The sequence below is a fragment of the Siminovitchia acidinfaciens genome (genome assembly GCF_003605385.1).
GTDB classification, from domain to species: Bacteria; Bacillota; Bacilli; order Bacillales; family Bacillaceae_C; genus Siminovitchia; species Siminovitchia acidinfaciens.
In genome coordinates this window covers 1-57,671 of record NZ_QYTV02000005.1, presented here as the reverse complement: position 1 = coordinate 57,671, position 57,671 = coordinate 1, and the positions used below count along the sequence as shown (strand labels likewise).

The 57,671-nt window shown below is 41.7% G+C and carries 57 protein-coding genes, 1 other RNA gene and 1 other annotated feature (1 of these 59 running past the window's edge); of the genes, 52 read left to right on the top strand and 6 right to left on the bottom strand.

Annotated elements, in window-relative coordinates; genetic code table 11:
- The 21 genes from D4T97_RS12355 to D4T97_RS12255 all read left to right on the top strand — a co-directional run.
- Positions 1–65: the end of an NAD(P)H-dependent glycerol-3-phosphate dehydrogenase gene (locus tag D4T97_RS12355; protein WP_126051058.1), read on the top strand. The gene continues 1,009 nt to the left of window position 1, outside the view; the window shows 65 of its 1,074 coding nt (coding positions 1,010–1,074); its start codon lies off the left edge, out of view; its stop codon occupies positions 63–65.
- Positions 66–776: 711 nt separating this feature from the next.
- The gene (locus tag D4T97_RS12350) at positions 777–977 is read left to right on the top strand and encodes a DUF2768 domain-containing protein (RefSeq protein WP_126051057.1); all 201 of its coding nucleotides are present in this window, start codon (positions 777–779) and stop codon (positions 975–977) included.
- Positions 978–1,019: 42 nt separating this feature from the next.
- The gene (locus D4T97_RS12345; protein ID WP_126051056.1) at positions 1,020–1,727 is read left to right on the top strand and encodes a hypothetical protein; all 708 of its coding nucleotides are present in this window, start codon (positions 1,020–1,022) and stop codon (positions 1,725–1,727) included.
- 154 nt (positions 1,728–1,881) lie between these two features.
- Positions 1,882–3,360, top strand: coding sequence for a stage IV sporulation protein A (spoIVA, locus tag D4T97_RS12340; RefSeq protein ID WP_126051055.1), 1,479 nt, complete (start codon positions 1,882–1,884; stop codon positions 3,358–3,360).
- A 300-nt stretch (positions 3,361–3,660) separates the two neighbouring features.
- On the top strand, positions 3,661–3,933 hold the full coding sequence (locus tag D4T97_RS12335) for an HU family DNA-binding protein (protein WP_018707157.1): 273 nt from the start codon (positions 3,661–3,663) through the stop codon (positions 3,931–3,933).
- A 383-nt stretch (positions 3,934–4,316) separates the two neighbouring features.
- Positions 4,317–4,883, top strand: coding sequence for a GTP cyclohydrolase I FolE (gene folE / locus D4T97_RS12330; RefSeq protein WP_126051054.1), 567 nt, complete (start codon positions 4,317–4,319; stop codon positions 4,881–4,883).
- Positions 4,884–4,901: 18 nt separating this feature from the next.
- Positions 4,902–5,135 (top strand): trp RNA-binding attenuation protein MtrB, encoded by a 234-nt coding sequence (mtrB, locus tag D4T97_RS12325; protein WP_126051053.1) that lies wholly within the window; start codon positions 4,902–4,904, stop codon positions 5,133–5,135.
- 104 nt (positions 5,136–5,239) lie between these two features.
- Entirely contained in the window at positions 5,240–6,043 is an 804-nt protein-coding gene (locus D4T97_RS12320; RefSeq protein ID WP_126051052.1) for a heptaprenyl diphosphate synthase component 1, read from the top strand.
- Between the two features lie 23 nt (positions 6,044–6,066).
- Positions 6,067–6,777, top strand: a complete 711-nt coding sequence (locus D4T97_RS12315) for a demethylmenaquinone methyltransferase (protein WP_126051051.1) — start codon at positions 6,067–6,069, stop codon at positions 6,775–6,777.
- 15 nt (positions 6,778–6,792) lie between these two features.
- Entirely contained in the window at positions 6,793–7,755 is a 963-nt protein-coding gene (gene hepT / locus D4T97_RS12310; protein ID WP_126051050.1) for a heptaprenyl diphosphate synthase component II, read from the top strand.
- A gap of 98 nt (positions 7,756–7,853) precedes the next feature.
- On the top strand, positions 7,854–8,300 hold the full coding sequence (gene ndk / locus D4T97_RS12305; RefSeq protein ID WP_126051049.1) for a nucleoside-diphosphate kinase: 447 nt from the start codon (positions 7,854–7,856) through the stop codon (positions 8,298–8,300).
- A gap of 404 nt (positions 8,301–8,704) precedes the next feature.
- A complete protein-coding gene (gene aroB / locus D4T97_RS12300; RefSeq protein ID WP_126051048.1) occupies positions 8,705–9,775 on the top strand; it encodes a 3-dehydroquinate synthase in 1,071 nt (356 codons plus the stop codon).
- 118 nt (positions 9,776–9,893) lie between these two features.
- Positions 9,894–11,147, top strand: coding sequence for a tetratricopeptide repeat protein (locus tag D4T97_RS12295; protein ID WP_126051047.1), 1,254 nt, complete (start codon positions 9,894–9,896; stop codon positions 11,145–11,147).
- 33 nt (positions 11,148–11,180) lie between these two features.
- A complete protein-coding gene (locus D4T97_RS12290) occupies positions 11,181–11,729 on the top strand; it encodes a ReoY family proteolytic degradation factor (protein ID WP_126051046.1) in 549 nt (182 codons plus the stop codon).
- A gap of 581 nt (positions 11,730–12,310) precedes the next feature.
- Positions 12,311–12,769 carry a YpiF family protein gene (locus D4T97_RS12285; RefSeq protein ID WP_126051045.1) on the top strand — a complete coding sequence of 153 codons (459 nt, stop codon included), beginning with the start codon at positions 12,311–12,313 and terminating at the stop codon, positions 12,767–12,769.
- 151 nt (positions 12,770–12,920) lie between these two features.
- Positions 12,921–13,436: a QcrA and Rieske domain-containing protein gene (locus D4T97_RS12280; protein WP_126051044.1), complete on the top strand. Its 516-nt coding sequence runs from the start codon at positions 12,921–12,923 to the stop codon at positions 13,434–13,436.
- A gap of 14 nt (positions 13,437–13,450) precedes the next feature.
- A complete protein-coding gene (gene qcrB, locus D4T97_RS12275) occupies positions 13,451–14,125 on the top strand; it encodes a menaquinol-cytochrome c reductase cytochrome b subunit (RefSeq protein WP_126051043.1) in 675 nt (224 codons plus the stop codon).
- A gap of 54 nt (positions 14,126–14,179) precedes the next feature.
- Entirely contained in the window at positions 14,180–14,956 is a 777-nt protein-coding gene (locus tag D4T97_RS12270; RefSeq protein WP_126051042.1) for a menaquinol-cytochrome c reductase cytochrome b/c subunit, read from the top strand.
- A 59-nt stretch (positions 14,957–15,015) separates the two neighbouring features.
- Complete coding sequence (gene lhaT, locus D4T97_RS12265; RefSeq protein ID WP_126051041.1) at positions 15,016–15,600, top strand: lipoprotein heptaprenylglyceryl N-acetyltransferase LhaT; 585 nt, start codon at positions 15,016–15,018, stop codon at positions 15,598–15,600.
- Positions 15,601–15,678: 78 nt separating this feature from the next.
- A complete protein-coding gene (ypjB, locus tag D4T97_RS12260) occupies positions 15,679–16,464 on the top strand; it encodes a sporulation protein YpjB (protein WP_126051040.1) in 786 nt (261 codons plus the stop codon).
- 59 nt (positions 16,465–16,523) lie between these two features.
- Positions 16,524–17,201 (top strand): zinc metallopeptidase, encoded by a 678-nt coding sequence (locus D4T97_RS12255; RefSeq protein ID WP_126051039.1) that lies wholly within the window; start codon positions 16,524–16,526, stop codon positions 17,199–17,201.
- 189 nt (positions 17,202–17,390) lie between these two features.
- Here the strand turns inward: D4T97_RS12255 and D4T97_RS12250 are convergent, their stop codons facing one another.
- The gene (locus tag D4T97_RS12250) at positions 17,391–18,266 is read right to left on the bottom strand and encodes a YitT family protein (RefSeq protein ID WP_126051038.1); all 876 of its coding nucleotides are present in this window, start codon (positions 18,264–18,266) and stop codon (positions 17,391–17,393) included.
- 143 nt (positions 18,267–18,409) lie between these two features.
- Between D4T97_RS12250 and D4T97_RS12245 the strand changes: the two genes are divergently transcribed.
- The 13 genes from D4T97_RS12245 (at position 18,410) to nth (ending at position 32,290) form a co-directional block, all read left to right on the top strand.
- A complete protein-coding gene (locus D4T97_RS12245) occupies positions 18,410–18,751 on the top strand; it encodes a nucleotide pyrophosphohydrolase (protein ID WP_126051037.1) in 342 nt (113 codons plus the stop codon).
- On the top strand, positions 18,751–19,554 hold the full coding sequence (gene dapB, locus D4T97_RS12240; RefSeq protein ID WP_126051036.1) for a 4-hydroxy-tetrahydrodipicolinate reductase: 804 nt from the start codon (positions 18,751–18,753) through the stop codon (positions 19,552–19,554). The genes D4T97_RS12245 and dapB overlap by 1 nt, the downstream gene beginning before the upstream one ends.
- A 13-nt stretch (positions 19,555–19,567) precedes the next feature.
- Positions 19,568–20,284 carry a bacillithiol biosynthesis deacetylase BshB1 gene (gene bshB1, locus D4T97_RS12235; RefSeq protein WP_126051035.1) on the top strand — a complete coding sequence of 239 codons (717 nt, stop codon included), beginning with the start codon at positions 19,568–19,570 and terminating at the stop codon, positions 20,282–20,284.
- Positions 20,281–21,420 carry an N-acetyl-alpha-D-glucosaminyl L-malate synthase BshA gene (gene bshA / locus D4T97_RS12230; RefSeq protein ID WP_126051034.1) on the top strand — a complete coding sequence of 380 codons (1,140 nt, stop codon included), beginning with the start codon at positions 20,281–20,283 and terminating at the stop codon, positions 21,418–21,420. Before bshB1 ends, bshA begins: the two co-directional genes overlap by 4 nt.
- Before the next feature lies 1 nt (position 21,421).
- Positions 21,422–22,618 (top strand): CCA tRNA nucleotidyltransferase, encoded by a 1,197-nt coding sequence (locus tag D4T97_RS12225; protein ID WP_235872242.1) that lies wholly within the window; start codon positions 21,422–21,424, stop codon positions 22,616–22,618.
- On the top strand, positions 22,603–23,583 hold the full coding sequence (locus tag D4T97_RS12220) for a biotin--[acetyl-CoA-carboxylase] ligase (RefSeq protein ID WP_126051032.1): 981 nt from the start codon (positions 22,603–22,605) through the stop codon (positions 23,581–23,583). Before D4T97_RS12225 ends, D4T97_RS12220 begins: the two co-directional genes overlap by 16 nt.
- Positions 23,584–24,144: 561 nt before the next feature.
- A complete protein-coding gene (gene panB / locus D4T97_RS12215; RefSeq protein WP_126051305.1) occupies positions 24,145–24,978 on the top strand; it encodes a 3-methyl-2-oxobutanoate hydroxymethyltransferase in 834 nt (277 codons plus the stop codon).
- Position 24,979: 1 nt separating this feature from the next.
- Entirely contained in the window at positions 24,980–25,825 is an 846-nt protein-coding gene (panC, locus tag D4T97_RS12210; protein WP_126051031.1) for a pantoate--beta-alanine ligase, read from the top strand.
- An 88-nt stretch (positions 25,826–25,913) separates the two neighbouring features.
- A complete protein-coding gene (dinG, locus tag D4T97_RS12205) occupies positions 25,914–28,718 on the top strand; it encodes an ATP-dependent DNA helicase DinG (RefSeq protein ID WP_126051030.1) in 2,805 nt (934 codons plus the stop codon).
- Between the two features lie 201 nt (positions 28,719–28,919).
- Positions 28,920–29,396, top strand: a complete 477-nt coding sequence (locus tag D4T97_RS12200; RefSeq protein ID WP_126051029.1) for a cell wall elongation regulator TseB-like domain-containing protein — start codon at positions 28,920–28,922, stop codon at positions 29,394–29,396.
- Between the two features lie 18 nt (positions 29,397–29,414).
- Entirely contained in the window at positions 29,415–30,602 is a 1,188-nt protein-coding gene (locus D4T97_RS12195) for a pyridoxal phosphate-dependent aminotransferase (protein WP_328588769.1), read from the top strand.
- Positions 30,603–30,692: 90 nt separating this feature from the next.
- Positions 30,693–31,394: a DnaD domain-containing protein gene (locus D4T97_RS12190; RefSeq protein WP_126051303.1), complete on the top strand. Its 702-nt coding sequence runs from the start codon at positions 30,693–30,695 to the stop codon at positions 31,392–31,394.
- A gap of 221 nt (positions 31,395–31,615) precedes the next feature.
- A complete protein-coding gene (nth, locus tag D4T97_RS12185; protein ID WP_126051028.1) occupies positions 31,616–32,290 on the top strand; it encodes an endonuclease III in 675 nt (224 codons plus the stop codon).
- Between the two features lie 102 nt (positions 32,291–32,392).
- Here nth and D4T97_RS12180 read toward each other — a convergent pair whose 3' ends face one another.
- Entirely contained in the window at positions 32,393–35,032 is a 2,640-nt protein-coding gene (locus D4T97_RS12180; RefSeq protein ID WP_126051027.1) for a penicillin-binding protein 1A, read from the bottom strand.
- Positions 35,033–35,073: 41 nt separating this feature from the next.
- Positions 35,074–35,685 (bottom strand): Holliday junction resolvase RecU, encoded by a 612-nt coding sequence (gene recU / locus D4T97_RS12175; protein WP_126051026.1) that lies wholly within the window; start codon positions 35,683–35,685, stop codon positions 35,074–35,076.
- 98 nt (positions 35,686–35,783) lie between these two features.
- Between recU and D4T97_RS12170 the strand changes: the two genes are divergently transcribed.
- From D4T97_RS12170 to D4T97_RS12160, 3 genes are all read left to right on the top strand, one after another.
- Positions 35,784–36,782 (top strand): DUF2515 family protein, encoded by a 999-nt coding sequence (locus D4T97_RS12170; protein ID WP_126051025.1) that lies wholly within the window; start codon positions 35,784–35,786, stop codon positions 36,780–36,782.
- Positions 36,783–36,919: 137 nt separating this feature from the next.
- Positions 36,920–37,126 (top strand): hypothetical protein, encoded by a 207-nt coding sequence (locus D4T97_RS12165; RefSeq protein WP_126051024.1) that lies wholly within the window; start codon positions 36,920–36,922, stop codon positions 37,124–37,126.
- Between the two features lie 121 nt (positions 37,127–37,247).
- Positions 37,248–37,625, top strand: a complete 378-nt coding sequence (locus tag D4T97_RS12160) for a YppE family protein (RefSeq protein ID WP_126051023.1) — start codon at positions 37,248–37,250, stop codon at positions 37,623–37,625.
- A 382-nt stretch (positions 37,626–38,007) separates the two neighbouring features.
- Here the strand turns inward: D4T97_RS12160 and yppF are convergent, their stop codons facing one another.
- The gene (gene yppF, locus D4T97_RS12155) at positions 38,008–38,211 is read right to left on the bottom strand and encodes a YppF family protein (RefSeq protein WP_126051022.1); all 204 of its coding nucleotides are present in this window, start codon (positions 38,209–38,211) and stop codon (positions 38,008–38,010) included.
- A 190-nt stretch (positions 38,212–38,401) separates the two neighbouring features.
- Here yppF and D4T97_RS12150 point away from each other — a divergent pair, with 190 nt between their 5' ends.
- On the top strand, positions 38,402–38,851 hold the full coding sequence (locus D4T97_RS12150; RefSeq protein WP_126051021.1) for a YppG family protein: 450 nt from the start codon (positions 38,402–38,404) through the stop codon (positions 38,849–38,851).
- A 317-nt stretch (positions 38,852–39,168) separates the two neighbouring features.
- Here the strand turns inward: D4T97_RS12150 and D4T97_RS12145 are convergent, their stop codons facing one another.
- Entirely contained in the window at positions 39,169–39,639 is a 471-nt protein-coding gene (locus D4T97_RS12145; RefSeq protein ID WP_126051020.1) for an Hsp20/alpha crystallin family protein, read from the bottom strand.
- Between the two features lie 320 nt (positions 39,640–39,959).
- Between D4T97_RS12145 and D4T97_RS12140 the strand changes: the two genes are divergently transcribed.
- From D4T97_RS12140 to D4T97_RS12115, 6 genes are all read left to right on the top strand, one after another.
- The gene (locus tag D4T97_RS12140; RefSeq protein ID WP_235872241.1) at positions 39,960–40,325 is read left to right on the top strand and encodes a CotD family spore coat protein; all 366 of its coding nucleotides are present in this window, start codon (positions 39,960–39,962) and stop codon (positions 40,323–40,325) included.
- Between the two features lie 154 nt (positions 40,326–40,479).
- On the top strand, positions 40,480–40,785 hold the full coding sequence (gpsB, locus tag D4T97_RS12135) for a cell division regulator GpsB (RefSeq protein ID WP_126051019.1): 306 nt from the start codon (positions 40,480–40,482) through the stop codon (positions 40,783–40,785).
- Between the two features lie 63 nt (positions 40,786–40,848).
- An RNA gene (gene rnpB / locus D4T97_RS12130) (RNase P RNA component class B) lies at positions 40,849–41,242 on the top strand.
- Positions 41,243–41,390: 148 nt separating this feature from the next.
- Entirely contained in the window at positions 41,391–41,576 is a 186-nt protein-coding gene (locus D4T97_RS12125) for a hypothetical protein (protein WP_126051018.1), read from the top strand.
- Between the two features lie 136 nt (positions 41,577–41,712).
- Positions 41,713–43,230 (top strand): carboxypeptidase M32, encoded by a 1,518-nt coding sequence (locus D4T97_RS12120; protein WP_126051017.1) that lies wholly within the window; start codon positions 41,713–41,715, stop codon positions 43,228–43,230.
- Between the two features lie 659 nt (positions 43,231–43,889).
- Positions 43,890–44,777: a DMT family transporter gene (locus tag D4T97_RS12115; RefSeq protein ID WP_126051016.1), complete on the top strand. Its 888-nt coding sequence runs from the start codon at positions 43,890–43,892 to the stop codon at positions 44,775–44,777.
- Between the two features lie 160 nt (positions 44,778–44,937).
- On the opposite strand, the gene D4T97_RS12110 is transcribed toward D4T97_RS12115, so the two are convergent.
- Complete coding sequence (locus tag D4T97_RS12110) at positions 44,938–46,026, bottom strand: bifunctional 3-deoxy-7-phosphoheptulonate synthase/chorismate mutase (protein WP_126051015.1); 1,089 nt, start codon at positions 46,024–46,026, stop codon at positions 44,938–44,940.
- A 308-nt stretch (positions 46,027–46,334) separates the two neighbouring features.
- Positions 46,335–46,567 (top strand) — a binding site (T-box leader).
- Positions 46,568–46,628: 61 nt separating this feature from the next.
- Here D4T97_RS12110 and aroC point away from each other — a divergent pair.
- The 8 genes from aroC (at position 46,629) to D4T97_RS12070 (ending at position 57,589) form a co-directional block, all read left to right on the top strand.
- Positions 46,629–47,801, top strand: a complete 1,173-nt coding sequence (aroC, locus tag D4T97_RS12105) for a chorismate synthase (RefSeq protein WP_126051014.1) — start codon at positions 46,629–46,631, stop codon at positions 47,799–47,801.
- Between the two features lie 82 nt (positions 47,802–47,883).
- On the top strand, positions 47,884–48,960 hold the full coding sequence (gene hisC, locus D4T97_RS12100) for a histidinol-phosphate transaminase (protein ID WP_126051301.1): 1,077 nt from the start codon (positions 47,884–47,886) through the stop codon (positions 48,958–48,960).
- 23 nt (positions 48,961–48,983) lie between these two features.
- Positions 48,984–50,087, top strand: a complete 1,104-nt coding sequence (locus D4T97_RS12095) for a prephenate dehydrogenase (protein WP_126051013.1) — start codon at positions 48,984–48,986, stop codon at positions 50,085–50,087.
- Positions 50,088–50,105: 18 nt separating this feature from the next.
- On the top strand, positions 50,106–51,389 hold the full coding sequence (gene aroA / locus D4T97_RS12090; RefSeq protein WP_408021607.1) for a 3-phosphoshikimate 1-carboxyvinyltransferase: 1,284 nt from the start codon (positions 50,106–50,108) through the stop codon (positions 51,387–51,389).
- Between the two features lie 39 nt (positions 51,390–51,428).
- A complete protein-coding gene (locus tag D4T97_RS12085; protein WP_126051011.1) occupies positions 51,429–52,511 on the top strand; it encodes a type III polyketide synthase in 1,083 nt (360 codons plus the stop codon).
- Positions 52,511–53,029 carry an isoprenylcysteine carboxyl methyltransferase family protein gene (locus tag D4T97_RS12080; protein ID WP_126051010.1) on the top strand — a complete coding sequence of 173 codons (519 nt, stop codon included), beginning with the start codon at positions 52,511–52,513 and terminating at the stop codon, positions 53,027–53,029. The genes D4T97_RS12085 and D4T97_RS12080 overlap by 1 nt, the downstream gene beginning before the upstream one ends.
- Positions 53,030–53,130: 101 nt before the next feature.
- The gene (locus D4T97_RS12075; protein WP_164525564.1) at positions 53,131–56,733 is read left to right on the top strand and encodes a dynamin family protein; all 3,603 of its coding nucleotides are present in this window, start codon (positions 53,131–53,133) and stop codon (positions 56,731–56,733) included.
- Between the two features lie 22 nt (positions 56,734–56,755).
- The gene (locus D4T97_RS12070) at positions 56,756–57,589 is read left to right on the top strand and encodes a sulfurtransferase (protein WP_126051008.1); all 834 of its coding nucleotides are present in this window, start codon (positions 56,756–56,758) and stop codon (positions 57,587–57,589) included.
- Positions 57,590–57,671: the final 82 nt, after the last annotated feature.

Here is a 57,671-nt window from a genome sequence, read left to right as displayed (position 1 = left end):
GGTTGAAGAAGAATGAGATGGAAGACTTGGTCGACATTTTGAGTGAACAAATGGAACAAAAATAAAGCCAAAAGCGGAAGCCGCCAGCTTTGGGGAGACAAGTGATGACTGCTTTAAATGGCCACAACCTAAAAAGCTGACGCTTTTCCTTTGTGCTATATAAAGCTGCCATTATTTGTCCTATGGCGTCGGCGGCACTAGGGCGTACCGTCGAACCCCTGCCGGCTGCAGTTAGACTGGAATGACTCTGATGAAAAAAGGATCAGGAAGCGTGAGAGTCCCTGCTTTTTGACTACAAGCATTGGCGAAGGTCTTGTCGATAGTACTCGGCAGGCTCGGGCAGTGACAACCTGTCGCATCGCCTGCACTAGTACATCCTGTCTGGCGGATCCACCCAGTTTACTTCTGAGCATCATAAGTTTGCTCCTTAGCAAAGCCTCGTGCTGCTTTGCGAATAGGTAACACTGTTGAAGTACATTAGCTGCGAAGTCTGCCTCAGTCGATAGGCGCTAGGGCACACGTCGAATCAAGTGAAAAGTCAGTTAGTCAATATTAACGAAATTTAAATTTTGAAACATTCAATTAGGCATATGATGATGCGTTAATTGTAAAAAAACATATGTTGTTAGAGAGAACATTCGCATAACCGGGGGGACAGGGTATTGATTGTCTCCGTCTTTTTTTGAAGCAATATTATTGCTTCATTTTTTTATGACTAGCTATCAGCATGAATATGCTATAATTATTTCGATGTTTACGTTGATGGAGGGAAGAAAATGTCTGTATCAATGCAGAAAATGTGGATTTCCATTGTTGCAATGGGGCTGTTAGCACTTGCAATGCTGACTATTTACATAAGTCGTTTCAAATTGAACAAAGGTTTTCTGAAAGTCATTACTGCCCTGGCTGCCTGGGCATTGATGATTGTTGGCGGACTCCTCATGCTCTTTGTCGTTTTGACAGGACCGACGGGGTAATTTACTGCTGCCATATTTGACAGATAAGGAGTGAATCACTTAATGAGAAGGTGGCTGGCAGGGTTATATTTTATGGCTGCCGCAATGCTTTTGGGCGGTTGCTTATATCCGCAGGATCGGAAGGTTGAAAACAACATACCTTATGAGGAACAAATCGCCAGCGTTCAGCAGGCGGTTGAAAGATTTCAAGAGGCAAACGGGGGGGTGCTCCCGATAAAAACAAAAGAGGCAGATACCCCCATTTATCAAAAATATCCTATCGATTTTAAGAGACTGGCACCACAATATATGGAATCGCCGCCAGGTAATGCCTACGAAAGCGGTGGGATTTTTCAATATGTATTAATCGATGTTGAAACAAATCCGACAGTAAAAGTTTTTGATTTAAGGCTGGCCGAGAAGATAAATGAGTTCCACAGGCGGATGCGAGCCAAAGAATATCCTCCGTTCAAAGAAAAGATTGCCGATAATGTATATTCCCTAGATCAAAAAGAATTGGGATATAAAGAAGAGCAATACATTATTTCACCTTATACAAATAATAATTTATCTTTTGTTATCAACGGAAAAGGTGAAGTTTATGTGGATTATATTACAGATCTCTATCAAGCTCTGAAAGATGAAAAGGAAGATTTTTCACCCGGGGATGATATTCGGGAAATACTTTATAAAGATTCACCTGTCGTTCCTGCCTATTCAATGCCTTATACTGTCGATGAAAACAATGAACCTGTTTATATGGGGAAATAGACATAATCCTTCTTCTGCAAAATATACTGTGGAAGAAGGATTTTTATTTTTGAAGTTATATTGGATTAGGACAACATCATACAAATATATTGACTTGCAGATATACGGGCATGGGATATGTTGTCCCTTGAACTTAAAGTTAGGAGGGAATCTCTTGGAAAAGGTGGATATTTTTAAAGATATCGCAGAAAGAACGGGCGGGGACATATATTTGGGGGTAGTGGGAGCCGTCCGGACCGGAAAATCCACATTCATTAAAAAGTTTATGGAACTTGCTGTCTTGCCCAATATTAAAAGTGAAGCTGACAGAGCTCGGGCACAGGATGAACTGCCACAAAGTGCAGCTGGAAAAACAATCATGACTACTGAACCGAAATTTGTTCCGAATCAAGCGGTGGCTGTTCAGGTGGATAACGGGCTTGAAGTAAATGTTCGCCTGGTTGACTGCGTCGGTTATACTGTACCGGGAGCCAAAGGATATGAGGATGAAAATGGCCCGAGGATGATCCACACACCATGGTATGAAGAGCCGATATCTTTTCATGAAGCGGCCGAAATAGGTACGCGGAAAGTGATTCAGGAGCATTCAGTTCTCGGAGTTGTCATTACGACGGACGGCTCCATCGGAGAAATCCCCCGACATGACTACGTCGAGGCGGAGGAAAGAGTCATTGCGGAACTTGAAGAAGTAGGGAAGCCCTTTATCATGGTTTTGAACTCGTCAAGGCCGCATCATCCTGAAACTGAAGCATTGCGGGAGCAACTGTCCGATAAGTATGATATCCCTGTATTAACCATGTCCGTGGAGAATATGAGGGAGCAGGATGTCCTTAACGTATTGAGAGAGGCTCTTTATGAGTTCCCAGTACTTGAAGTGAATGTAAACTTACCGAGCTGGGTAATGGTATTAAAGGAAAATCATTGGCTCCGCAATGACTACCAGGAAGCTGTAAAAGAGACTGTCAAAGATATAAAAAGGCTCAGAGACGTCGATCGGGTTGTCCAAAACTTCAATGAATTTGAATATATTGAAACTGCAGGGCTGGCCGGAGTGGATATGGGCCAAGGAGTTGCAGAGATAGACTTATTTGCCCCGGATGAACTTTATGATCAAGTATTAACAGAAATTGTTGGAACAGAGGTGAAAGGAAAAGACCACTTGCTTGAGATGATGCAGGAGTTTTCCGACGCCAAAAGGGAATATGATCAAATATCTGATGCACTTGTCATGGTGAAGCAGACGGGATATGGAATTGCTGCTCCTTCACTGGAGGATATGAGTCTGGATGAACCGGAAATCATCAGGCAGGGAGCTCGGTTCGGGGTCAGGCTGAAAGCCGTTGCCCCTTCTATACACATGATCAAAGTAGATGTCGAATCGGAATTTGCCCCTATTATCGGTACCGAGAAACAAAGTGAGGAGCTTGTAAGATATCTGATGCAGGACTTTGAAGACGACCCGCTGTCGATTTGGAATTCTGATATATTTGGAAGAAGCTTAAGTTCCCTGGTACGGGAAGGAATTCAGGCAAAACTGGCTATGATGCCTGAAAATGCAAGATACAAATTGAAAGAAACATTGGAACGGATCATCAATGAAGGATCTGGAGGCTTGATCGCCATAATTTTATAAATGGGGATGCCTCAATGATCTATCATTTTTAACAGAATATTGGCTGGGAAGAAGCCGAAAAAATGCGAAAAAGACGCCGAAATTAAAGTAATTCGGTGTCTTTTCGATTATTACGCTGTTTATTCTTGCTATCATTATTTGATTATGATAATCTTTTAAGCAGAAATGCTCCTTGAACGTTGATTCAAAAGCATTTCTCATGATTTCTAGCACGAAAAATGTTTAGAAATCTAAAAATTTGATTACACATGTAATAATACTTGTGAATTAAAAACATTTCATTTGGAGGAGGTGAATAGGATGAACAAAACTGATTTGATCAATTCTGTAGCTGAAGCGGCAGAGCTATCTAAAAAAGATGCAACAAAAGCTGTAGAAGCTGTATTCCAATCCATTCAGGACACATTGTCAAATGGCGATAAAGTTTCCTTGATCGGTTTTGGTAACTTTGAAGTTCGTGAGCGTGCTGCCCGCAAAGGCCGTAACCCTCAAACAGGTGAAGAGATTGATATCGCAGCAAGCAAAGTGCCTGCATTCAAACCAGGTAAAGCTCTTAAAGATGCTGTGAAATAATTACATACATGGTTTGAGTGTATGAAAAGGAATTGCCAAATGGCGATTCCTTTTTATTTATGTTAATGAGAGTATAAAAATTAGAAGAAACTATCATTCGAATGATGACATAATATGTCCGGAGCCAACGGACAGGAGATCCTAACTGACGGTGCTACAGCTAACTTGAAGAAAGCATATGTTTCCTCGTCGGGAATTTACCTAAAGTAGAGGTCACTCATGAAGTGTTTGAGATCAGCAGCATTACTGTAGTTCTTAAAAGCTGCACTTTGAAATTCATCTTTTGGTTGTTGCCTAAGGCTAGGCGCCTTCTCCTTTTCTTTAATCCGTTATGTATGTTAATATTGCTCTATTAGTGTTTTACGATAACGGGAGGCTTATACATGGGTAATTTTGATCGCAAGCAAATTGAAGAAGCGGTTCGAATGATATTGGAAGCCATTGGTGAAGATCCAGATAGGGAGGGTTTGCTTGATACCCCAAAACGGGTTGCAAAGATGTATGAAGAGATCTTTGCAGGAATAGGCAAGGACCCCGAACAGTATTTTGAAACCATATTCGGAGAAGACCACGAGGAATTAGTCCTAGTGAAGGATATACCATTTTACTCACTTTGTGAACATCATTTGGTACCCTTTTTTGGCAAGGCTCATGTTGCCTATATACCGAGGAATGGACGGGTTACCGGACTTAGCAAATTAGCTCGTGCGGTAGAAACTGTGGCACGCCGTCCACAGTTGCAGGAACGGATTACATCAACAGTAGCCGATGCCATAATGAAAAAGCTTGAGCCCCATGGGGTCATGGTAATCATCGAGGCAGAGCATATGTGTATGACAATGCGCGGTGTAAAAAAGCCAGGTTCCAAAACAGTTACATCAGCTGTTAGAGGTATTTTCCTAAAGGATAGACAGTCACGAAATGAAGTATTATCTTTGATTAAGCAATAATTACCTTGAGGTGAAGCAATGAAAAGCTCAAGCAACCAGAATGAGTATGTAGTAATTAAAGCTCTCGAAAACGGGGTAAACGTGATGGGATTGACTAGAGGAACAGACACCCGATTCCATCATGCGGAGAAACTGGATCAAGGGGAAGTGCTTATTGCCCAGTTCACTGAGCACACTTCCGCTATCAAAGTACGGGGAAATGCAAAAGTCTTCACATCTCTCGGTGAAGTGGACAGTGAAAGAAACAATTGAATGTAATTTTAATCCGTGCGAATACCGGTTAAAAAAAGCAATAATAATATGATATACTTATAAAATTCGAAGGAAATAAACGCAAAGAAACGAGGATTACGGATATGGCTCTGTGTATTTATGAACAAAAGGCGGATTCGATAAGAAGATTGGTCAAAAATGAAATGTATCATAAATTTCTTTTTGAACATATGGAATCTCCTGAAATAGATGAAGACCGTATCCTTATGCTGTTAATGACCATGGATGGTTCTGGTATCCCCGTTGAAAAATACGAACGTCAAATTGCTGCGGCATCGCTAGTGCAAATAGCGCTGGATATTCACGACAAAGTGGCGGGTCAACAGATAACACTAACAGAGAGACAGCTTTCTGTCCTTGCAGGGGACTATTTCAGCGGCTTATATTATCATCTTCTCGCTGGAATCGACGATATCAATTTAATTAGAACTCTCGCCAATGCAATCAAAGTAATCAATGAATCCAAAATTTATGTATATCAATTGGATGTATCTGATATCGAATCATTTATGGAGCATGTTAAAAGAATTGAGTGCACTGTTATCGATGAATTTTGCCAGTATTTTCAATCAACGGAATACATAGGTCTTTTCATAGAGTTTCTTTATTTTAAAAGGCTGTTGTCGGAAATGGAGAAATTTAATAACGGGCGCTTCTCGATTCTTTTTGAAGGCTTAAAAAATTTCTGTTTACCTCAAATGAAATCAATTCCTCTTTCTAATTTGTCCCAGCACGACCAGCATCAATTGAACGAAATTTGTACACACCACATAGATCAAAGCAGAAAGGCACTGATGGATGAAACATCCCGGATTATAGGATTGCCGGGGATTTTTCTAGAGCGTATAACAGAATTGGCCAATAAATATAAACAAATAGCAACATAATTAGTTGGAAGAAGGTCACAAAAATGCAGTCTAAAGAAGAACGGGTACACAATGTTTTTGAGAATATTCATAAAAATTATGACAAAATGAACTCGATTATCAGTTTTCAGCAGCATAAAAAGTGGCGACAGGTAACGATGGACAAGATGAATGTCCAAAAAGGGAGCAGTGCCCTGGATGTTTGTTGCGGTACCGGAGATTGGACGATTTCCCTTGCGGAACAAACAGGGAAGGAAGGCCGTGTAGTCGGGCTGGATTTCAGCAAAAACATGCTGACAGTGGCTGAGGACAAAGTGGAAGCAAAAGGCTTAGGGCAAATCAAATTGATTCAGGGCAATGCAATGGAGCTGCCGTTTGATGATGATAGCTTTGATTATGTAACCATCGGATTTGGCCTTAGAAATGTGCCCGATTACATGCAAGTATTAAAAGAAATGCATCGTGTGACAAAACCTGGTGGAATGGCTGTTTGTCTTGAGACGTCCCAGCCGACCCTTCCAGGATTCCGTCAAGCCTACTATGCTTATTTCCGCTTTCTCATGCCGCTCTTTGGAAAAATATTTGCCAAAAGTTATGGTGAGTATTCGTGGCTGCAGGAGTCTGCACGGGATTTTCCTGGAATGGAAGAGCTCGCTCAAATGTTCTGGCGCGCCGGTTTTGTCGATGTCATCTACAAGCCATTCAGCGGGGGAGCTGCAGCGGCGCATATTGGCATGAAGCAGAAATTAGAATAACTGGGTGGAAAATTTATGAAACTGACTTGGCTTTACAGGAATTATAAATCTGATTTGGACTTAATTGAAAGAGAGCTTGAAAAGGCTGTTTCTTCAAATTCAGAGCTGGTGCATAATGCATCGCTTCAGCTGCTAAAGGCTGGCGGCAAACGGATACGCCCGGTGTTTGTTTTATTGTCTGCAAAATTTGGTGAATACCGAATTGATACAGTCAAAAATGTAGCGTTGGCCCTCGAATTAATCCATATGGCATCTCTCGTACATGACGATGTCATCGATGACGCCAATATGAGAAGAGGATTGCCTACCATCAATTATATATGGGATGACCGCGTAGCCATGTATACCGGTGATTTCATATTGGCAAGGTCCTTGGAATATATGACTAATATTTCTGACCCGCTTGCACATAAGAAGCTGTCCAAGGCAATAGTGGAAGTTTGCATCGGAGAAATTGAACAAATTAAAGATAAATACCGATTTGATCAGACATTGAGAGATTATTTTAGAAGGATCAAAAGGAAAACGGCCCTCCTTATTGCTGTCAGTTGTGAGCTTGGCGCTATTGCAGGCAGGACGGATGCATACATATACAGACGATTATACAGATTCGGTTATTTTATCGGTATGGCGTTTCAGATAACAGACGATATTCTAGACTTTACTGCCACCGAAGAGGAATTGGGCAAGCCCGCTGGGGAAGATTTGCGCCAGGGAAACATCACACTCCCGGCTTTATATGCCATGCGTGACTCCCGGATAAAAGCTAAGCTTGAAAAGGTCAATCTACAGACAGAGAAAGAAGAAATGACCAGAATTATCGACCTGATTAAGGAATCAGGGGCTATCGAACAGTCTCATCAACTGAGCAGAAGATATTTGGATAAAGCTTTAGCCATTTTGGACGAGCTTCCTGAAAGCAAAGCGAAAAGACCGTTAAAGGAAATAGCCAATTACATTGGAAAGAGAAGATACTGATCATTTTTTCAAAATTTGCCAGCGAATGAAAAAAATGATATTATCTTTCTTGGGTTTAAAACGAAAAAAGATATTGATAAATGGCAGGAGTGACATTCATGGAAAAAACATTTTTAATGGTAAAACCTGACGGCGTACAAAGAGAATTGATCGGTGAAATCGTTGCACGCTTTGAAAAGAAAGGCTTCCAGCTAGTTGGAGCAAAATTGATGAACGTATCGAATGAATTGGCACAAGAGCATTACGGTGAACATAAGGAACGCCCATTCTTTGGAGAATTGGTAGAATTCATCACTTCCGGACCAGTCTTTGCGATGGTATGGCAAGGAGAAAATGTAATTGCGACTGCTCGTCAAATGATGGGAGCAACAAATCCTGCTGATGCAGCTCCTGGAACAATCCGCGGAGATTTTGGCGTGACTGTCGGAAAGAATATCATTCATGGATCCGATTCGCCAGAGAGCGCTAATAGAGAAATTGGTTTATTTTTCAATGACAGTGAGCTCATCGAATATTCCAAACTAATTAACAACTGGGTTTATTAATTTTTATTTACAACCGCCTGCTAAGCAGCAGGTGTTTTTTTGTTTCAAAGAAAGTTTAAAATTAGATAGAATTTTCTATTTGAAATAACGATAGATTATGTCTAGCTCCAGGCGTCATCCGCTCGCGGTCACAAGCTACAAGGAAGCATACTCAGTATGAACTTGCTCCTGAGCCATAGCTTTTTCGAAGAAGACTTGTTTAGCTCGTCGCAAAGCTTCATGAAGTAGATTCAATGAAGCTTTTCACGATGTAGTTAAGTACGCAGCTTCGCTGTGGTGGCTGAAAAGCTTCCTCATCAAAATTCGTCTTGTGCTTGTCGCCTAAAGCTGCGCGCCTTGCGCTTTTCTCCTTTCAATTTTCATTGAATAGTCGTAAAATAGAAAGAACAACCGAGGTGAGCCGCATGGAAATCATTGTTCAAACTGCATCAAAAAGTTATCCCATTTACATTAAATCCAATGGATTAGATGAACTGGCAAATGTGATTAACAAAAATAATTATACAAAATTGCTTATAATCACGGACGAAACGGTCGGTCGCCTTCATATGGAAACACTGCGTACCGCCGTGCCGGATAATCTTGATTATTCAGTGTGCACAGTTCCATCGGGAGAACAGGCAAAACAGATGTCTGTCTTTGAATCTTGCCTGACCTATGCACTGGAGCAGGGATTGGATAGAAAGTCGTGCATCATTGCATTCGGAGGCGGTGCTGTAGGGGATCTGGCTGGATTTGTTGCAGCCTCATATATGAGGGGGATTTCTTTTATTCAAGTTCCGACAACCATCTTGGCGCACGATAGTGCGGTTGGAGGGAAAACTGCTATCAATCATCCTCTCGGAAAGAATATGATTGGAGCATTCCACCAACCTGATGCTGTCATTTATCATACTGATTTTATTAAGACCCTTCCGGATCATGAAGTGAGATCGGGCTTTGCCGAGGCTGTAAAGCATGCTTTGATTGCTGATCCGAAACTGCTAGACATGCTTATGGCTGAAATCGTAGATTTACACTCAATTACTGATGAGCAACTGATTCATGTTTTGCAAAGAGGTATGGAAATAAAGGCCGAGGTAGTTTCAGTTGATGAAAAAGAAAGCGGCCTTCGAGCCATTTTAAATCTGGGACACACACTTGGCCATGTTATTGAATCGTCGCTTGGATACGGGAAAACAACCCATGGAGAAGCTGTCATGGTGGGAATCGTATTTGCGCTCCATGTAAGCAAAGAAGTACTTGGACTTTCCTTTCAAATCCACCAGTTTGAAAAATGGGTCGAAGTATTAAGCTATAAATTGGAGATTCCTAAAAACTTGTCGTTTGATGAAGCGTTTAAAGGAATGCAACGGGATAAAAAGACGATTGCTAAGCGACCTCGATTTGTTCTCTTGGAGGCTCCGGGCAAACCCGTTTTAATGGAAGTGGAAGAACAAGTGCTTAAAAACATTTTTCATACGATGAAAAAGTAACAGTCAAAGTATAATATTTAGTTATTTATCACTAATTTCAATGATAAAAAAGAGGATATTCAGTATTCCCTGTAGAAATATAATTAAACATTCACTTTCTCTGAAAGGACATAAATGTATGAAGGATGCCGAATTGGTAATCAAACACATTGAAATGCAGAATTTGTCAAAGGCAGAAGAAATTATTAACAGGGTCAAGAAAACCGGCTCAGCCGAAGGAAAGTTCATGCTTGCGGAGCAGTTATCACAATATGGATTTTTAGAGGAAGCGAAGGAACTTTATGAAATATTGCTAACCCAGTTTCCGGAAGAAAATGAACTTAAGATTACGCTGGCAGAGCTGCTTATTGATATGGGGAAGGACGAGGAAGCTTATCCTTATTTGGAATCTATTGACCAAACGGATCCGAATTACGCGGCAGCATTGCTTCTGGAAGCCGATCTATACCAAATGCAAGGTCTATTTGAAGTAAGCGAACAGAAGCTTTTGCAGGCAAAGAAATTGTACAAGGATGAGCCGGTGATTGATTTTGCGCTGGCAGAGCTATATATGACACTTGGCCGTTTCCTGGAAGCTGTCGTTTCCTATCAAAAGCTGCTTGAAGCCGGAGAGGAAACTATGGCCGGGTCTGATATATATGCAAGGCTGGCAGAGGCCCTGAGTGCTGGAGGTGCATTTGAAGATTCAATTCCTTACTATGAAAAATCATTGGAGAACCAAAAAAACCTGAATGTTTTATTTGGTTATGGTTTGACCTCCTTTCAAGCAGGGCTTTATCAAAAAGCAAAGAATGCATTTGAAGAATTAAAAACGATGGATCATGAGTATCACCCGTTATATTTATATTTGGCTAAATGCCACGATCAATTGGGTGATATTGACAGTGCAATTGACTCAGCGGAAGAAGGTTTGGCGGCGGATGAATATAACTTAGATCTTTATGTTTATACTGCCAGTCTTCTCATGAAAGCAGGAAGGGAAGAAAAAGCGGAAAGCTATCTGCGCCAGGCAGTTGCACTGGATCCTGAATCCGCGGAAGCTGCCAGCCTATTAAACAAGCTGCTTTTACATCAACAGAGATATGAAGAAGTTCTTGATGTAATATCAGCCCTCAAAGATGCTGATGATCCGCAGCTTCATTGGGATGCTGCATACAGCTACCAGGAAACAGAACAATATTCCGAGGCATTAAATGAATACAAGCTTGCATATAATGACTTTAAAAACAACCCTGACTTCTTGAAGGACTACGGATTTTTTCTAATGGAAGAGGGAAAAAGAAGCGAGGGAGCGGCTGTATTCAGGCGTTTGAGTTCACTGGATCCTTTAAACGACGAGTGGCTTGAAATCATTGATCGACTTGAGGAGTAGCCGTGGAATAAAAATCGCAGAGGAGGGATTATGATGGCCACCCCTGTATCTGTCAACGAGAAAAAAGATTTTATTCGCTGGTTTTTAAATAGGTATCAATTGAAAAGAAGAGAATCCGTCTGGATTCTGAACTATCTGATGAGTCACGATCAACTAATGGAAAAAGTCCACTTTGTTGAGGAAGCTCAATTTTGTCCGCGGGGCCTGATCATGTCTACCCATTGCACAAAAGAGGTTCCATTCCGCTTTTACAAAGATAATATTATGACAACGGATGCTGAAAAATCATTCCATGATATACGATTGAACAGAGATGAAGACATATATATTCAAATCAACTTCCGGGCATCTAATGCAAGCCATCAATATGCTGCAGTTTTGGAAGAAAATCCGTTTGTTAAAAAAACAGTTTTGATTAGCGAGAAAGACAAGACGATTGCAGAACAATTCATGAAAGAAAGCTTAAAAAAATATCAGGAGAGCAAACTTTTGAAAGCAATCGATGATGCGCTCGATCAATATGATAAAAAGAGCTTCGATGAATTGTCCCTAAGATTAAAAGAATTAAGAGAACGAGTATAAATCCTCCGGTGAGCCCGGAGGATTTATTGCGTTTTGATAGAAAAGCGGAGGTGCCTGACCATCGACGTACAGACTGGAGCGACTTCGACGAGATAAAGGAAACACGGCGACTCGGCCGCCTCAAAACGCCACATCCTGTGGCTTCGGTGGCACTAGGACGTCCTGTCCGTCGGAGCCGATGTTGACTTATCGTAGGAAGGAAGAGGAAGTCTGCTAGTCGCTGAGCGCTGAAGCTGGACATAAGAAAAGCGGAGACGCCAGTTTAGCCCCGACAAGCACAAGACGATTCCCATGGAGGCTGTTTTTCAGCCAATACAAGGAAACGGCTTGTGACCTCAAACAGATGGAACTCGCAGCCAGCAACATGCACGGCGATGTTGACTGATCGTAGGAGAGCTACTTAATTCAATCACATCATGCAAAACCTCTCTGGGTCTTGTTCATGTAACTTTGTGGCCCAGACAAATTCCCCTCTTTAAAAAGGCTTCATAATCCAGAAACGCACGCGCTTTTTTTGTTTCATATTTTCATTTCTGTTAGAATGATTAACAGTAATGAAGAGCATAATAGGAGTGTTGATAATGGAATGGAAGGCTAAAGATATTGATGTTTATCTGCAAGAAAAGGAATATATTGATACGGTTATGGTGCCGCTTGTTCCAATTGCACTTGGCCATAACATGAAACAAATAGTGGAGAAAGGCGAGTTCATTCAATTGCTATCCCTTCACCTTGAAAGACAATTCAAGGGCAGAATGCTTTTTTTACCTGCATTTACATATCTAAGTGATTCAGAGGACAGTCAAAAAGCCGAAAGACTACAGGAATGGGAAGAAAAAATTAAAGAAAACGGAGCCAAGTATACATTTTATCTTACATCCGATCCATCTTGGCGAGAAATGGAGCATTTTACACAAGAATCTTTGTTGTTCGTACCTTCTATTCCGCTTGATCATATGGATGATCAATTTAAGCAATCTATCATGGAAGATCAGGTAAAAGAGCTCATGAAAGGGATTGTGAAAGGCTGGCAGGCCTAAATTAACTTAATCGCCACATTGTTGACACGGATTGGAATGGTATATTATTGACCTTACCGATGGATTGATATATCATAATTATGTCCCAGTTTGTAAATGTGCGCAATATATTGTCCGATGGACTTACCTTACTGACAGAGGGGGGAAAAGGATGAGCAAGAATCCTGTAACAAGACGCCAATTTCTTAGTTATACATTAACTGGAGTGGGCGGATTCATGGCGGCTGGAATGCTGTTGCCAATGGTTCGTTTTGCAGTGGATCCTGTGTTGAAAGCAGAAGCTGCAGGTGATTTTAAAATGACTGATAAAAAAATTGCCGATATTACTAATGAACCTGTTCGAGTTGACTTTAAATATGAACAGAAGGATGGCTGGTACACTTCCGATGTTACACAAACAGCTTGGGTTTATAAGAATGATAAAGGGGAAATTGTAGCACTTTCTCCTATTTGTAAACATTTAGGCTGTACAGTGGACTGGGGAGGTAGTGAAAAACACCCGGATATGTTCTTCTGCCCATGTCACCATGGCTACTACACGAAGGATGGCAACAATGTACCTGGAACTCCGCCGAGAGGACCGTTGGATGCTTATCCAGTTAAGGAAAAAGACGGCTTTTTAATGTTGGGTAATCCAGAAGAAAATCCGTTCGTAAGAAAGAAGTAAAGGAGGCGTAATCATTGCTAAACAAAATGTACGACTGGATTGACGAGCGATTGGATATTACGCCGATATGGAGAGACATTGCAGACCATGAGGTGCCTGAGCATGTTAATCCGGCACATCATTTTTCTGCGTTTGTTTACTGTTTTGGCGGACTGACATTCTTTGTTACAGTTATCCAAATTTTATCAGGAATGTTTTTGACAATGTATTATGTTCCTGATATTAAAAACGCATGGGAATCCGTTTATTACCTTCAAAACGAAGTGGCTTTCGGCCAAATCGTTCGCGGAATGCATCACTGGGGAGCCAGTCTTGTTATCGTTATGATGTTTTTACATACGCTGCGGGTCTTTTTCCAAGGAGCATATAAGAAGCCTCGTGAACTGAACTGGGTCGTCGGAGTCCTTATCTTTTTTGTAATGTTGGCCCTTGGACTTACAGGCTACTTGCTTCCGTGGGATATGAAAGCACTATTCGCAACTAAAGTTACACTGGATATTGTCGAATCACTCCCATTTATTGGTGTTGCTATGAAAACTTTATTAGCAGGAGATCCAACAATTGTTGGGGCTCAAACATTGACTCGTTTCTTTGCGATTCATGTTTTCTTCCTTCCTGCTGCATTGCTTGCTCTAATGGGTATTCACTTCGTTTTGATCAGAAGACAAGGTATTTCTGGCCCACTATAAAAAACGGCCCATTTTTGCAAAACAAATTAACCGATGTATTAAGGAGGGGACAACGTGAAACGAGGAAAAGGAATGAAGTTTGTCGGCGACTCCCGTATTTCTGCGGAACGCAAGCCGAATATTCCGAAGGACTACTCTGAATATCCGGGTAAAACCGAGGCATTCTGGCCTGACTTCCTTCTGAAGGAATGGCTGGTTGGTGCTGTATTCCTCATCGGCTTCTTATGTTTGACAGCTGCGCACCCGGTGCCGCTTGAACGTATTGCCGATCCGACGGATGCTGGTTATATCCCATTGCCTGACTGGTACTTCCTGTTTCTATATCAATTAATCAAATACACATATGCTTCCGGACCGTACAACATCATTGGTGTTGCGGTAATTCCTGGCCTTGCATTTGGTGCCCTTTTGCTTGCACCGTTCTTGGACCGAGGTCCAGAACGCCGTGCGTCAAAACGCCCGTTTGCTACAGGATTTATGTTGTTAGGAATTGCAGCTACTTTTTATCTGACATGGGAGTCTGTTGTAACCCATGACTGGGCTGCGGCTGAACAACAGGGGAAAATTGTAGAACAACCAGATGTTGAAATAGATCAAGAAGCAGAAGGATATCAAGTATATGCAGCGCAGAGCTGTATTAACTGCCATGGTGAAAACCTTGAAGGCGGTCCTGCAGCTCCACCATTGGTCAACCTGGACTTAACTCCAGAAGAGATCATAACAATCGCTCATGACGGAATCGGCACAATGCCGCCAGGTCAATATGATGGCTCAGACGAAGATCTGCAAAAACTGGCAGAATTTATTGCATCATTGAAAAGCGAAGAATAAATAAGACAAAAAAAGAAGTCGGCTTGGAGCCGGCTTCTATTTTTTCAGGAGACGGATTTATGAACTTTTTAACCCCTCTTTTAATCGATCGCCGGTTTTTATGGCTGCTACTTATCATTAATATAGCTGGGACAGTCTACGGTTATTATTGGTACATTCCTCAATTAGCCGTCACGCCTTCATTTTTTCTTCTATTTGTGCCAGACAGCCCGACAGCAAGTTTATTTTTTGTATTTGTGGTGATTGCATTTCTCCGATATAGAAATTACCCTCTTTTTGAAGCGCTTGCATTGATAACACTTATCAAATATGGTGTATGGGCAGTCGTAATGAACATTCTCACGTTTAAGGTTATCGGCTATCTCCCATGGCAAGGTTATATGCTGATTGCGTCTCACGGTGCGATGGCTATTCAGGGCATCCTATATGCAAAGTATTATAAATTTAAACTCTGGCATGTTCTTGCGGTTGCAATATGGACACTGCACAATGATGTGATAGATTATGTCTTCATGCAATATCCAAAATATCCCGGTTTGGAGATGTATGAACGGGAAATAGGCTACTTCACCTTCTGGTTAAGTATAGTCTCTATCGGTATTGCACTTTATGTCTATCAAACGCGGAGACGTGAAGACAAATAATGTAATAGAGAAGGACAGGTCTATTCTTGTCCACTTCCTCATAACTTAATAACAGGAGTATGAGGAGGGGGGACCCCTATGAGACTGGTAGCTGCAATCATTTTAACCATTTTACTTCTTTTTCATGGAAATTCCACCGATGCAAATTCAGAATCAACACTTCAGGAATTGGATCAATTGGCTGACGAAGCTCTTCAGTTGACTAAATTTTCTCGATTGGAGGAAGCCAAAGCAATACTTGAGAGGTTTGCAGTTCAATTTTCTGAGCAAGGGATCAAAGAAGGTAAGTTTACGATGGATGAATTAAGAGTACTCACAGCTTCCCATCATGAAGCACTGAGGGCTGTCACAAATATAAATATGAGTTTAGAAGAAAGAATTAGATTGGTCACTTCATTCAGGTTGGCTGCAGATGCAATCTCTTCCACCCATCAACCAATGTGGATAGAAATGGAAGCATCTGTCATGAAGGAATTTCAAAAAGTGAAAAACGCAGCGCTCGAAGGCAACAAAGAAGCATACAATCAAAACCTGAATACGTTCCTATCTACCTATACAGTTATTCAGCCCAGTTTAAAAATTGATCTTGCTGCTGAAAAGCTCCAAAAACTGGATTCAAAAATAACGTATATTGACAGGTACAGGTCTGACTTTTCAGAGCAGGAATGGACCGCTCATTTGGAGTCCCTTGAGCAGGACCTTCAAAAGATATTCTCGAATCCTGATGAGGATGAAGCGGATCCCTCTCTTTGGTGGGTCATTTCAATGACCGGGAGTATTATTATTTTAACTCTTTCCTATGTGAGCTGGAGAAAGTATAGAGGGGAAAAGCAGCAAAAGAAAAGCAAAGACCCAAATAATTGACCGATATCTTCATATGAAATAAAATATATGTAGAGAAACATGTATATTGGAGGATGAAAATGGGCGGTTTTTTGATTTATTTTCTTATTATCATGATTGTGCCGTTATGGGCCCAATTCAAGGTGAAAAACACTTACAAAAAATACTCTAAAGTTGCAACGGTTGATGGAATGCCGGGAGCAGAAGTTGCAAGGAAAATTCTAGATTCAAATGGTCTTTACGAGGTGCAAGTGAAAGAAACACCGGGAGTTTTAAGCGATCATTACAATCCCATGTCAAAAACAGTTCACTTATCTTCGGATAATTACCATCGGGCTTCTGTTGCGGGGGCAGCTGTTGCAGCGCACGAGGTGGGACATGCCATTCAGGATCAACAGGGCTATGCTGCATTGCGTTTTCGTCATGCATTAGTGCCTGTGGCCAATATCAGCTCTAATCTGGCATGGATTTTCATCATTATCGGTTTAATTTCAACCGCATTTTCAAGTATGCTTTTGATAGGAATCCTCTTAATGGCTGCTGGTGTTTTATTCCAGCTTGTGACTTTGCCGGTAGAGTTTAACGCCTCATCAAGAGCAATGGATCAAATGGTATCCTTGGGATTAATCAGCAACAGGGAAGAGCGGGACGCGAGAAAAGTATTGAATGCTGCAGCCATGACATATGTTGCCGCAGCAGCGGTGGCAGTGCTGGAATTACTCCGACTAATATTGATCTTTGTTAATAGAGATGAATAGAAAAGCGGAAGCGCCTTGGTCAGCCCCGACAAGCACAAGACGATTCCCGAGGAGGCAGTACTTCAGCACCACAGGGAATAGGCTTGTGGCCTCGAGGGGCTAGGTGCTGGAGCTGGACAATAGAAAACCATAAGCGCCTTATTATAAAGCCGAAGCAGTTCATTTGAGCTGTTTCGGCTTTTTTCTTCCCTATACATCAAGTGGCCGCTTATTTTCATCCAGCGTAAACCCTTCTCCCATTACATCATGAACGACAATAACAGAAACAAAAGCCTGTGGATCAATAGCATGAATGATCCTTTTCAAATTTACGATTTCATTACGACCGACGACGCAATAAAGCACTTCTCTCTTTTCTTTTGTAAATGAGCCATGTCCTTTCAGCATGGTGACACCCCTGCCCATCTCTTTCATAATGGCGTCTGCCAGTTGGTCATAATGTTTTTCGGATATGATCATTGCACCTCTGGCTGCATAAGCCCCTTCCTGCATGAAATCAATCACACGTGCACCAACAAAAACTGCAACAAGTGTATACATCGCTTCCTTATGATCCAAATAAGTTAAAAGCGAAACAAGAATAACTGTTGCATCAAATGCAAACATTGTTCTTCCCATGCTAATTCCTTTATATTTAAAGACGAGACGTGCGATAATATCTACACCGCCAGTTGTTCCGCCGAAGCGAAAAATGATTCCAAGACCGATTCCGGCGAAAACTCCTGCAAACAAGGCAGCAAGAAAAAGATCCCCCTCCAGGGGAATGGAGATTTGAAATCTTTGAAAAATGAATAAGAAAACCGAGACAGCCACCGTTCCAATTACTGTGTACAAAAAGGATTTTCGGCCAAGCAGCTTCCACCCAACTAAAAAGAGGGGGATGTTCAAAACTAAGTTACTATACGAAGGATCAATCCGGAATAAAAAATAAAGCAGAAGCGTGATTCCGGTAAAGCCGCCTTCAGCTAAATTGTTTTGCATATTGAAGTGCACCAATCCAAATGCAAAAGTGGCTGCCCCCAATAAGATCAGAAGAATATTTTTTAACTTTAATTGAAGAAACACCGCTACGCCCCCTGCAACAAATGGTTATTTAGAATTCTAATTATAACCAATACAGGAATAAAACAGCAACTTCAATCGATTGAGCGCTTTCGTTTGTATAAAAAAAAAAAATTAGCTAACATATTGTAAGAAGGTGAGGAAAAATGGACAAAAACAAGACTATGCGTGAGCTTCAGCAAGAAGTCGATGCATATATCGGCCAGTTCAAGGAAGGCTACTTCAGCCCGCTTGCAATGACTGCCCGATTGACAGAAGAGCTTGGAGAACTTGCCAGGGAGATTAATCATTATTATGGGGAGAAACAGAAAAAAAGTGACGAGAAAGAAAATACAGTTCAAGAAGAACTTGGAGATTTGCTTTTTGTAATCATTTGCCTGGCAAATTCACTGGAGATTGACCTGCAAACTGCTCATGATCAGGTGATGCATAAATTTAATACAAGAGATAAAGACAGATGGACAAAAAAGGATGAAGGTGATTGTTGATGAATGAAAAGATAAGAATAGTAATTGCAGGCCCGCGTGGGCGAATGGGAAAAGAAGCGGTTGAGCTTGTCAGTGAGACGGCGAGCTTTGAGCTTGCAGCGGTAATAGATAGAATGAATGAAGGAAAGCTTCTTTCTGATATAGAAGGTTTCAGGGGTCTGGACGTTCCAATTTTTACAGATCCTGCTGAATGCTTTCAACATTCAAATGCAGATGTTTTGATTGATTTAACTACGCCGGAAAGGGGTTATTTACATACTAAAACAGCGCTGGAGCACAATGTCCGTCCGGTTGTCGGTACAACAGGATTCACTTCAGAGCAGCTCGAAGAATTAACAGCACTGGCAGAACAAAAGGGTCTGGGATGCATCATAGCGCCCAACTTTGCAATCGGCGCCATATTGATGATGAAATTCTCCGAAATGGCCGCAAAATATTTCGATGATGTGGAAATCATTGAGCTGCACCATGACAAAAAACTGGATGCCCCTTCAGGAACAGCTATAAAAACAGCGGAAATGATATCGAATAACAGGGAAGTAAAAAAGCAGGGACATGAGGATGAAAAAGAAACGATTACGGGAGCAAGAGGCGCGGACTTTGAAGGCATGCGCATCCATAGTGTAAGGCTTCCCGGCTTGGTTGCCCATCAACAGGTCATCTTTGGTGCAGGAGGACAAACTTTGACAATCAAGCATGATTCCTATAACCGTGCTTCTTTTATGTCGGGTGTAAAGGTATCAGTTGAAACAGTAATGGGATTAAATACCCTCGTATATGGACTGGAATCCATTTTAGATTGAAAGGGTGCTCCAATTGACTCGAGAAAAAATAGACGTACTTGCTTTTGGAGCGCATTCTGATGATGTCGAAATCGGAATGGCAGGTTCCATATATCAATGGACAGTCTCTGGAAGAAATGTTGTAATTTGCGATTTGACGGAGGCAGAACTTTCATCAAATGGAACGATAGACACCCGCCATGAGGAGGCTTCAGAATCTGCCCGAAGATTAGGTGTTCTTGAAAGGGTGAATCTGCAGCTGCCAGACCGTGGGTTGTTTCTTAAAGATGAATTTATCCGACAGGTGACCGATGTGATTCGGAAATATAAGCCAACGCTTGTATTCGCTCCATATCATAGGGACCGCCATCCTGATCATGGACGCTGTGCCGAACTTGTTAAAGAGGCCTTCTTTTCCGCAGGAATACGAAAATATGAGACACCGGGAGGGTTTGATGCCCATAAGGCGACAAACCTATTCTATTATTTTATTAACAGTCAGCCACGACCGGATTTTATGATTGACATATCTGGTTATATGGAAAAGAAGCTAGACGTGCTTCGTGCATATGAGACGCAATTTCTTCCAGGTGAATTTGGTGTTAAAACACCATTGACAGAAGGGTATTTAGAAAGAATCGAAGCAAGAGAAAGGATATACGGTCTTGAAGCCGGAATCACCTTTGCGGAAGGCTTTAAAACTGACCGTCCTATCTTATTTAATCAAAATATATTTGGGGAAGAGTCATGAAACTAAATATTGGCATTACTTGTTATCCAACTGTGGGCGGTTCCGGCGTTGTCGCAACGGAGCTGGGAAAACATCTGGCGGAAAAGGGCCACAAAATCCATTTTATATCTTCAAATATCCCTTTCCGTTTGAATCTATGGCATCCTAACATCTTTTTTCACCAGGTGACAGTCAATCAATACTCACTCTTTCAATATCCTCCTTACGATATTGCCTTAGCCAGTAAAATGGCAGAAGTTATCAAGAGGGAAAAGCTTGATATTTTACATGTTCATTATGCTATTCCGCATGCAGTCTGTGCAATTCTTGCCAAACAAATGGCGGGGACGGATGTCGAGGTTGTTACAACATTGCACGGTACCGATATTTCGGTATTGGGCTATGATTCAACCTTGGCGGAAGCCATTAAATTCGGGATTGAGAAATCTGATTGCGTAACTGCCGTCTCGCATGCTTTGGCTGAACAGACAAAAGAGTTGGTTGCACCTGAAAAGTTGATAGAAGTGATACATAATTTTATTGATGGTAGGATCTATCAAAAGGTAAATATTGACGGACTAAAAGAGGGATATGATATTGCCAATGATGAAAAAGTCATTATCCACGTGTCCAACTTCCGAAAGGTGAAAAGAGTTCGTGATGTTGTGACGGCTTTTTCAAAAATCGCTTCTAAAGTAAAAGCTAAATTGCTTCTTGTAGGGGACGGTCCGGAGATGACCGAGATTTGCGACCTTGTAGAAGATCTGTCGCTGAGTGAAAAGGTACTGTTTCTCGGCAGACAGGATCATTTGGAAGAATTGTATTCAATGAGCGACCTGATGCTGCTTCTATCCGAGAAAGAAAGCTTTGGCTTGGTTGCTCTGGAGGCAATGGCTTGTGGCGTTCCTTGTATCGGCACAAGAGTCGGAGGCATACCGGAAGTGATTGAAGATGGATATAACGGGTTTTTATGCGAGCTTGGTGATACGGATGACATTGCTGAAAAAGCCTTGATATTACTACAAAATGAAGAGTTGCTGGAGCGCTTTTCACAACAGGCCTTGTCTGTTCCTGGGGAACGGTTTGAGGCTGATATGATCGTATCAAAATACGAAGATTTATATGAAACACTTCTTGCCAGTAAGAAAGAAGGATGAAATGATGAAGGAACCATTCTTGTCGGCGCTGCCGATTATTGAGGACATTCAAAATGCAGGATTTGAAGCTTATTTTGTCGGCGGTTCCGTCAGGGATCACTTGCTTGGGAAAGAAATTCACGATGTTGATATCGCCACATCCGCTACACCAGCAGAGCTCAAAGGAATCTTTTCAAAGACAGTCGACGTGGGCATAGAACATGGCACAATTATCGTTATCATTCAAGGGCAAGGATTTGAAGTTACGACATACAGAACGGAAGCGGAGTACAAAGATTATAGGCGCCCCGAAACCGTTGCGTTTGTCCGAAATTTGACTGAGGATTTAAAGCGCCGCGATTTTACAATGAATGCGATAGCTATGGATAATAATGGAGAGCTGGTTGATCCTTTTGAGGGACAAAAAGCATTGAAGGAACAATTGATAGAAACCGTCGGTTCGGCTGATGAACGATTTCAAGAGGATGCTTTGCGGCTGATGAGGGCAGTCCGTTTCGTCAGCCAGCTTGGATTCCGTCTGGAACATCAGACGGAACGGGCAATCGCGACTCATGCTTGTCTCCTGAAGCATATTGCTGTTGAGAGAGTCATGGTTGAAATGGTGAAACTATTGGATGGGCCGAATAAATCCGAAGCATTCAACATCCTTTTTACAAGTGGATTATACAAGTACCTGCCATCGTTATTCAATGAAAAAAAGGTTATCGATGCTACAATGAAGTACCAAATTTCATCATTGAATGAGGATGATATGTGGCTTTTGGCCTTGTACCTTGCGGATGCCGATGACCATGCGGAAGAGCTTAAAAGCTGGAAGCTTCCTTCCAAAAAGATAAAATCCTTAGTTCGGGCGATTGGTTTCTTAAACCGGAGACACCTTCATGAATGGACCTCATTTGAGTTGTTTTCTGCTGGCAGGGAAACTGCTGTCCTTGTTGAAACGGTCTACCAGACGATACAACATGGGTCATTGATGGAATCAGTGACATTGATCAATAATCGTTTCGATCAACTGCCGATCAAATCCAGACAGGAATTGGCCGTTACAGGAAACGACCTTTTATCATGGTCAGATGTAACAGCCGGCCCATGGATGAAAGAGTTGCTTGAAAAAATCATTCAAGCAGTTCTGGATAATGACGTTTCAAATGATAAAGAGGAAATAAGGAGGTGGGTGAAGGTTTGCGGACTACTATAAGGCAGCAATTGATAGAGGCTCTATCTGATGCTGATGGGAAATTTCTATCGGGGCAGGCCTTAGCAGAGATTATTGGCTGTTCCAGAACAGCCATATGGAAACATATCGAAGAACTGAGGAAAGACGGCTTTGTGCTAGAGGCAGTTAGAAATAAGGGATACAGGATTATTGGTACACCGGAAAATATGACTGAAAATGAAATACTATTTGGACTTGAAACGGAGCGATTTGGCAGAAGCGTCCATTATTTTGACTCCCTGGAATCGACACAAAAGGCAGCCTATCAGCTGGCATATGACGGGGCGCCTGAAGGGACGCTGGTCATTGCTGAAGAACAAACTTCGGGACGGGGCAGACTGGGCAGAGCTTGGCATTCTGCCAGTGGAAAAGGTATTTGGATGAGTATTATTGTAAGACCTGATCTCCCACCGCAAAAAGCACCGCAATTTACATTGATAACGGCAGTTGCTGTGGCTCGTGCAATTGAGGAAGTGACCGAAATCACGCCAGAAATCAAATGGCCCAATGATTTGTTGATCAAAGGAAAAAAAGTTGTTGGTATTTTAACAGAACTTCAGGCGGAAGCTGATAAAATATCTTCATTGATCATTGGAATCGGGATGAATGTCAATCACGCGTCAGATGATTTTCCGGTGGAAGTCAAGAAGATTGCCTCATCTCTATTTATCGAAAAAGGTGAAAAGATATCACGGGCAGCATTGATTCAAAGTTTTCTGAAAAATTTCGAAAAATATTATTCCATATATATATCAGATGGTTTCCTTCCGATTCGCATTTTATGGGAAAGCTATGCTACCAGCATTGGAAAACAAATCAAAGCAACTACAGTAACAGGAGAAATTGTTGGAGTGGCAGTAGGAATTTCAAATGAAGGAGTATTAAAAATCGAGGATGAAAAGGGCGTCATACATAATATTTATTCTGCCGATATTGAGCAGTTTTAAATGTTCGGATAACGTTCAGCGCCGACGGACAGGAAGTGCTAGTGCAAGCGAAGCAAAAGGATGTCGCGTCCTGAGCCTGCAGAAGCCACAGGGTGTGGCGGTATTGAGCGGCCTTCGTCGCGGTGTTCCTTTATCTGTCAGAGGCACTCCATGTCTAGCTGCAACGCCTAGCCCCTCTAGGGTCATAAGCCAATTCCCTGTGGTGACTGAAAAGCTGCCTCCTCGGGAATCGTCTTATGCTTGTCGTCGGGGCTAATCAAGGCGTTTCCGCATTTCGGTTCAGTCTGCACGTCGATGTACAGACCCTTACGCTTTTGGTTTTCATTCGACGAAATATTTGCTATACTTTTTTTGGGCGGTATCATTTGTTGAGCTGCACCACAAACTATAGGAAAAAAATTTTAGTTCTGCCTTGATCCTCTAAAGGACGGGGACAGAGGACCGAAACGAACGAGTGACAGTTACGGAGTCCTTCTGCCTTTTTGGGGAGGACTCCTTTTGGTTATTATACTGTTGCTCCAATTGATTCGTCTCCTCTAATATGACAGGAGGATGAAAAAGTTGAAGTCAACAACAGATTTTTTAAAAATGAAAGAAGCAGGGGAAAAGATTGTTATGCTTACTGCCTACGATTATCCGCAGGCAAAACTTGCCGAAGCAGCAGGAGTGGACATGATTCTTGTTGGTGATTCACTCGGAATGGTTGTGCTCGGCTACGATTCGACAGTTCCTGTAACAACCTATGATATGATTCATCATACAAAAGCGGTGAAGCGGGGGGCTAAAGATACATTCATAGTCACAGACTTGCCTTTTATGACTTATCACATAAGTAAAGAAGAAGCGCTAAGATCTGCAGGAAACATCATGCAGGAAAGCGGGGCACATGCAGTTAAGGTTGAAGGCGGAGGAGAAGTCATTGAAACGATCAGGGTTTTGACAAACGCCGGTGTTCCTGTAGTGGGGCATCTAGGACTGACACCACAGACTGCGGGAGTGCTTGGCGGATACAAGGTGCAGGCAAAAACAGCTACGGCGGCTGCAGCATTGATTGAAGATGCAAAAAAATGTGAAGAAGCCGGTGCTTTTGCCCTTGTGTTAGAGTGTATTCCACACCAACTTGGAAGAGAAGTGGCTTCCCAAATAAATATTCCAGTCATAGGGATAGGTGCTGGAGCTGATACCGATGGACAGGTACTTGTCTTTCATGATGTTGTAACTTTTGGAGTTGATCGGGTCCCTAAATTTGTAAAAAAATTTGCGGATATTGACCATGAGGCATCCCGCGGAATCAAAGAATATATCCGGGAAGTGAAGACCGGGACTTTCCCCGAAAAACAACATACATTTGAAATGAAGCAGGAAGAACTGGCTTTTTTATACGGAGGAAAATAATTTGAGAATCATCACATCAAAGCAAGAAATGCAGCAACTGGCGAAGGATAATAAATGTAGCGGAAAGTCCATCGGTTTTGTACCGACAATGGGGTATTTGCATGAAGGACATTTGACGCTTGTTAAAGAAGCCAGAACCGACAATGACATAATCATCATGAGTATTTTTGTCAATCCGCTTCAATTCGGTCCAGGAGAGGACTTTGAAGCTTACCCTAGAAATTCTGAAAGGGATACAAAGCTTGCTCAAGAAGCGGGTGTTGACATATTATTCATGCCAAGTGCTAAAAATATGTATACCAATGAGAGATCCACGGGGATGACGGTATTAAAAAGGACGGATACCCTTTGCGGTGTCAACCGGCCGGGTCACTTCGACGGTGTCGTAACTGTACTGTCTAAGCTATTTAACATTGTCATGCCGGACCGAGCATATTTCGGTTTGAAAGACGCACAGCAATTTGCAGTTGTCTCCGGACTTGTTGAAGATATTGACTTCCCTGTAGAACTCGTTCCGGTTCAAACTGTCAGAGAACCTTCCGGTCTGGCGGTCAGCTCAAGGAATGTCTATTTGACTGATGAAGAACGAGAGCAAGCACCGGCTTTATATACAAGCTTGCGAAGAGCGGAAGAGTTAATAAAAAACGGGGAAACCAATATTACATTCATATTGGATTCCGTCAGGGATTACTTAGTCACACATACGCACGCCGTAATTGATTATGTAGAGCTATTAACTTTTCCTCAATTGGAGAAGGTTTCGGCTCCTCATGGGAAAATGATTATTGCAGCTGCAATAAAGTTTTCAAAAGCAAGGCTCATCGACAATATCATCATCGATGTATAGCCGCTTTATTTACAAGTGGAAAGAGTCCGCTTATATGTTAAACTAACTAAGAGAATGATTTGGTGTAAGAATCAAAGGTGTGAAGCGGATGACAAATAAATATGTCGTTGTAGATGTTGAGACGACTGGAAATTCATATAACAGGGGCTCCAGAATTATACAAATCTCTGCAGTCGTTGTGAAAGACAGCAAAATCATGGAGCAATATACTTCTTTTGTCAATCCCGAAATGCCCATCCCGGCTTTTATTAAAGATTTGACAGGCATCACCGAAGAAGAAGTAACCAATGCACCAACTTTTGACGAGATTGCAGCCGATCTCCATTCAATATTGGAGGGGGCAATTTTTGTTGCTCATAATGTAAAATTCGACCGTAGTTTTGTTGCTGGAGAATTGAAAAGCGCAGGCTTCAACAACCCCATTGAAAAAACTTTGGACACAGTTGAATTGGCTAATATCCTGCTCCCGGAAGCAAACAGTTATAAATTGGAAGAGCTTTCGGATGAAATGGAGTTGGAGCATCTTAATCCGCATCAGGCGGACAGTGACGCTCTTGCTACGGCAGAGTTACTTTTGATGTTGCTGGAAAAAGCTAAAAGTCTCCCGGCTACGACCCTGGAAACATTATGTAAATTATCAAAAAGCCTGAACAACAACATGTTTTCTTTTTTTGAGTCCATTAAAAAGGAAAAAGCAGGCCAACTGGAACATCTTCAAGATGACCTTGAATCTTTTCGAGGCATTATTTTGAAAAAAAAGCGGATACCTGATCAAGAGGTATCACTGCAAGTTGTTAATTACCCCAAAAATGAAAATGAAAAAATCAGCCTTTTACAGAATTCCATCAGGGATTTTGAAGCCCGAAATGGCCAGTTTGAAATGATGGACACTGTATATGAATCACTAGACACGGATATACATTCTGTAATCGAAGCGGGAACAGGCATCGGAAAATCATTAGCATACTTGCTGCCAAGTGTCTATTTTTCTGCTGCCCGGCAAGAAAAGGTCATTATTAGTACATACACCATCCAATTACAGCATCAGCTATTAGATAAAGAAATCGAAGTTTTAGAAAACGCCCTTCCGTTTTCTTTTCAGACTGCCTTGCTTAAAGGCAGGGAGCATTATATTAATATGCTTAAGTTCGAACAGACGCTCTATGAACTGGATTCTTCCTATGATGAAACAATTACCAAGATGAAAATTTTGATTTGGCTGCTGTATACGAAAACTGGGGATAGGGATGAATTGAACCTGTCGAGCGGAGGAAAGCTTTATTGGAAGAGGATTTGCAATGATGGATTTTTTGTTGAGAAACAGATTGATCCATGGACCTGCCATGATTTTTATTTGTATTCTAAACGCCTTGCTGAAAATGCAAATTTAATCATAACAAATCACGCAATGCTTGTTGCAGATTTGAATTCCCAGGTACTTCCGCCGTGCAGTCATGTCATTATTGACGAGGCACATCATTTGGAAAAAGCAGTAAGGATGAAGCTTGGACAACAGCTCGAATATAACAATGTAAAATATATGCTGGGAAAATTGGGAACGAGCGAAAAAAAGAAACGCTTTTATAAACTTGACAGATGTATGGCAAAAAGTTCCTCTGTCCCAGCTTTTCAAACTTACCTTATGGATAGGGCTATAGCTGACCTGGATATCGAAACAGATGACTTATTTATATTACTTGGACAATTTGTAAAGTTTCACCGTACAAATAAATCAAAAAGTCGAAGAATTAAATTTCGGTTAACAGACAATACCAAGGCAACTGCTGGATGGCAGCGAGTATTGATGTGTGCCGAACGCTTTCTGGATTTCCATAAGCTTATTTCGAGCGGAATACAGGAAAGGCTGACACTCATAAAGAAAAATCCGCCTGTTCTTTCAGCGGGAGAGCTTGCTTTTCTCGAAGAAATGACCGGTTTTTATGAGGATTGGCTGGATTTGGGACAGCATGTTAGGCAATTACTGCTTCCAAAAGAAAGCCAAGATGTGATTTGGCTCGAGAGCGATGAGAAGTGTACGCCGAACAGAACGAGTGTTCACTGTCAGCCATTAAATGTAAACCAATTTTTATCAGAAAAGTTTTTTAAAGAAAATAAAAGTGTTGTTCTTACGTCTGCATCCCTGACTGTCAATAATACCTTTAAATTTTTCAATAAGGAAATTGGTATTGATTCATTTGATAGGATTGAAAAAAAAATTGCATCCCCTTTTCCATATGAAAAGATGGCAAAAATTTTTATACCGACAGATTTGCCGGAAATCAATGTAACTCCCATGGACGAATATGTCGAGTCTATCGCCTGTCATTTAATTGGCACAGCGTTGGCTGCGGAAGGCCGGATGCTTGTACTGTTCACATCACATGAAATGCTCCGCAAAACGTATGAATTATTAAGTGAGAGTAATCAACTCGCGGACTACGTCTTGCTGGCCCACGGCGTATCTTCAGGGAGCAGGGGAAGGCTTGTGAAAAGCTTTCAGCAATTTCAGAAGGCGATCCTTTTCGGCACAAGCAGTTTTTGGGAGGGAATCGATATACCCGGGGAGGATTTATCATGCCTTGTCGTTGTAAGGCTGCCTTTTTCTCCGATTGATGAACCGGTAACAGCAGCTAAACTCGAGTCCGTAGAAACGAGTGGGAAGAACGCATTTTCAGCTTATTCACTTCCCGAAGCCATTATACAGTTCAAACAAGGTTTTGGTCGCTTAATCAGGAAACAGTCAGACCGCGGTGTTTTTTTTGTTTTTGATCAAAGAATTATCACTTCCGTTTATGGTAAGGCTTTTCTAAGATCCATCCCGCCGGTCAAGATGGAGACAGGCAGCCTGGAGTATCTTATTCCTTTGGTTGAGGATTGGCTGAAGAAAAAGTAAAACGTCGCGTGGAAGCGACGTTCACAATTGTGGACTAGATTTTTTAAAAACGACGGCTACATCATGGTATAATGATGAGTAAATACCGCGTTATTTATTAATAGTGTGGCAAAAAAACCGCTTGTTATAAGTAACAAAAAATGTGTATTGAGGAACTGATATTAAAGGTACCAAAGATAATAGCAGTAACGAGGGATGTACATGTATAAATGGCTTGCGATTTTCCTGGCATGCATTTTCATTATGGCGGGAATTGGCGGATGTGTGTATAGCAAAGCGATGGAACCCGTAAAAACTGGGAGAGCTGATGCCGAAGCGAGATTATACTCAGAAACGGACATTAAAAATGTGGACGAGTTTTATTTATATAACGGATCACAAACGTACTATGTGGTTATTGGAAAAGATAGTAAAGGTACAGAAACGGTTGCATGGATCCCTGATAGTAAAAAAGAGAAAGTCCATGTTAAAAAATTATCAGAAGGTGTGTCCAAGAAAACGGCAGTCAATAAGTTGTTAAATGAAAAAAAAACCAAAGAAATTCTTGGTGTCCGGCTTGGAATGGAAAAAAACCTTCCGGTCTGGGAATTGTCTTATTTGGATGAAAACTCCAACTTAAATTATTATTATATCCATTTCGATACAGGGAAATGGTGGAGAAAAATAGAAAATTTATAGAGGAAGCAGGGATTTACGATGATCGAATTATCAAATCGGGTATCGAAAGTTACACCTTCATCCACATTGGCCATTACGGCAAAGGCAAAAGAATTAAAAGCTAGTGGGCTTGATGTCATTGGGCTTGGAGCAGGCGAGCCGGACTTTAACACACCTGAAAATATTATCCAGGCGGCATACCGTTCCATGGAAGAAGGCCAAACAAAATATACGCCTGCAGGCGGTTTGCCAGAGCTTAAGCAGGCCATTATCGGGAAGTTTAAAAGAGACCAGGAACTTGACTATGCTGCATCGGAAATTATTGTAACAAACGGTGCAAAGCACGCACTGTACACACTTTTCCAGGTCATATTGAATGACGGAGATGAAGTGATCATTCCTACTCCCTTCTGGGTCAGCTATCCAGAGCAAGTGAAATTGGCTGGAGGTGAGCCGGTATATATTGATGGGAAGGAAGCCAATCATTTTAAAATTACCGGAAAACAGCTTGAAGATGCTATCACGTCCAAAACGAAAGCTGTGATCATTAATTCACCAAGCAATCCGACAGGGATGATTTATTCCAAAGAAGAGCTGGCCGAGATTGGGGAAATTTGTAAATTACATAACGTTTTAATCATCTCCGATGAAATTTATGAAAAGCTTCTATACGCTGGAAATAAGCATGTATCAATTGCTCAGTTGTCACCAGAACTGAAAGATTTGACTATTATAATCAATGGTGTGTCTAAATCGCATTCCATGACTGGCTGGAGAATTGGATATGCTGCGGGAAATGAAAAAATCATCAAAGCCATGACAGATGTCGCAAGCCACTCGACTTCAAATCCAACAACTACATCCCAATTTGGAGCAATTGAAGCATACAATGGCTCTCAGGAACCTGTTGAAAATATGAGACAGGCTTTTGAAGAAAGAATGAATATTATTCATGAGAAATTGACGAACATTCCTGGAGTGAAATGTCTGAAACCTCAAGGCGCATTCTATTTATACCCGAATGTTAAAGAAGCGGCAGAAATTTCTGGATTCAGTGATGTGGACAGCTTTGTGGCAGCACTGCTTGAAGAGGCTCTTGTCGCCGTTGTTCCGGGCTCAAGTTTCGGTTCTCCGGAGAATATAAGGCTTTCCTATGCAACTTCTTTGGAACTGCTTGAAGAAGCAATCAGACGCATTCATTCTTTTGTGGAGGCTAAAAGACAATAATTATTTGAAAAATAAAGCCACGTGCGGTTTGTGCGTGGTTTTTCCATCGAGGACAGCGGTTTCCACGCTAGTAAAGACGAGGTGCTTAATATGGATAAAGAGTTAATAGTGTCGTGGATGGAAGCCGGCATGATTCAGGTGCCAAATCTCTTGCTGCGTAAGTATAAGGAGATTGGCTTGGATGAAAAGGATTTGACCTTGCTGCTGCATATCTGTACGTTTATTGAATCTGGAAATGGATTTCCTACACCGGAACAGTTGGCTGAAAGAATGACGGTAGGTAGTGATGAATGTTCAGGTATGTTAAGGAAGCTTGTTCAAATGCAGTTACTTTCGATAGAAGAAGGAATATCGGAAGACGAAATCCACTTTGAAAAATATTCATTGAGCCCATTATGGCTAAGGCTTGCAGATGAGTTGAAATTTGAGAAAAAGCAAGATGATCTAAAAAATACAATGCATGAGGAAAGTGATTTATACACTGTTTTTGAACAGGAGTTCGGCAGACCGTTATCACCAATGGAATGTGAGAATCTTGCCATGTGGCTTGATGATGATGGACAGGATCCAATCATAATTAAAGCTGCCCTAAGAGAGGCGGTTATGTCGGGCAAGCTGAGCTTCAGGTATATTGATCGCATTTTATTCAATTGGAAGAGGAACGGGGTGCGGACGCTTGAACAAGCCCGGATGCAGGGGATCCAATTCAGGCAAAAGATAAGGCAGCCGTCCCAGTCTTCGACAGAGTCGATATCAAAAACGATCCCTTTTTATAATTGGCTGGAGCCATAAATTTTATATGTTTGTATTACTTTGCCCAGATTTAGCACCATTGCTTTTTCAGATAAGTCTCGTACAGCTCTTCCTAAAGCTATAGAAAGAGTATTAAAACGGGTTTCACATGATGTGATGGGATCGGTGGTTTTCCATTGGCGGCTGAGAACTACATGATTGCGCTCTGATCAAGGCGCTGGGCTATTTATCACGCCTTTGCCAGTTGGAGGTGAAATAATATGTTGAATAAACAAGAAGTCAGGTTTTGCATTGATACAATGGGGGAGATGTTTCCAGAAGCTGAATGCGAATTGATTCATTCGAATCCCTTTGAACTTGTTATTGCGGTATTATTATCAGCACAGTGTACTGATGTACTTGTAAATAAAGTGACTGAATCGCTTTTTAAAAAGTATAAAACTCCGGAGGACTATTTAAAAGTGCCTCTTGAGGAGCTCCAGCAAGATATTCGGTCAATTGGGCTTTTCCGGAATAAAGCAAAGAACATACAAAAACTGTGCTACTTGCTATTGGAGAATTATGGAGGGGAAGTGCCGTCGGATCGTGATGAGCTTGTCAAGCTTCCCGGTGTTGGACGAAAAACTGCAAACGTTGTTGTTTCCGTTGCTTTTGGAGTTCCTGCTATCGCAGTGGATACGCATGTTGAAAGGGTCAGTAAAAGGTTAGCTTTTTGCCGTTGGAAAGACAGTGTTTTAGAAGTCGAAAAAGCGCTGATGCGAAAAATTCCAGAAGAACTGTGGTCTGTCAGCCACCATAGGATAATCTTTTTTGGAAGATACCACTGTAAAGCCCAAAATCCCCAATGTGAAATTTGTCCATTGCTTGATTTATGCAGGGAAGGGAAAAAGAGAATGAGACAAAAGGATAAGAGAGTAATGCAAAAAAATGGATGACCATCAAGGTCATCCATTTTTTGTTGCTTATAACAATCATAACACTGTCGTCGGAGGCACTCCAGTTTTTACGTCGCTAAACGAGCGCTTCCGCTTTTCTTGTTAGTTGTCTTCCTGTCTTCCTTCAGGGCTGTCATCAACAGGGATATCCGCCGGGTTATCTTTATTATCGTCCTTTTCTCCGGCTCCAGGATTTCCGCTGCTATCATCACCAGGCTGTTGGCCATTGTCATCCTTTGGCTTATCATCTTTTTGTTTATCTTTGTCTTTCTCTTTGTCTTTTTGCTCTTGTTTGTCTTCTGTATTCTGATCGCTATTGTCAGCATTGTCTTGATCTTCATCCTGGATTTCTTCTTCTTCCGCCTCATCTTCGTCCTCGTCTTGTTGAGGGACTGTGACGGTGACGGAACCAGGTTCACTTCGTTGTGAATCTGCGACGGCCACGACTTGAATCCCATATGTTTCACCAGGTTCAACATCGTTAATGACAAACTCTGTATCAGAAGTTGTTCCTAAGTCTTTCTGTTTGCCTCCACCAAGATCAACCTTCACTTCAAACTTCAAATCTTGTTCCTTTGTGTCTGAATGACTCCAGGAAAAGACAACTTGATTTCCATCTTCTTTGTATTCACCAGTTACATTAGGCGCATCCAGTTTATCAAACGCCTGTGACACTTCCGTTGGCTCAGTTCCTTTAACAAACAGTTCATAAACGATATTGCTTTCCGGTGTATATTTGCTTGGCTTCTTGGCTGGGTTAGATCCTTTTTCAACAGCCGCTCTAACGACGCTACTAGGCATTGTGAAATCCGGTGTTTGGACATTTGCTGAAGCGTGTACCATCAGATTCCTAAATAGATGCTGAGCGATTTTCAAATCATTTGGTAATATTGGATTCTTCCTTTCCTCGTATCCGGTCCAAACTGCAATCGTATAGTTTGTTGTATAACCGGCAAACCAAGAGTCAGGTGAGCTTCCGGCAGGTATATTGTATTTAATCATTTCTTCTTGAGTGTAATTTGTAGTACCTGTTTTACCTGCTACTGGCAGTCCCGGGATAGCGGCAGCTCCTCCAGTAGCTCCTGCTTTGCCTGACAGAACGTCTTTCAGCATATCGGTGACCATGTAGGCTGTTGAATCTTTCATGGCAACTTCCGGTTCAACTTTGTTTTTAACCTCCGTTTCACCGTCCATCAACACTATTTTTTTCACGGTATGAGGCTTATTGTACATGCCGTTATTTCCAAAGGCTGCATAGGCGCCTGCAAGGTCCATAGGTGAAGGATGCTGTTCTCCACCTCCGATTGCGTCAGACTCCACCAGTTTAGGATCATCAAGTCCCAGCTTCTCTGCGAACTGCTTGACATTTTCTTGGCCTACTTCATGGAATGCTTTTAAAGCTGGGATATTTCTAGACCTATATAGGGCCTCCCTAATGGACATTTGACCCAAATGGGATCTGTCAAAGTTGTTGATCGGGGTACCTCCTTGGTATGTGTATGGCTCGTCTTTTATCTGCTCGTATGTTGACCAATTCAGATACTCGATAGCTGGACCATAATCATAGATTGGTTTTGCAGTTGAACCTGGAGTTTTATCTTTCAGCTGTGTGGCAAAATTGCGTCCACGCTTTACATCCTGGTTTCTGCTTCCTCCAATTGCTCTGACTTCGCCTGATTTTGTATCCATCAACACGATCCCGGCCTGAAATTTATCGTCAGGATATTGGACTACCTCATCTGTAAAGAGCATCTTTTCTGTATATTCCTGTGCATCCGGATCAAGAGTTGTATAAATCTTTAATCCGTCAGCGAAAACGTTATAATCTCCCATCTGTTCAACTTCTTTAATGACTTGATCTACAAAGGAGTCATACTTATAGGAAGCTTTTTGGTTTTCGTCTTTCGGAACGAGGGTTTCAGCAACTGAAATCTCCTTTGCTTTATCCATTTGTTCCTTACTGATTTTTCCATGCTGATACATCAAAGATAAGACGATGTTTTTCCTTTTGTCTGCCTTGTCCAGATGTTCATATGGGTTATAGTTGTTTGGGCTTTGCGGAAGACCAGCTAGGAATGCCGCTTCCTGCAGCTCTAATTCGTCTAATGTTTTATCGAAATAAAACTTGGATGCTGTTTCTATGCCGTGTATACCGTTGGAATAATAAATTTTATTCACGTACATTTCAAAAATTTGGTCTTTCGTGTAATTGTTCTCTAGCTGAATGGAGAGCCAAGCTTCCTGGGCTTTTCTTTTTAATGTTTTTTCATCGGAAAGGAAAGAGCGTTTAACCACTTGCTGTGTCAAAGTAGATGCCCCTTCGGATCCAAAACCTCTGGAGAAGTTGGCAAAAACGGCTCCAACCAACCTTTTTACATCAATTCCGTGATGCTTGTAAAAGCGTACATCCTCTGTAGCTAAAACAGCATCTTTCACTTGCTGGGGTATATCGTCAATCTCAACATAATCACGCCGCTCTGTTCCCAAAGTTGTGAATACGTCACCGTTAATATCCAATAATTCTGATGCAACAGGGTCAACCAAAAGTTGTTTATCCAGCTTTGGCACACCTTTTACATACCAGGCGAAAGTGCCGGCACCGGTAGCCAAACCTGCCAGTCCAAGAATCAAAACAAGCATTATGATTCTTTTGAATAGATTCCCTTTCTTTTTTCCCTTAATTCTTTTTTTATCGGCTCCTTGCTTACGCCGTTCTGTTCGAGATTGATATTTCTCTGCCATAAAAAATCCTCACTTTCAGTTCCGCGGTTTCTCATTCCCCATCAAAATCCATAAAGTTGACGTATGACTTTTAAATAATCAATCCTTGGCGCCCAGCCAAGCTCGATGGGATGTCCATGAATCATCAACTCTTTTTTTGTAATTGATTTTCTGCCACCGTTCTTCATGCGGTCCCAGAATTCGAATAAACGCTTGCCCTCAAGCAAAAAGATTTCTTCAGTTAATGAAAAACGGATGATAACAAAAGCAATCCCATTTTGTTTAATTATATTTTGCATATGTTCTATTTGGTGTTCGTGGATATTTTTTAATGGAAATGATGTAGGGCTTTTCGTCTCTTTTGCCTCAAAATCAATATACTTGCTATTACAAATCCCGTTATAATCCGTTGTTGATGCTTGGCGGAAGTACGCCTCCTTAATGACAGCTGTGCTCCTTTTTTTATAATCGACATGTACAATCTGTACCGGCGTTGGCTTTTTGTGGATGACAGCCAAGCCATTGGCTAAATAGTACTGGTTTGTTTCATTCAAGTCTTCCTCCAGTGTCATTCCCCTGTTACTATAAATAGTCTCTTTTTTAGGCGCATGAACTCTTTTCCCGCTGTCGGACGGTGCAACATATTTGCGGCCTGTAGGATAATGAAATTCCATATTCATCCCCCTTATAAAACTAAATTATAACATAGGCTATGAATAATATTAGGGAACTTTAGTACATATTAAAGAGAAAATGACTGGGAGTAAAACAGATGGAGTCCCACAAAAAGCTTTTCTACCAAAAGCAAAGTATCCAATTCAATGAACATTTTATTATAGATTGGGTTAGACAGGAAGTGTTTCACGGCAATAAAGATAACATTTCAAGGACAAAATATTATCAGAAGTTTTTTTTGGCAAATCCGGAAATAGCATGGTCGTTTTTAGCTTCAATGGTGTCCCGTAATACTGGTTGGAATATGGGAGATCTTTATGGTGAAACAATCCCGAAAATCCTTGATGCAAAGACAAGAAAACGTCTTTTTTTGACATTGGAAAGGGCGAATTGGATTATCTTTAAAGATGCTATTCCACAATTGTTGATATATAAATGGTCAAAAAAATTAAAACGTCCTTTATTCCACTTGCTTGATCATTTTTTTGTTTCGGGGTTCATGCAAAAAGAATGGAGGGAATTTTGGAAAAATGGTGATAGAAAGCGCCTGATGTACGCGCTAATTGTTAATGAACAGCACATGATTCACAAACCGGTCATATTACATCCATTTTATAAAGAGAAGATTTTTCATTCAGCATTCTTCGCACTTCATGAGCTTCTTCATTTTAACTTTGTTGTTTTTCCAACAATTCAAGGTGAGTTATATGGAGAGAGCGTTGTAAAGTTTAAAAAAGTATGGAAAAGAATTGAGTTAGGAAAACGCCTTTCCTCCATTTTATTTGATGTCGATCTTTATCCGCATTTTTATAATTTTGCACTTAAAATAGAACCGACCGGTTCACGTTATGATTATGAACGCTATACTTATTCGGGAAATAAGCGGAGTACGCCTTTTATCAGGGCAGTATTGCCGGTCATAGAGCATCATTCAAGGAAAATAGAGGACTGGTCTTTAAAATATTCCCTTCAACCAGATTGGGCGGAGGATCCTCGGATGAAAAAATCTGTTGCGTTGACAAGCTGGTATTATAAAAAGCAAGAGCAGCTTCAGCGTTACTATCATGTAAAGCAATTGATTACCAAACGGCGTTAACGATGTCGAATGGGTGTGCAGCATAGATAGATTAAAGACTTTGTTTGCCGATTTGCTTCTAGTTTTGTCAGTGGGGCAGGATGTTCAAATTGAAAGGAGAATAGGTAATCAAACAAGTCAGACGGAGGAGATATCGGATGAAAATGAATGATTGTCTCGGCAAGCTGGCAGAGATCAAGGAGCAACTGGAATTGTTGGAAAAACAAATAGCAGAAAGAATCAAGAACGAAGAGACGAATGAAGCGACGACGATGAATCAGGAAAGAACCGATATTGATAGAAAGCTTGCGCAGTTGGAGTTGAAAAATGCAAGGGAAAGAATAAGGCAATACAATGTATCCTAAGTCATGCTTGTTACCATTAAAAATTAGAAAAGCTTGAATTACTGACCTTCAGAGGATAAGATGATATTGCAATCACGCAGCAGATAATAATTCAGCTGTTTTTATCATAGGAGCTGAAGGGATGAACTACACACATTTGAAAGAAATGACAAGCCAGCTGCTTGAGTATAACCGAAGTGCAGCTGCAATCTTTCTTCAATGCAGAAAAACAGGGGAGCAGGGGGATTTTTATTCTGAGGTGAAGCCTTTCGCAGATAAAGTGAAAACCTTGAGTGAAGAGTGGGAACCGGAAGCAATAGATTGGCTTTCCGTCACCAAGCCTAAAAATCTGTATCCCTTGCAAATAAAAAATACAACGGAAAACTTGCAGATGGTCGCTATCCGAGCGTTTTTTCCTGATACAAGCTTGAAGAGATTCAAAAGCCACATTCAGTCGATTGAATATGTGCTTGAACGGATACTTGAAGCATTAAAAGAAAACAAATCCCCTGGGAAATAATGCCAGGGGATCGTTTTTTGTTGAATGCAATGAATGTTTTATCGTTATCAAATTTTGCAGGTCCTGCTTTGACGGCCGGATAGTCCTTGGATGCTGCAGGCCAAGGAAACATCCGGAAGCATAATTACGCACGCACGGCCCATTTTAGCATTTGCAGTCATAAAGAAGTAGCGCTTTGTGCTGTGACGCCCTCGTGCTAGTACACCTACGTACAGGAAATATCAATGCAAGTGAAGCGGCTGGTGTCATGTCCTGCGCCTGCCAAAGCCAAAGATGTGGATGGCGCACAAAATCCTAAGATTTGAAACGCACCCTTGATTGCTTACGAACTTCCTCCACGGCAATGTCTTGTTTACACACGCAGATTAAGCAATTGTTTTACTTATCCTTTTACAGCGCTTTCATAAGAAACATCAGTGTTATGCGCTCCAAGAGCTTCCAATTCACGAATGACGTTACGGAATTCCTTAAGTGAAATTTCGTTGTTAATATAAGTCTGTTTAGCAAAGTCTAGCAATTGGCATGCATCTTCAATAGAATATGACCTTTTCTGCAAAAACTTCTCCTTCAACTCGTGAATTGTCATGAACATTCCTCCCAAGTTTTTTTTCATAGTACCATAGATATTTAAATTTCCATTTTAATAGAAAAATGAGACTTCCGACAAAGCGAGTGAAAAATCGACAATATTTGTATGCGTTTCCAATGGTTGGTGTATCACCATTTTCCGCAATAGTCATATTTTATATGTAAGTACCTGTGAAGAGGGGGATAATATGCAATACATCCAAAGGAATGCCGGTTTTTTACCTCCTTATCCCAATATGCAAGCTCCTTATCATTCCAGTATTGGAATGTACCCGCCTAATGGGTACTATCAAGCTCCGATGCAAATGCAAATGGGTCATATGCATGCACAACAATATCTGGGTCAACAATACGGTGGAAATAATATGCCAAATCAGTTATTTCATAATCCGTTGCAGATCGAGGAAGATCATTTGCAGACACCTTACACTCCGGGGGGCTATACCCATCCTTATCAGATGCCGGGGCAATTGCCAAAACCGCAATCGGGGCATTTTAATTCTTTTCTGAATTCATTCAAATCTCAAAGCGGTACCCTCGATTTAAATAAAATGATGGATACCGCAGGGCAAATGATGAATGCTTTAACCCAGGTTTCCAACATGGCGAAGGGAATAGGAGGCCTCTTCAAAGCGTAATAAAAAAGGAACGGCCGTATTGGACCGATTCCTTTTTTGTTCTTCAACCGTTTTTTTTACTTTTAGCAAACCTTGTTAGTATATTGGAATGGGAAGGCCTTGCGCTTACTTATGAGTAATTATAGTGATTTGAAAGATGCTTTTCTTTGTCCAGTGACGCTCAGGATGTGTTAGTGCAGGCGAAGCGACAGGGCAAGGAGAGCATCCACACCGTTACATCGCACGAAGAAAAAGCGATAACTTTTTCGAGGACGTCGCCGAACTGAGCCTGCCTTCAGCGCCTAGGCCCTCGAGGTCACAAGTCGCTTCCGCTTTTCTTAAGTGATATCAATTCTCTTCCCCTTTAGTTTGTTGATAGCAATCGTTAATAATCCGTTTTCATACGATGCTTTCACATTCTTTGTATCAATGGCTTTTGTGAGCGGAACCGTTCTTGATGTTCTTCTCATCGAATCTTTATGCTGAATCATTTCCTGTTTTTCATTTTCTGTTGTTATGGTTTCACGATGCATAACAGAGATTGTGACGAACTGTTGCAATACATCAATTTCTATTTGTTCCTTTTTAATACCAGGCAGTTTTGCTTTAATAACGTATTTGGAATCAGTTTCTTTTAATTCTACTGGGAAGCTGGCGGAAAAAGGAGAAGAGACGAACAATTCGTCAAGGCTTTCAAAAAATCCTTTCACTGGTCGATGCTCGAAAAAATCGTTCATCGCCTTCATCAGGTGGTTTATGGGTTCGGGACTCTTTTTACTTGAGTCGTCCTTAGAAAATTTTTCTGTCACTGCGGGACTCCCTCCTATGGTTAATTTATGGTATAGTATGAATGACTAAATTAAAAAGTTCGTTTGATAATATGTTCAAGCGCAATTATGTTGAAAGTGATTCACTGAAGAAAAAATAATCTGAAATAATTTCCCGGGCAAGCGCAACATTCGACTTGAAAAAGCGTTAATTAGCGCAATTTGTTCGTAGGTGTCGTTTGTTGTATGAATGTTTTTTAGTATAAACGTACACAAAATAGGTATTTGAATCAGTACATGTATGGTTATTTTACATAGGTTGTAAGTGTAAAGAATATAGGTGAGAAAGGGGTAACGACATTATGATGGCAAATTGCGGATGCGGGAGTTGCATAGATTGCGGAACACAAGTGCTCCCTGCTGTTGTTCATCCAACTAAATGCTGTGTGAACCATAAGTTTTATAACAACATCGTACCTGAAATCCATCCAACACATACAACTAATGTCAACCATATAAACTATAATCATCAGCATTATTTCCCACATACTGAATCAACGGTGAATGAAGTGACGAATACGCAATCATTTGCTCCTGGCCCAGGTCCCGGATTTGGCCCAGTACCTGGACCGGGTGGTCCAATGGGTCCAATGGGCCCAATGGGACCAATGGGAGGACCAGGTATTGGCCCAATGGGACCAATGGGAGGACCGATGTTCCCTTATTAAAAAGTGAAACAAGGATGAATGAAATGGATCATCCTTGTTTCCAATACATACTTGGGCCGATAAATCAGGTTAAATATTTCAGGGGTAAAATTGACAAATAACCAATATTTTGAAAGAATGATATTAATGTCGTTTGAATTTGAGGTGGTCTCGAATGTTGGCTGAGAAAATGAAATTAACTGCAAAAGAAATTTTGGAAAAAGAATTTAAACCAGGTTTTCGTGGTTATAAGCAAGAAGAGGTAGATAAATTTTTGGATTTGATTATAAAGGATTACGAATCCATGCACTCAATTATTGATGAAATGCAACAGGAAAATATGAGGTTGAAAAAACAATTAGAAGATAGTTCACGCCGCCAGCATGTTCAGCCTGCTGGAACGACTAACTTTGATATTTTAAAGCGGCTTTCAAATTTGGAAAAGCATGTATTTGGAAGTAAGCTTGATGAAAATGTATAAACTTCCTAATATTGCTACTTGAAATTGAAGCTATTGCATATTATAATAATCATTCAGTAGATAACATTTGGGTAATCGCTGCGCGCTTTTGCAAGCGGCAGAGGAAAGTCCATGCTCGCACGGTGCTGAGATGCCCGTAGTGATCACGCCTGGTGAAACAATAAGCCAGGGCAGCCGGCATATCGGCTGACGGCAGGGAAAGCATCTAAGTCTTCTGAAGATATGATGCGAATACCTTGAAAGTGCCACAGTGACGGAGCTTTGCCGGAAACGGCAAAGGTGGAACGAGGTAAACCCCGTGAGCGAGAAACTCAAATTATGGTAGAGGCACTCTTTCCGCGGAAATGAACGAGGCGAGAGGCAGGCCTGAGTGCCTGCAGATAGATGATTACCGCCCGAGTACGAGATCGTCCTATGATCGTTCGCAGTACAAAGGTACAGAACATGGCTTACAGAATGTTATTTATAGGTGAAATTAACGAGAAAATGCCTTCCTCATGGGAAGGCATTGATTTTTCTTTTTAATGAAAGCCCTTCCAACTTGGAATATTATTCAGTTTTTTAGAATATACTTTAGCTATAAATTTTCAAAAAGGATGTGATTAATGATTATGCCTCATTTGATGAAAGACTTCAAAAGAATATCAGATGCACTCTATTCTTCCAATAAAATTCTCAGTAAAGAACAAATACCCGAAAATGCCCAAAGACGTCTGCAGGAGGCAGAACAAAGCCTAAATAAAGCCATTCACCATGTTTTATCGGATAAAAGGAATATTGCCCAGAAATGAACGCAAGTGTAGATGATACACTTGCGTTTTCTAATATTGAAGCACTCTTGCTTTTGTTAATTTGCTCAATATTTTTCTGGAATAGTGAATCGGGGTAGTATAAGATTAATGTATTCGTACATAAGGAGGCGCTTACATGCAATTGAATGATACGGAAACAGCTTTTATGGAGTATGTTAATAAGATGGAGGCGTTTAACGAGGCACTTCAGCTTATCTATTGGGATATGCGGACTGGCGCACCGAAAAAAGGGGTAAAACAGCGATCCGAAGTGATAGGTGTCTTATCCAATGAATATTTTCAAATGTCGACCTCGGAAGAGATGGCAGCATTTATTGCAAACTTATCCGTAAATAAAGGTGAACTGGCGGAAATAACGCAAAGTACCTTGGCAGAATGTAAAAAGATATATGATCGGAATAAAAAAATTCCGCCGAAAGAATATAAAGAATATGTGATCTTGCAAGCTCATGCGGAAAATATATGGGAAGAGGCCCGGGAAAAATCTGATTTTGGTATGTTCAAGCCGTACTTGCAAAGGCTGGTTGATTTTAATAAAAAGTTTATTGAGTATTGGGGATACAAGGGAAATAAGTATAATACTTTGCTAGATTTGTACGAACCCGAAGTCACAGTAGAGACGATAGATAAGGAATTTGAAATATTAAAAGAAGCCATCATCCCCTTGATCAGTAAAATTTCGGATTATGGCAGCCATCCTGAAACCGAATTCCTATATCAACCATTTCCCAAGGCAAAACAAAAAGACTTTAGCCTGAAGGTTTTGGAACAGATGGGTTATGATTTTGATGCAGGACGCCTGGATGAAACCGTTCATCCATTTGCAACCGGCCTTAATCCTGGAGATGTACGTATCACAACAAGATATTATGATGATGATTGGAGAATGGCAGTATTTGGAACCATTCATGAAGGCGGTCACGCATTGTATGAACAAAACATTTCGAGCCAGTTGATTGGAACGCCTTTATGTAATGGAACATCAATGGGGATTCACGAATCTCAATCATTATTTTATGAAAACATTTTGGCGAGGGACAGATCCTTTTGGGAATATAATTTTGACGTTTTGAAAGAGTACGCAGGCAGTCAATTCGACCATGTCTCGCTAGACGAATTTTACCGTGCGATCAATAAAGCAGAATCTTCTTTGATTCGTATTGAATCCGATAACCTTACATATTCTCTGCATATTATCATTAGGTACGAAATTGAAAAAGGTTTATTCAATAACGAAATCAGTGTTGAAGAGTTGCCGAAAATATGGAATGACAAATATGAACAGTATTTGGGAATCCGTCCAAGAAACGATGCTGAAGGTGTATTGCAGGATGTCCATTGGGCGGCCGGTAATTTCGGATATTTTCCTTCTTATGCACTTGGCTATATGTATGCCGCGCAGATTAAAAACGCGATGATTAAGGATATAACGGACTATGATAGGCTGTTAAAGACTGGAAATCTTAAGCCCATAAAGGAATGGCTCACCAAGCATATCCATCATTTTGGAAAAACGAAAAAACCGCTTGAGTTGATTAAGGAAGCTACAGGGGAAGGGTTATCCGCTAAATACTTAACCGATTACCTTGTTAAAAAATACTCATCCCTTTATAATCTTAATAGTGAAATATAGAAATAGGGATTGGCGGCTGTTTATATTACTTTTTTAAAATAGTAAAAAGGATGGCTTTTGGCCATCCTTATCTATCGTTTAGGAAACTTTAAAATTCTATACTTGAAGATAACTCGTTAATCGAAAAATGCTATGTCCAGCTCTGGCGCTAAGGATGTGGCGTTTTAAAGCGTCCAGCGCCTATCCACTAGCAACCTTCGCGCCTCTAGCGGCCTACTCGAGGAAGTATAGCGAACATTATAGCAAAGTCGCACGCAGCTTATTCGAAGAAGTCTGTTAAGCTCGTCGCATAGCTGCGCGAAACAACTCAAGGAAGTTACACATGATGTGATTGAAGTCAGTAGCTTCCCTATGGTGGCTGAAGTACTGCCTCCTCGGGAATTGTCTTCTGCCTGTCGGGGCTGATCAAGGCGTTTCCGCATTTCGGCTGTCTACCTACAGCCGGTAGGGGCTCAAGGTCGCTTCGGTCAAGCCAATGAAGTCAAAGAACGCCTTCACTGGCTTGCCCTCCGACGCCAGGATGTCGCGTTCTGAGCCTGCCAGCGCTTGCCGCCCCTAAGCTGCCGGCTTCCGCATTTCAGCTCAGTCTGTACGTCGATAAACAGGCTCTTGCACATTTGTTCTTGGTCTGATTGCCATATGGAAAAGGGGATTGAAAAATGTTAGCCAGGTTTGCTGTCATTGCAGGCGCATTATTATGGGGGACCCTTGCGATTTTTGTAAAGAAGCTGACTTTTTATGGTTTTACGGAAATGGAAATCGTGACAATTCGCGTGACCGGTGCATTCATTTGTCTTATTCCAATTGCTATGGCCACAGCTTCAATGAACCAATTAACAATACAATTAAGGCATATATGGTATTTTATCGGTACGGGGCTTTTTAGTATTGTGTTTTTTAATTGGGCATATTTTACCGCGATGAATATGATGTCCATTTCAATTGCGGTCATGCTGCTTTATACCGGGCCGGCGTTTGTTGCTGTCTTTTCAGCCGTCTTTTTAAAAGAGAAACTGACAGGGCAAAAGGGGGCTGCAGTTTTGATGACAGTGACAGGATGTGCTGTTATTGCTCTGTCTGGTGACAGCAGTACCGGAAATTGGACTGTGGTTGGATTCCTGATAGGTTTATGTTCAGGATTAGGGTATGCGCTATACAGTATTTTTGGAAAAGTGGCTTTAAGAAATTACAGCTCAATGACTATTACTCTTTATACTTTTTTAATAGCGTCCATTTGTCTGCTACCTTTTTTTCCATTTTGGAAAAAGGCTGCTGGAATGCCGCTCGAAGGCTGGCTATATATGACAGGGTTAGGCTTGTTACCGACAGTATTCGCCTATTTGCTCTACACATACGGGTTAAATAAAGTTGAAACGAGTACGGCTTCCATTTTGGCGACTGTCGAGCCGGTTGCCGCTGCAATGATCGGCATGATTCTTTTTCGCGAACAGCTTAATGGGGGACAACTGGCAGGAGCTCTCATAATTGTATCATCCATTTTGGTCATAAGTTATGAGAGAAAGAAGAGTGGAAGGTTAGCTGCATAAAAAGGCAGATAGCTTACTCCATCAATCTGAATGGGAGAAAACATTTGTTATTTCATTTGGACATTGGTGGGGATTTTTCCACAAAAAAATAAGTGTTATTGAGAAAGGCCGTCCAGAAAATCACTGAAAAATGATTTTCTGGACGGCCTGGATTTTTATTCTAAACGTTCGCAGGTTCTTTTTCGATTTTGCCTGCAAATGCTTTTACTTCTTTCATGTAATCATTGAATTGGTCAATGTCCATTTGCTGTGCGGAATCTGAGAGTGCCACTGCAGGATCAGGATGGACCTCTGCCATGACAGCATCTGCACCGATGGCAATTGCAGCTCTTGTAGCAGGAAGGAGAAGATCCTTACGGCCTGTTGAATGTGTAACGTCAACTACAACCGGCAAATGTGTTTCTTTCTTCAAGATTGGAACAGCGGAAATGTCTAGTGTATTCCTTGTCGCTTTTTCGTAAGTGCGAATTCCTCTTTCACAAAGGATGATCTGATCATTTCCTTGTGCGTGAATGTATTCGGCAGCATACATGAACTCTTCAATTGTTGCAGAAAGACCTCGTTTTAATAAGACAGGTTTGCGGACTGCACCGGCAACTTTCAATAATTCGAAGTTTTGCATGTTGCGGGCGCCGATTTGAATGACATCGACATAATCAAGTGCCGCTTCCATGTCATAAGGGTTGAGGATTTCGCTGACTACAGCCAAGCCTTCTTCATCGGCCACCTGCCTTAAAATCTTAAGGCCATCCAATCCCAAGCCTTGGAAATCGTATGGTGAAGTTCTTGGTTTGAAAGCTCCACCACGTAAGAGTTTTAATCCTTGAGCCTTTAATGCCTGGGCAACAGCTTTTACTTGGTCGTAGCTTTCAACGGCACAAGGTCCCATGATGAAATGAGCTTTTCCATCCCCGAGGTTTTCACCATTGATCGATACAATCGTATCATCCGGCTTTTTCTTTCTAGATACTAGCAATGCTTGACGATGGTCATCTTCCTGCAATTCCAAGCTTGCTTTGAAGATTTGTTTGAAAATGTGTTGTACTGTAGATGTAGTGAATGGGCCCTCGTTGTGATCCGCAATCATATTCAAAAGCTTCCGCTCTTGTACAGGATCAAAGCGTTTCACGCCCTGCATTTCTTTCATTTTGCCGATTTCTTGAGCGATTTGGCCTCTTTCGTTCAACAGTTCCAAAATTTGCAATGTGGTTTTTTCGATTTGAGAACGTAAAGCTTCTAGTTCTGACAACGATAAGCCCTCCCTGATTTATTCACAGCAGCACGGCAATTGAAGTTTTTTTAAAAAAACGACTTTAGGACTTCAACGCTGTAAAGCATGTGTGTTATAATTTTTATTGATAGCTCAACACATTAAACTGTATTTGATTTCTTGTCAAGTGCATTTTTTAAATTGTTTGCCTATTTTTAATTATAGCACCGACGCTAAAATGCAATAGCCGGTAAATATGAACAATTTTTTTCATTAACGGTGAAAATGTATAAATTGGCTTTACAAGCAAAACTTTATGTGGTAAAAATTAATGTTAAATAACTTTGAAAATAGCCATGACAGGACAAAGTAGTGTTCATCTCCCTGTTTTCCAGAGAGCTGATGGTGGGTGAAAATCAGCACAAAGATGAATTGCGAATTACTTCCTTGAGCTTCTTTTAGGAACGCTTGACTGGGTTCAAGCCAGTATGAAAAGACGGTAGCAGCCGTTATCTGTTTGAGAGGCGGAAAGTGTATTTCCGCAATGAGGGTGGTACCGCGATAAATAATCGTCCCTGCTATATGCAGGGGCGTTTTTTTATTTTTATAGAATAGATTCAAACTATTGGAGGGCATTGCAAATGAGATATCTAACAGCTGGAGAATCACACGGTCCACAGTTGACCGCTATTTTAGAAGGAGTACCCGCGGGGTTGACGCTGACTGCGGAAATGATCAACGAACAATTATCCCGACGCCAAAAAGGCTATGGCCGTGGTAGAAGGATGCAGATAGAAAAAGATGAAGTTCAAATTTTAAGCGGTGTGCGTCATGGGAAAACTCTCGGATCTCCAATTACACTTGTAGTTGAAAATCGAGATTTCAAACACTGGACGAAAATTATGGGGGCTGAACCGCTTGATGAGGCAGAAGAACAAGAAGTAAAAAGGCAGCTAACGCGTCCGCGTCCAGGGCATGCTGATCTGAATGGAGCTTTAAAATACGGACATAGAGATATGAGAAACGTACTCGAGCGTTCATCTGCACGGGAAACGACAGTGAGAGTTGCTGCGGGGGCAGTTGCGAGGATTATCCTTGCACAGCTGGGTATTAAAGTCGCCGGACATGTTTTGGAAATAGGGGGGATCCGTGCCGAAAATGCCGAGTATGGAACGATTGATGAATTGAAGGAAAGATCGGAAGCATCACCTGTTCGCTGCCTGGATGAAACAGCTGCGGAAAAAATGATGCGTGCCATTGACGATGCAAAAGAGCAGGGTGACTCAATTGGCGGAATTGTTGAAGTTGTGGTTGAAGGAATGCCGGCCGGTGTTGGCAGCTATGTGCATTACGACAGAAAGCTTGATAGCAAGTTGGCGGGAGCTGTAATGAGCATCAACGCATTCAAAGGTGTTGAAATTGGCATAGGATTCGAAGCGGCACATAAACCGGGAAGTCAGGTCCATGATGAAATACTTTGGGATGAAGAAAAAGGATACACAAGAGGGTCAAACAATGCAGGAGGACTGGAAGGCGGCATGTCTACCGGGATGCCGATTGTAGTAAGAGGGGTTATGAAGCCGATTCCGACACTTTACAAACCGCTGCAAAGTGTTGACATCGATACGAAGGAGCCTTTTAAGGCAAGTATTGAAAGATCTGACAGTTGTGCAGTTCCGGCAGCCAGTGTTGTTGCCGAGTCGGTGGTTGCGTGGGAATTGGCGGCTGCCGTATTGGAACACTTCGGACACGATCGTATGGATGCCATCGAAGAAAATATTAATCAATATAAAGAATATACAAGGGAGTTTTAAGAGAAAAGTTGCTGCGCTTGTTCTGCTTGCAACAGGCGCTGCTGAACCTTAACAATCAATATAAGGTGGGATAACGATGAACATAAAAGTAAGACCCCAATTGTTGTCTTTAAAAGCTTACGCCCCTGGAAAATCAAGTGATGAAGTAAAGCGGGAATATGGGTTGGAGAAAATTGTCAAGCTTGCATCAAACGAAAATCCATACGGAACTTCTCAGCTTGTGAGCGATGCGATTTCATCCATAGATAATTTCGCAATCTATCCGGATGGAGCAGCGGCAACACTTAGAAAAGAAGTTGCGGAGTACACGGGAGTGAAAGAAGATCAATTGATCTTTTCCAGCGGCCTGGATGAAATGATTCAAATTATCAGTAGAGCCTTGCTGGATGAAAACTCCAACACTGTCATGGCGTCAGGAACTTTTCCACAATATCGCCATAATGCTGTTGTACAAAACGCAGAAATCCGTGAAGTGCCTTTGAAAGATGGACGTCATAATCTGCCGGCGATGGCTGAAAAAATAGATGATAACACCCAGGTCGTTTGGATTTGTAACCCGAATAATCCAACCGGGACGTATGTGGATGACAAAGAACTTGAACAATTTCTACGGGCTGTACCGTCCAACGTTCTAGTTGTCATGGATGAGGCCTATTATGAGTACGTAACGGCGGATGATTATCCTGAAACGATTCCACTTCTTAAAAAGTACGACAATCTAATGGTATTGCGGACTTTCTCTAAAGCCTTCGGGCTTGCGGCATTCCGTATTGGCTATGGAATTGGAGCTGCCTCCTTCATACAGCAATTGGAGGTTGTCAGATTGCCGTTCAATACATCAGTACTCGCGCAACAAGCCGCTCTTGCTGCATTGAAAGATTTGGACTTTGTTGAAAAGAGTGTCAGTGCAAATGCACTCGAGCTTCAAAAATATTACGAATTTTGCGGGCGGCATAATATAGAATTTTATCCTTCCCAAGGGAATTTTATATTTGTCTCTTTCCCCGGAAAAGAAAGTATGGGTGTCTTCCAATACTTATTGGAAAGAGGTTTTACTGTAAGACCGTTTCCGAACGGTGTCCGTATCACAGTCGGAACAGAGGAAGAAAACAGGGAGCTATTTGAATTGATTGGAAAAATGGTCCTAGTCGCACACTAGAAAGACAGAGAGGAAAATAGAACTTGGACAGACGAGTTTTAATAATCGGGGTGGGGCTGATTGGCGGCTCAATTGCATTAGCCATTAAAAAGGAACATCCCGATGCTTATATTATCGGCTATGATTTGAATGAAGAAAATTGCAGATTGGCTGCAAAAATGAACATTATTGATATGTGTGCAGACTCTTTTGAAAGTGAAGCAATATCTAGTGATTTGATTATTCTAGCCTGTCCGGTTGAGGAAGTGGAACAAAAGATCTATCAGTTGGCTGATTTGCCGTTAAAACCGGAAGCAATCATTACTGATGTCGGCAGCACTAAGGCAAAAATAATGCAAAAATCGGCAGTGTTGCGTGAAAAAGGGGCTGTATTCATCGGTGGCCACCCAATGGCCGGTTCCCATAAATCCGGAGCTGGAAGCGCCAGGGAACATTTATTTGAAAATGCATTTTATATATTGACTCCAACTTCAGATATAGAGGAAAAAAAATTGTCCGAATTGAAAAACTGGCTGAAAGGGACAGAGGCAAACTTTGTCGTCATGGAGCCGGAGGAGCATGACATGGTAACGGGGGTTGTAAGCCATCTGCCTCATTTGATTGCTGCGAGCATTGTTCGCCAGGTGGAAAGTCATGCGGGGGAAAATGAACGCGTCCGTTGGCTTGCTGCCGGCGGTTTCCGGGATATTACCCGTATTGCTTCAAGCAGTCCCGCCATGTGGAGAGATATCGTCAAACATAACCAATCGAGTCTGCTTTCCCTCATCGATGAATGGATAGAGGAGATGCACTTTGTTAAAACTCTTGTCCAGGAAAGCGATGAAAACAACTTGTATAATTATTTTTCTGATGCAAAAAAATACAGGGATTCACTTCCTGTCCGTGCAAGAGGTGCAATCGATGCTTTTTACGACTTGTATGTCGATGTTCTCGATACGCCAGGGATCATATCCCATGTCACCACATTATTGGCCGAAGAACGAATCAGTTTGACAAATATCCGAATCCTCGAAGCACGTGAAGATGTTTTCGGGGTGCTTCGGTTAAGCTTCCAAACAGAGGAAGACAGAGAAAAAGCAAATGATTGCCTAAAACAAAATGATTTTGAGACCTATTTAAATATGTAGGGGGAAAGTCCGTTGACAATATCATTAAAAACAGAAGGCGATATTCAATTGAGCGGCACTTTTCGAGTGCCTGGTGATAAATCAATTTCTCACCGGGCTGTCATGCTCGGTGCAATTGCCGATGGAAAGACTAAGGTACATGGCCTGCTTACTGGGGATGATTGCTTAAATACGATTGATTGTTTCCGGAAGCTTGGTGTTCAGATCAGTCAAGAAGGCGAATATGTGGAGATTGACGGAACCGGGTTTGACGGATTAAAAGAGCCTCATGAAATTCTTGATGTAGGAAATTCAGGAACGACCATTCGATTAATGCTCGGAATTTTGGCCGGGGCCCCTTTTCACACTTGTCTCATTGGAGATGATTCCATAACCAATAGGCCAATGGACAGGGTTGCACGGCCGCTTAGACAAATGGGAGCGAAAATAGATGGCCGTGAAAATGGCAGTTTTGCCCCGATCAGCATAAGAGGTGGCGGGCTTGAAGGGATTGATTACGCATCCCCTGTTGCCAGTGCACAGGTCAAATCAGCAATTTTGTTGGCCGGTCTCCAAGCTGAAGGGACGACGACGGTCATTGAACCGCAGACATCGCGCGACCACACTGAAAGAATGCTAACGGCGTTTGGCTGTCAGGTGGAAGTGGATGGATTAAAAACAACTATTAAAGGAAAACAAGATTTAAAAGGCACAACTATACAAGTACCTGGAGATATATCTTCGGCGGCCTTTTTCCTTATAGCGGGTGCGATTGTTCCAAATAGTGAGCTTAAAATCAAAAATGTAGGAATAAACCCTACCAGAACAGGAATACTAGAAGTGCTGGAAGAAATGGGCGCGGATATATTAATAGAAGAAACTGATTCAAATAATTTTGAACCTGTAGCCGATATCACTATCAAAACTTCAGTTTTGAAGGGAATAGAAATCGGCGGGGATATTATCCCGAGATTGATCGATGAAATTCCGATTATCGCATTGGCAGCTACCCAAGCGAAAGGGAGAACCGTAATTAAAGATGCGGCCGAACTGAAGGTAAAAGAGACAAACCGTATTGATACTGTCGTCGATGAACTTTCTAAAATGGGTGCAAAAATTGAAGCAACAGAAGACGGTATGATTATCCATGGCGGTACGGAACTCCTGCCTGCAGTTGTCAATAGTCATGGGGACCACCGTATCGGGATGATGCTTGCAATTGCCTCGTGTATTGCAAAAGGCGAGACTGTCATCGAGAACAGCGAAGCCATCTCCATATCATATCCGAATTTCTTTCAACATCTAAAAGAATTGAAATCCTGACTTTCTCATAAATGGGAAAGAAAGAAAGGGGATATTCATATGCCGTACATTCTGTCAGTCGGAACAGGAGTCCCTCAAAATGAAATTACACAAAAAGATGCCATGGAATTTGCCAGGCATCTTTTTTCACAATCGGCCAATAACATAGAACGGCTGCTAAAGGTTTTCCACAATGGTGAAATAGAAAAGAGGCATATTGCCAAAAATATTGAATGGTACCAAAACGATCATTCGTTTTCGGAAAAAAATGATGCCTTTATTGAGTCGGCGGTGGAGCTTTCTATCGAGGCCATTGATAACTGCCTAACGTCCTCATTACTTCAATCTAAGGTGGAATACGGCGAAATTGATGCGATTATCATGGTATGTACTACGGGACTTGCTACACCGAGTCTTGATGCAAGAATTATGAATGCGCTTCCGTTTTCCAGGCATATGAAAAGAATTCCTATTTGGGGATTGGGCTGTGCTGGAGGAGCGGCTGGTCTTTCCAGGGCCAATGAGTATTGCCGCGCATTCCCTTCCGCCAAAGTACTTGTCGTAGCCGTTGAACTTTGCAGTCTGACTTTCCAGAAAGCCGATCTTTCAAAAAGCAATTTGATCGGAACCTCTCTTTTTGCCGATGGGGCTGCCGCCGCACTTGTCGTAGGTTCAGAAGCTGATTGTCGATCATTGAACAGTCGCCCGCTGCCAAAAGTGATTGATACAAAATCCACTTTGCTGAATGATTCCCTTGATGTGATGGGCTGGGACATTAAGAATGAGGGCTTATTTGTAGTGTTTTCAAAGAGTATCCCGTCTATCATAGAGAATTGGCTTGAGCCCAACGTATCGGGATTTTTGGAAGAACAACAAATGGCAATAAGTGACGTCGAACATTTTATCGCTCATCCCGGAGGAAAAAAAGTAATTATGGCCTATGAGGAAGCTTTACAGCTCCCCGAAGGAAAGACAGCGGAATCTTTAAATGTCCTTCGAGATTATGGGAATATGTCATCTGCTTCAGTTTTATTTGTCCTCGAACAATTTCTGCGTAAAGATGTTAAAGGCGGGGAATATGGTATCATCACTGCTCTTGGGCCAGGTTTCAGTTCAGAGCTTCTATTGGTCAGGTGGGAATGATGTTCCTGACTATTTTCTTGACTGTTGTCATCCTTCAGCGCTTGTTTGAACTTGTGTTGGCAAGAAGGAATGAGCGCTGGATGAAAGAGCGCGGCGGCAAGGAGTATGGAGAAAAGCATTATACTTTCATGGTCCTCCTGCATATCGGATTTTTTATTACACTAATCATAGAAATAAATATTTTCAATCGTACAATCAGTCCATACTGGGTGATGCTTTTGTTTGTTTTCCTGTTGGCACAGGCAGCTAGAGTTTGGGTCATCTTAACGCTAGGGAAGTATTGGAATACAAAGATTATCGTGCTCCCGGGGGCGAAATCGGTAAACAAGGGGCCGTTCAAATATATTAAACACCCAAATTACCTGATCGTCACCACTGAATTAATCCTCATACCTCTCATTTTTCAGGCCTACTTGACTATGGTCATCTTTTTTATTTTGAATCGTCTCATCCTGGCTGTTAGGATTCCAGCGGAGGAAAAAGCTCTACGTGAACATACCGATTATCGTACCCGTTAGTATAAGTTTGAGCCAGGCTATATGAAAATGGCGATTAATTAGGTAAAATGGGAGATAGGAAAAGAAAAAGTAAGGGGATTGTCAACAGGATGGTACAGGTAATGGAAAGATCCATAAATGAAGTGCAGCTTAAAAAAGCACTTACGCTGTTAGAGAGATTTCAGCAAAATGGCGATTCAGAACGTGCTGAAAAAGCAGCCAAGCTGCTCAAAAAAATGTATGAAAAAGAATTTATTACCGCCTTCAGCGGTCATTTTTCAGCTGGAAAATCAACTATGATCAATGCATTGATCGGTGAACAAATTCTTCCGTCGAGCCCGATTCCAACGAGTGCCAATCTCGTAAAGGTTCATGATGCAGAAGAAGAATTTGCAAAAGTATATTATAAGGATGAGAAACCGCTCTTATTTAAAGCCCCTTATGATTTCGACACTGTGAAAGAGTTTTGTAAAAGTGGAGAAGTGATTGAGGTTGAAATAGGAAAGCCGGACTCCAAGCTTCCGCCGGGGATTACTGTTATGGATACGCCTGGGGTTGATTCGACGGATGATGCCCACCGGATATCAACAGAATCGGCCCTTCATTTGGCGGATATCGTTTTTTATGTGATGGACTATCATCACGTACAGTCTGAACTGAATTTCTTATATACTAAAAATTTATTGCAGCATGGTGTCAAACTGTATTTGATTATCAATCAAATTGACAAACATAATGATGACGAGCTTCCTTTCGAGGAATTCAAACGCTCGGTCCGTGAATCATTTGCAGCATGGAATGTCTACCCGGAAGAAATCTTCTTCACTACATTAAAAAACCCGACTCACGTGTTCAATGAATTCCAGGATGTAAAGTCACTGATCCACGATGCCATTGCCAATCACGAAAACTGGATGAGCAACACCATCGAAGTGGCTTTTCACCAAATGATAGAAGAGCATCGGAATTGGCTTGAAGAAGAAAAGATGCTGGCTGCCCATCCGTATATGGAGATCATTAAAGGGTTGGAAGAAGAGGAGATTACCCGCATATTCAATGAACGAGAGCGTCTCCAGGACAAAATTAAGAGCCTGTCTAATAAGGCAGAGAAATGGATTGAAGACTTTGAAGAAGAAAGGGAACAGCTGCTAAAGAACGCTTACTTGATGCCATACGAAATAAGGCAGCAGGCGGAAAGTTTCTTGGAATCCGCACAGCCTGATTTCAAGATCGGCTTTTTTATGAGCAGGAAAAAGACCGAGGAAGAAAGGTCCGTACGCCTCAAAGCATTTGCTGACAGTGTCCGACATCAAGTGGAATTGCAGCTGGAGTGGCATTTGCGCGAACTGATGGCCAAAAAGCTTCAGGAAAGCTCACTTTCAAGGGGAGATTTTGAATCCCAGGCCCAAAGCCTAAAAGTTGATTTTGAAGATGACCTGCTGTATTCGGTCATCAATAAAGGTGCACGTGTAACAGGTGAATATGTGCTTAACTACACGGAAGGATTGGCCAATCAGTTAAAAAGGGCCGCAATTATTCAGTCTGATCGATTAAAGGAACAGATAGCGGGAGCCATTGAAGAAAAAGCAAAGAAAGAAATGGAAGCTGTCCAGTCCGTTGAAGCTGATGTTGTAAAAGTGGCCGATGCCCTCAAAGAGCTTAGTAAGCTTGACGAACATTATGCGGATAAAGCTAACATTATCGAAGAGCCGACGGGCGGAGAAGATGAGAATCTAGAAAAACTTCGGCGTGTGTGGGAGCAATTAAATAAAGATGTCAATGTTTACGATAAAGAGTCGTTCGAATTTGAAATCAATTCAACGGAATTAAATCAGATTGAACCATTGAACCCTGTTCAAGAGGAAGACGAAATACTTCCTCAAAAAGAGATCATTCGCAAGCTCAATATGGCTGTCTCATATTTTTCAAAAGAAAAAGGTTTTGAGAGAATTACGGAACAGCTCGATCAGAAGGCGTCGCGCCTTAATCACAACAATTACACCATTGCTCTGTTCGGTGCATTCAGTGCCGGGAAATCGTCGTTTGCCAATGCAATGCTCGGAGAAAAGGTTCTTCCTGTGTCGCCGAACCCGACAACGGCAGCAATAAACCGCATTTGCCCACCTACTGAAAACTATCCGCATGGCACAGCTTTAGTGCGGTTAAAAGAACAGGATGACCTGCTGGCAGACGTCAAACAATCATTACGGCTTTTCGGAAAGGAATGTCAGACGCTTGAAGAAGCGTTTAGACTTATCCCTTCAGTTCTTTCTCAAAAAGAAGGAGAAGGGAAGGAGAAGGTCCACCTTTCTTTCTTGAGTGCATTTAAGTCGGGATATGAACAATTTTCAAGCAGGCTCGGCGAGTCCATCATTACTGGAATTGATGATTTCCAGGGGTTTGTCGCAAACGAATCACAGTCATGTTTTGTTGAACTGATTGATCTATATTATGATTGTGACTTTACTAGGAAAGGAGTCACACTTGTAGACACACCTGGTGCAGATTCAATCAATGCAAGGCATACAGGTGTAGCATTCAATTATATAAAAAATTCTGATGCGATTCTTTTTGTGACCTACTACAATCATGCATTTTCAAAAGCGGATAGAGAATTCCTGATCCAACTCGGCCGGGTGAAAGATGCTTTTGAACTTGATAAAATGTTCTTTCTTGTCAACGCCATTGACCTCGCCTCTTCCGATGATGAAGTTAATGACGTATTGACATATGTCAGAAGTCAACTGACGGATTATGGCATCCGTTTCCCTAGGATCTTTGGTTTGTCCAGCAAGTTGGCTCAATCGCAAGAAACCAGGGAAATATCCAATATAGCAGAATTTACTAATGCATTCTCACACTTCCTGGAGCATGATTTGGCGAAAATGGCGATTCAATCCGCTGAGGCGGAATATGAGCGTGCATTAAATATGCTTGATCGAATGATTGCTTCGGTTGATGAGGACGAATCCAAGAAAGCTGCACGTAAGAGCGCCCTCATTAAAACTAGAGCCGAGCTCAATGAATGGCTCGGCAGCATTGGAAAGGCGGCAATGCCTGATAGGCTTTCGCAAGAGGTTCGGGAGCTCGTCCATTATGTTAAGCAAAGGGTCTTTTATAGGCTGCCGGACTTTTTTAAGGAAGCTTTTAACCCCGCGGCCTTGCAAAATGGCGGACGAGATTCATTGAAAAATGCTTTGGAAGATTATTTGGAAGCCTCTGGCTTTGATTTTGCTCAGGAGCTGCGTGCGACTTCTTTACGAATTGAGCATTTTGCTACAAAGTTGCTTAAAGAACGATTCGAGCAGATTTATAGGGACATTCAGTCCGTGGATGAAAACTTGATGGTCTCGGTCCCTGAAATCGGCCAGGCAGATACACTTGATTTTATCCCGGCTTTTAAGGAGATTGACCGGAAATATTTTGCCGCTGCGTACAAATACTTTAGGAATCCAAAAGCCTTTTTTGAAAAAAATGAAAAGAAATTAATGGAAGAATCGTTGGAAGAGCTTCTTTCCCCTCTAGCTGACGAGTATTTACAACAAGGTACTTCAAAATTGGATGAGCACTACCAGGAAGTACTTGCGGCCGAATTTGATAACTTGATAAGAAACATCAAAGACGATATCAATGGTCAATACGATGCATGGCTGCTCGCAATCGAAGATAATAATAAAATCGGCCATTGGAAGGAAATTCGAAAATCTCTATCTGCAGATGAATGACTTTCCGAAGGGGGATAGGATTATGTTTTTTATTAAGCCAAGGGAATGGCTTAAGGAGAAGCTTTTGGACAATAATGTCCGGATTGTAGATTGCACATATTCTCTGAATGATGCTTCATATGGTAAAAGAACGTATTGGGAAAAGCATATTCCAGGTGCAGTCCACTTTGACCTGGCTGAGGATTTGTCTGATGAAGTCCAAAAACATGGCGGCAGACACCCGCTGCCGGAAATTCAAAAGTTTAAACAAAAGCTTGAAAAAGCAGGCATAAATGATAAAACGACAATCGTTGCATACGATGCTGGGGAAGGCTGCTTTGCTTCCCGTTTCTGGTGGTTATTAAAATACATGGGCCATCCGGAAGTCTATGTACTGGATGAAGGTATGAAAGGCTGGGAAGACGCCGGTTTTCCGGTAACTGATATTGAGCTGGAGTTTGATCCCGTCCAATTCACGGTCCGGTTGAACGAATCCATGATCGCTGATGTTTCGGATGTCAGATCAGCAATAAAAAATCAAAACACTGTAATAATCGATTCAAGGGCAAGGGAAAGATATCTCGGACAAGTTGAACCGCTGGATGCCAAACCTGGCCATATACCAGGAGCTGTTAATTGTGAATGGACAGATGGCTTGAAAGCGGGGATTTGGAAAGACCGTGAAGAACAAATGAACAGGTTTTCCAATCTGAATCCCGGCGATGAGATTATCGTGTACTGCGGATCAGGAGTGACCGCCACTCCTAATGTCATTGCGTTGATGGAAGCAGGGTTTGACAAGGTCAAACTTTACGCTGGAAGCTATTCCGATTGGATTTCTTATCCTGAAAATATAGTTGAAAAAGGAGAAATTTAGACAGGGCTTGCGAGATGAAGTGACCCCGAAAAGTTAGACATATTTTTTATTAAGCAACTTTCAAGGTCTGAACTCGGTATTC

Excerpts from the sequence above, each read along its gene's own strand:
- D4T97_RS12350 (WP_126051057.1), top strand. The coding sequence starts at position 777 with ATGTCTGTATCAATGCAGAAAATGTGGATTTCCATTGTTGCAATGGGG.
- D4T97_RS12345 (WP_126051056.1), top strand. The coding sequence starts at position 1,020 with ATGAGAAGGTGGCTGGCAGGGTTATATTTTATGGCTGCCGCAATGCTT.
- D4T97_RS12335 (WP_018707157.1), top strand. The coding sequence starts at position 3,661 with ATGAACAAAACTGATTTGATCAATTCTGTAGCTGAAGCGGCAGAGCTA.
- folE (WP_126051054.1), top strand. The coding sequence starts at position 4,317 with ATGGGTAATTTTGATCGCAAGCAAATTGAAGAAGCGGTTCGAATGATA.
- mtrB (WP_126051053.1), top strand. The coding sequence starts at position 4,902 with ATGAAAAGCTCAAGCAACCAGAATGAGTATGTAGTAATTAAAGCTCTC.
- D4T97_RS12320 (WP_126051052.1), top strand. The coding sequence starts at position 5,240 with ATGGCTCTGTGTATTTATGAACAAAAGGCGGATTCGATAAGAAGATTG.
- D4T97_RS12315 (WP_126051051.1), top strand. The coding sequence starts at position 6,067 with ATGCAGTCTAAAGAAGAACGGGTACACAATGTTTTTGAGAATATTCAT.
- hepT (WP_126051050.1), top strand. The coding sequence starts at position 6,793 with ATGAAACTGACTTGGCTTTACAGGAATTATAAATCTGATTTGGACTTA.
- ndk (WP_126051049.1), top strand. The coding sequence starts at position 7,854 with ATGGAAAAAACATTTTTAATGGTAAAACCTGACGGCGTACAAAGAGAA.
- aroB (WP_126051048.1), top strand. The coding sequence starts at position 8,705 with ATGGAAATCATTGTTCAAACTGCATCAAAAAGTTATCCCATTTACATT.
- D4T97_RS12295 (WP_126051047.1), top strand. The coding sequence starts at position 9,894 with ATGAAGGATGCCGAATTGGTAATCAAACACATTGAAATGCAGAATTTG.
- D4T97_RS12290 (WP_126051046.1), top strand. The coding sequence starts at position 11,181 with ATGGCCACCCCTGTATCTGTCAACGAGAAAAAAGATTTTATTCGCTGG.
- D4T97_RS12285 (WP_126051045.1), top strand. The coding sequence starts at position 12,311 with ATGGAATGGAAGGCTAAAGATATTGATGTTTATCTGCAAGAAAAGGAA.
- D4T97_RS12280 (WP_126051044.1), top strand. The coding sequence starts at position 12,921 with ATGAGCAAGAATCCTGTAACAAGACGCCAATTTCTTAGTTATACATTA.
- lhaT (WP_126051041.1), top strand. The coding sequence starts at position 15,016 with ATGAACTTTTTAACCCCTCTTTTAATCGATCGCCGGTTTTTATGGCTG.
- ypjB (WP_126051040.1), top strand. The coding sequence starts at position 15,679 with ATGAGACTGGTAGCTGCAATCATTTTAACCATTTTACTTCTTTTTCAT.
- D4T97_RS12255 (WP_126051039.1), top strand. The coding sequence starts at position 16,524 with ATGGGCGGTTTTTTGATTTATTTTCTTATTATCATGATTGTGCCGTTA.
- D4T97_RS12245 (WP_126051037.1), top strand. The coding sequence starts at position 18,410 with ATGGACAAAAACAAGACTATGCGTGAGCTTCAGCAAGAAGTCGATGCA.
- dapB (WP_126051036.1), top strand. The coding sequence starts at position 18,751 with ATGAATGAAAAGATAAGAATAGTAATTGCAGGCCCGCGTGGGCGAATG.
- bshA (WP_126051034.1), top strand. The coding sequence starts at position 20,281 with ATGAAACTAAATATTGGCATTACTTGTTATCCAACTGTGGGCGGTTCC.
- D4T97_RS12225 (WP_235872242.1), top strand. The coding sequence starts at position 21,422 with ATGATGAAGGAACCATTCTTGTCGGCGCTGCCGATTATTGAGGACATT.
- dinG (WP_126051030.1), top strand. The coding sequence starts at position 25,914 with ATGACAAATAAATATGTCGTTGTAGATGTTGAGACGACTGGAAATTCA.
- D4T97_RS12200 (WP_126051029.1), top strand. The coding sequence starts at position 28,920 with ATGTATAAATGGCTTGCGATTTTCCTGGCATGCATTTTCATTATGGCG.
- D4T97_RS12195 (WP_328588769.1), top strand. The coding sequence starts at position 29,415 with ATGATCGAATTATCAAATCGGGTATCGAAAGTTACACCTTCATCCACA.
- D4T97_RS12190 (WP_126051303.1), top strand. The coding sequence starts at position 30,693 with ATGGATAAAGAGTTAATAGTGTCGTGGATGGAAGCCGGCATGATTCAG.
- nth (WP_126051028.1), top strand. The coding sequence starts at position 31,616 with ATGTTGAATAAACAAGAAGTCAGGTTTTGCATTGATACAATGGGGGAG.
- D4T97_RS12180 (WP_126051027.1), bottom strand. The coding sequence starts at position 35,032 with ATGGCAGAGAAATATCAATCTCGAACAGAACGGCGTAAGCAAGGAGCC.
- recU (WP_126051026.1), bottom strand. The coding sequence starts at position 35,685 with ATGGAATTTCATTATCCTACAGGCCGCAAATATGTTGCACCGTCCGAC.
- D4T97_RS12170 (WP_126051025.1), top strand. The coding sequence starts at position 35,784 with ATGGAGTCCCACAAAAAGCTTTTCTACCAAAAGCAAAGTATCCAATTC.
- D4T97_RS12165 (WP_126051024.1), top strand. The coding sequence starts at position 36,920 with ATGAAAATGAATGATTGTCTCGGCAAGCTGGCAGAGATCAAGGAGCAA.
- D4T97_RS12160 (WP_126051023.1), top strand. The coding sequence starts at position 37,248 with ATGAACTACACACATTTGAAAGAAATGACAAGCCAGCTGCTTGAGTAT.
- yppF (WP_126051022.1), bottom strand. The coding sequence starts at position 38,211 with ATGACAATTCACGAGTTGAAGGAGAAGTTTTTGCAGAAAAGGTCATAT.
- D4T97_RS12150 (WP_126051021.1), top strand. The coding sequence starts at position 38,402 with ATGCAATACATCCAAAGGAATGCCGGTTTTTTACCTCCTTATCCCAAT.
- D4T97_RS12140 (WP_235872241.1), top strand. The coding sequence starts at position 39,960 with ATGATGGCAAATTGCGGATGCGGGAGTTGCATAGATTGCGGAACACAA.
- gpsB (WP_126051019.1), top strand. The coding sequence starts at position 40,480 with ATGTTGGCTGAGAAAATGAAATTAACTGCAAAAGAAATTTTGGAAAAA.
- D4T97_RS12125 (WP_126051018.1), top strand. The coding sequence starts at position 41,391 with ATGATTATGCCTCATTTGATGAAAGACTTCAAAAGAATATCAGATGCA.
- D4T97_RS12120 (WP_126051017.1), top strand. The coding sequence starts at position 41,713 with ATGCAATTGAATGATACGGAAACAGCTTTTATGGAGTATGTTAATAAG.
- D4T97_RS12115 (WP_126051016.1), top strand. The coding sequence starts at position 43,890 with ATGTTAGCCAGGTTTGCTGTCATTGCAGGCGCATTATTATGGGGGACC.
- aroC (WP_126051014.1), top strand. The coding sequence starts at position 46,629 with ATGAGATATCTAACAGCTGGAGAATCACACGGTCCACAGTTGACCGCT.
- D4T97_RS12085 (WP_126051011.1), top strand. The coding sequence starts at position 51,429 with ATGCCGTACATTCTGTCAGTCGGAACAGGAGTCCCTCAAAATGAAATT.
- D4T97_RS12080 (WP_126051010.1), top strand. The coding sequence starts at position 52,511 with ATGTTCCTGACTATTTTCTTGACTGTTGTCATCCTTCAGCGCTTGTTT.
- D4T97_RS12075 (WP_164525564.1), top strand. The coding sequence starts at position 53,131 with ATGGAAAGATCCATAAATGAAGTGCAGCTTAAAAAAGCACTTACGCTG.
- D4T97_RS12070 (WP_126051008.1), top strand. The coding sequence starts at position 56,756 with ATGTTTTTTATTAAGCCAAGGGAATGGCTTAAGGAGAAGCTTTTGGAC.